We start from the raw sequence: 57,671 nt of genomic DNA, 5'->3' as shown, positions 1-57,671 counted from the left end.
GGTGACCAGTGCAGCTCCAGAAAATCCCCAGAACCGTGCCGATGCCCTTCCGAAGAGCTGGGACCCCAGTTCCGTCGAGGACGATCTGTATCAGGGCTGGGTAGACGCCGGTTACTTCCGCGCGGACCCGCACAGCGACAAGCCGGGCTACTCCATCGTCCTGCCGCCGCCGAACGTGACCGGCAGCCTGCACATGGGTCACGCGCTCGACCACACGTTGATGGACGCGCTGAGCCGCCGCAAGCGGATGCAGGGCTACGAGGTGCTGTGGCTGCCCGGCATGGACCACGCGGGCATCGCGACGCAAACCGTGGTCGAGAAGCAGCTCGCCGTCGACGGCAAGACGAAGGAAGACTTCGGCCGCGAGCTGTTCATCGACAAGGTGTGGGACTGGAAGCGCGAGTCCGGTGGCACCATCGGCGGCCAGATGCGCCGGATCGGTGACAGCGTCGACTGGAGCCGCGACCGGTTCACCATGGACGACGGGCTGTCCCGCGCCGTCCAGACGATCTTCAAGCGCATGTACGACGACGGGCTGATCTACCGGGCCGAGCGTCTCGTCAACTGGTCGCCCGTGCTGCAGACGGCGATCTCCGACATCGAGGTGAAGTTCGAGGACGTCGAGGGTGAGCTGGTCTCGCTGCGGTACGGCTCCCTGAACGACGACGAGCCGCACGTCGTGGTCGCGACCACCCGTGTCGAGACGATGCTCGGTGATACCGCCGTGGCCGTCCACCCCGACGACGAGCGCTACAAGCACCTGATCGGGACGACGCTCGAGCATCCCTTCACGGGGCGCGACATCCCGATCATCGCGGACGAGTACGTCGATCCCGAGTTCGGCACCGGCGCCGTCAAGATCACGCCCGCACACGACCCCAACGACTTCGAGATGGGCCTGCGGCACAACCTGCCGATGCCGACCATCATGGACAAGACCGGCAAGATCGCCGACACGGGAACGCAATTCGACGGTCTCGACCGCTTCGAGGCGCGCGTCAAGGTGCGCGAGGCGCTCGCCGAGCAGGGTCGCGTGGTCGCGGAGAAGCGGCCCTACCTGCACAGCGTCGGGCATTCCGAGCGCACCGGTGAGTCCATCGAGCCGCGCCTGTCGCTGCAGTGGTGGGTGAAGGTCGAGTCCCTCGCGAAGGCCGCCGGTGACGCGGTGCGCAACGGTGACACGGTCATCCACCCGGCCAGTCAGGAACCGCGGTGGTTCGCCTGGGTCGACGACATGCACGACTGGTGCATCTCGCGTCAGTTGTGGTGGGGTCACCGGATCCCGATCTGGTACGGCCCCGACGGCGAGGTCGCGTGCTTCGGACCGGACGAGACCGCACCCGAGGGATGGGTGCAGGATCCAGACGTCCTCGACACCTGGTTCTCCTCCGGGTTGTGGCCGTTCTCGACCATGGGCTGGCCCGAGAAGACTCCCGAGCTCGAGAAGTTCTATCCCACAAGTGTTCTCGTCACCGGTTACGACATCCTGTTCTTCTGGGTGGCGCGGATGATGATGTTCGGCACGTATGTGTCGGAGGACGACGCCATCGCTGGCGGCAAGTCCGGACCGCAGATGCCGTTCGAGGACGTGTTCCTGCACGGCCTCGTCCGCGACCAGTTCGGCAAGAAGATGTCGAAGTCGCGGGGCAACGGCATCGACCCGCTCGACTGGGTCGACCGCTTCGGCGCCGATGCGCTCCGCTTCACGCTGGCCCGCGGCGCCAACCCCGGCAGCGACCTGTCCGTCGGCGAGGACCATGCGCAGTCGTCGCGGAACTTCGCGACCAAGCTGTTCAACGCGACCAAGTTCGCCCTCATGAACGGGGCCGCGCCGGCACCGCTGCCCGGACTCGGCGAGCTCACCGACGCCGACCGGTGGATCCTCGACCGTCTCGAGCAGGTGCGCGGGGAGGTCGACGCCGCATTCGACCGGTACGAGTTCAGCAAGGCGTGCGAGGCGCTGTTCCACTTCGCGTGGGACGAGGTCTGCGACTGGTACCTCGAGCTGGCCAAGGTGCAGTTCGCCGAGAGCGACACGGTCGCGGCGAACACGAGGGCCGTGCTCGGCAACGTCCTCGACGCCCTGTTGCGCCTGCTCCACCCGGTGATCCCGTTCGTCACCGAGACGCTGTGGACGGCGCTCACCGAGCGTGAATCCGTCGTCGTGGCGCAGTGGCCGCAGTCGAGCGAGGCGGCCGCGGATGCGGTTGCGGCGCAGCGTGTCGACGACATGCAGCGACTGGTGACCGAGGTGCGCCGGTTCCGCAGCGATCAGGGTCTCAAGCCCTCGCAGCGGGTTCCCGCACGGATCAGCGGCATCGCCGAGGCCGATCTGGACACGCAGCTCGCCGCGGTCACGTCGCTGGCGCGCCTGACGGACCCGGAGGACGGGTTCGCGGTGTCCGCGTCGGTAGAGGTGCGCCTGAGCAAGGCGACCGTCACCGTCGACCTCGACACGTCCGGCAACGTCGACCTCGGCGCCGAGAAGGCCCGGCTGGAGAAAGATCTCGCGGCCGCGCAGAAGGAACTCGCCGGAACCACCGCGAAGCTGTCCAACGAGGCGTTCCTGGCCAAGGCCCCCGACGCCGTCAAGGACAAGATCCGTACGCGTCAGCAGATCGCGACGGAAGAAATCGAACGCATCACCAAGCGATTGAAGGAGCTGGAAGGCGCGTGACCTCGCCCGACTTCACGCCGGAGGAAGTCAGTCCTGTCGACCTCGCGGAGCTGACACTGGTCGAGGCGGAACTCGACAAGCGGTGGCCCGAGACGAAGATCGAGCCGTCCCTCACCCGGATCGCGGCCCTGATGGACGTGCTCGGTTCGCCGCAGCACGGCTATCCCGCCATCCACGTCACCGGCACCAACGGCAAGACGTCGGTGACGCGGATGATCGACGCGCTGCTCACGGCGCTGCACCGGCGCACCGGCCGCACCACCAGCCCGCACCTGCAGCTCGCCACCGAGCGCATCAGCATCGACGGGCGCCCGGTGTCGCCCCGCCGGTACGTCGACACGTACCGGGAGATCGAGCCGTACGTGCAGATGATCGACCAGCAGTCGCAGGCGGCCGGCGGCCCCGCGATGAGCAAGTTCGAAGTGCTCACCGCGATGGCGTACGCCGCGTTCGCGGAGGCGCCCGTCGACGTGGCCGTCGTCGAGGTGGGTCTCGGCGGGCGTTGGGACGCAACCAATGTCATCGACGGCGAGATCGCGGTGATCACCCCGATCAGCCTCGATCACGCCGAGTATCTCGGCGACGACCTGGCCGGGATCGCCGAGGAGAAGGCCGGCATCATCAAGAAGGGCCGCGAGGACGCGCTGGTGCCCCGCGACGCCGTCGCGATCCTGGCCGAGCAGACGCCGGAAGTGATGGAGGTGCTGCTCCGCCGGGCCGTCGAGGTGGATGCCGCGGTCGCGCGGGAGGGCTCCGAGTTCACGGTGCTCGCCCGGCAGATTGCCGTCGGCGGCCAGCAGCTCGAGCTGCAGGGCCTCGGCGGGGTCTACACCGACATCTTCCTGCCCCTGCACGGGGAGCACCAGGCGCGTAACGCGTCGCTCGCGCTCGCCGCGGTGGAGGCGTTCTTCGGTGCGGGCCCGGAACGGCAGCTCGACCAGGAGGCCATCCGGGAGGCGTTCGCCTCGGTCGTCAATCCGGGCCGGCTCGAACGTGTGCGCAGCGCCCCGACCGTCTTCCTCGACGCCGCCCACAACCCGGACGGGGCGCGTGCACTCGCCGCCGCCCTGACCGCCGAGTTCGACTTCCGCAAGCTGGTCGGCGTCGTCAGCGTGATGGGGGACAAGGACGTCGACGGCATCCTGTCGGCGCTGGAACCGGTGTTCGACGAGCTCGTCGTCACGAACAACGGTTCGGCGCGGGCCATGGACGTCGACGATCTCGCCAACCTCGCGGTCGCCAAGTTCGGCGACGAACGCGTCGTCGTGGCACCCACACTCGCGGATGCGCTGGAAACGGCCATCGGGTTGGCCGAGGAGGTCGCCGAGCCCGGTGAGGCAGTATCGGGGGCGGGCGTCGTGGTCACCGGATCCGTGGTGACCGCCGGTGCGGCCCGCACCCTCTTCGGAAAGGACCCAGCGTGAGCGAGCCGGACTCGAATGCTTCGGAACCGGAGTTCGGACCGCCGACCAAGGACCCGTGGAAGGGATTCCGCGGGGTGGTCGCGGGATCTCTGATCCTGGAAGCCATCGTGGTGCTTCTCGCCCTGCCGGTCGTCGCGACGGTCGGCGGCGGACTCACCTGGTGGTCCGGAACCTACCTCGTGGGGCTCGCGGTGCTCATGATCCTCGGGGCGGGCCTGCAGGGCCGCCCCTGGGCGATGAAGTACAACCTGTTGTTGCAGGTGGGGCTGCTACTCGGGTTCTTCGTCCACGTGTCGATCGGTTCGGTCGGAGTGGTCTTCGCCATCCTGTGGGGATACCTGCTCTACTTCCGCCGTAACGTCCGCCAGAGAATGGAGCGGGGCCTGCTGCCGGGGCAGCGGGGCTGACCATTTAGGCTGTGCGCCGTGACTGAGCGCACCCTTGTACTGATCAAGCCCGATGCCGTTGCCCGCGGATATGTAGGAGAAATCCTCGGTCGTATCGAGCGGAAAGGTCTGACGATCTCCGCGCTCGACCTGCGCACCGCTCCCGGCGACATCGCAGCCGCCCACTACGCCGAGCACGAAGGCCGCCCGTTCTACCCGGGCCTGCTGGAATTCATCACCGGCGGCCCGCTCGTCGCTGCAGTGCTCGAAGGTCCCCGGGCGATCGCGGCGTTCCGCCAGCTCGCCGGCGGCACCGACCCCGTCGAGAAGGCCGTTCCGGGCACGATTCGCGGTGACTTCGGGCTCGAAGCCCAGGAGAACCTGGTGCACGGCTCCGACTCGGTCGAGTCCGCCGAGCGCGAGATCGCCCTCTGGTTCCCGCACCTCGCCGCCAACTGATCTACCTCTCCACCCACCCCTCGACCCAACGGCCTGCCCTCCGGGCCGGCGGCGCCATCGCGTGCGGAACATGTTCCAGACCGATACGTGCGCCGCTGGCACGGACTGCGGCACACGTGTGGGATACTGAGGGTGGTCGGACCGCAATTTGTGCACCACGTGGCTTCGACCGGATGACACCACGGCTCGATGCCCTTCATCGCTGCCCCTGCGTCAACAGGAAATACCTGGGCGTTTCGGCACGCTGGATGATCAGGCGCTCGCGCCGCGGACGACGGCCATCCGCAAGGCACTACATGGGTGTGCAGTGAAAACGGACACTGCACGCGCTGTGTGGAGCGAGACCAGACAATCTCGCGCTCACATCTGGGGCGCGAGTACACATACTGCGCCCTCGCGTGGCCGCGTGACACCCCCAGACACGGGAGTGGACGCGCCCGGGGGCTGAGGAGACTACGTGGCCGATCAAGCGCCGCCCACAAATTCAGAGCCGAACGAATCGGCCACCGCCGGGAGCGCGGTTCCCGCTCTTCCGGAGAAGATGCGCGTTCACGCCCTCGCGAAGTTGCTGGGCGTGACGAGCAAGCAGGTTCTCGCCGAGGCTGCGGCCCTCGGAACCGAACTGCGCAGCGCGCAGTCCAGCCTGCAACGCGACGTCGCCGAGCGGGTGCACGCAGCTTTCACCGCTGCGCAGAACGCTCCCACCGAGCCACCCGCCGCGGCCGAACCGGCCGCGGAGACCCCGGCCGCCGAACCGGCCGCGGAGACCCCGGCCGCCGAACCCGCCGTCGAGGTCGCGGCTTCGGACGTCGAGGAAGCGGCGGCCGAGCAGGCTCCGGCCCCCGAAGTTCCCACCGAGGAAGCACCGGCCCAGGAAGCTCCCGCCCAGGAGCCCGTCGCGGAGGAAGCCGCGGTCGCCGAGCGCGACCTCGGACGTGACCTGTTCACCACTGCGTCCTACCAGGTCGAGGCTCCCGCCGCCGAGCCCGCCAGCGAGACCCCGCCCGCCGTCTCGCAGGTCCCGCTCTTCCTGCAGCCCGACCTCGCAGCGGTCGAGACCCCGCCGCGACGCCGGCGCAGCCGCCGGGACGCCGGGACCCCGGAACCCACCACCGAGCAGCCGCCCGTCGCCGAAACGCGCGAGGAGGTGCCCGAGCCCGCCAAGGCCACGGACACCGGAACCGCCGACACCGAGTCGGACGAGTCCGACGTGGACGGCGATCAGCCGCGTCGTCGTCGCCGCGGCCGCCGCGGCCGTGGTCGCGGACGGGGCGAACAGCAGAACGAGCAGGACACCGACATCGACACCGAGGGTGCCGAGGCCGAGGAATCCGCGCGGGAATCCGTTCGCGAGGAGAAGGCCGCCGAGACACCGACTCGGGAGCCCGAAGAGAAGCCGAAGAAGGATTCCGAGGAGAAGCCCGCGGAGGCCGAGCAGGCGGAAGCGGAGTCCGGTGACGAAGAGACCGGTGAGGGTGACTCCGACGGGTCGAGCCGTCGCCGTCGCCGTCGTCGCCGTCGCAAGTCCGGTGGCGAGGGGTCGGGCGAGGCCACGTCCGAGGACGATCCGCCGAACACCGTCGTCCACGAGCGTGAACCTCGCAACAAGAGCCGCTCGAAGGACGAGGTCCAGGGCATCACCGGGTCGACGCGGCTCGAGGCGAAGCGTCAGCGTCGCCGCGACGGCCGCGATGCCGGCCGCAGGCGCCCGCCGATCCTCACGGAATCGGAGTTCCTGGCCCGCCGCGAGGCCGTCGACCGCGTGATGGTGGTGCGCGACCGCATCGCCACCGGGCAACCGCACGCGACGACGCAGGTCGCCGTGCTCGAGGACGGCGTCCTCGTCGAACACTTCGTGACCACGTCGGCGTCGGCCTCGATGGTCGGCAACGTGTACCTCGGACGCGTCCAGAACGTGCTGCCCAGCATGGAAGCCGCGTTCATCGACATCGGCCGCGGCCGCAACGGCGTGCTGTACGCGGGTGAGGTCAACTGGGAGGCCGCCGGGCTCGGTGGCAACTCCCGCAAGATCGAGCAGGCGCTCAAGCCGGGCGACCAGGTGCTGGTCCAGGTCAGCAAGGACCCGGTCGGTCACAAGGGTGCACGGCTGACGACGCAGATCAGCCTCGCGGGCCGCTTCCTCGTGTACGTGCCCGGCGGCACGTCCACCGGTATCAGCCGCAAACTGCCCGACACGGAGCGCAAGCGCCTCAAGGACATCCTGCGCGACATCGTGCCCTCGGACGCCGGAGTCATCATCCGGACAGCGTCGGAGGGGGTGAGCGAGGAGGAACTCGCCCGCGACGTGAAGCGTCTGCAGGACCAGTGGGCCGGGATCGAGGCTCAGGCCGCGAAGGCGGAATCCGGTAAGTCCGGCAACCCGCAGGCCCTGTACGAGGAGCCCGACCTTCTCGTGAAGGTCATCCGCGACCTGTTCAACGAGGACTTCTCCAAGCTCGTGATCGAGGGCGAGAAGGCCTGGTCGACGGTCGAGTCGTACATCAAGTCCGTGGCCCCCGATCTCATGCCGAGGCTCGAGCAGCACACGTCGGACAACGGTGTCGACGTCTTCGAGGCGCACCGCATCGACGAGCAGCTGGCGAAGGCACTCGACCGCAAGGTCTGGTTGCCGTCCGGTGGCACGCTCGTGATCGACCGCACCGAGGCCATGACCGTGGTCGATGTCAACACCGGCAAGTTCACCGGTGCCGGCGGAAACCTCGAGGAGACCGTCACCCGGAACAACCTCGAGGCGGCCGAGGAGATCGTCCGGCAGATGCGCCTGCGCGACATCGGCGGCATGATCGTCGTCGACTTCATCGACATGGTGCTCGAATCCAACCGGGATCTCGTGCTGCGACGCCTGACGGAGGCCCTGGGCCGGGATCGCACCCGCCACCAGGTGTCCGAGGTCACGTCGCTGGGCCTGGTCCAGATGACGCGGAAGAAGCTGGGCACCGGGCTGGTCGAGGCGTTCTCGACGACGTGTGAGCACTGCCACGGCCGGGGCATCATCGTCCACGCCGAGCCGATCGAGGTGAAGACCTCCGAGGACAACGGTGCGCGCGGGTCGTCCCGCGGCGGCGACTCCGGTGGCTCCCGCAAGAAGCGGGGACGCGACAAGTCGTCCGGCGGGGAGACGTCGCAGCCTCCCGTGCACGAGGAGACCCCGACGGTGGACGCCACCGTCAAGCGGGCCCACCCGGTCGCTCTCGCGATGGCACACCACCATCACGAGGAGGAGGCCGCGCACGCACACAGCGGGCACGACGCGGAATCCGCCGAGCAGCCCGCCGCGGCGGTTCCCGAGCCCGAGCAGCCGGTCGCCGCCGAAGCGGAGACACCGGCGGCTGACCTGCCCGGCATCGAAGAAGCCGTGGCCGAAGCCCCGGCAGCGGTCGCTGCGGAAGCCGTCGTGGCACCCGAGGCGGAGGACACCGTCGCCGAGGAAGCTGTGGTCGAAGAAGCCGTGGCCGAAGAGGCTGTAGCCGAGGAGTCGTCCGTCGAAGCCGCGCCGGCCGAAGCGGCTCCGGTCGCCGAGACCCCGGAACCCGTCGTGGAGCGCGAGCCCGAGCCCCAGCCGGAGCCGGTGGCCCCGCCGCGGCGAAGGAGCCGCCGGGTGTCGAGGGCAGCGGCGGCGCCGGTGTCCGAAACCCCGAGCGCCGGGACGGTGTTCGTGATCCCGACATCGGAGACCGGCGCGGAGCACGCACCGGAGCCGGAACCGGCCATGTCGGCGTCGGCCGTGAGCGCGCCGCCGGCGTCCTCGCCCGACGGCGCGGATTCGCAGGCAGCGCCGCGCAGGCCGCGTCGTCGCCGGGCGGCGGCACGTCCCGCCGGCCCGCCGGTGGACGCCGACAACTGACGAGGGAGCGCGGGAAGGCAATCGGCGCCGGTTTGTACGGAACGGTTGCCTTCCTGTAACCTTGACCAGTCGCTACTCGGCGATGAAGGTCAGCTGTGCCCTCACTTGTGAAGGCTGCGCGATCTCGACCGAGCTAGCCGTCACACCAGACCAGTCGCGCACACTGTGGCGCGAGCAAGTTCGAAGAAGCAAGGGGTAGCCCTCCGATGGCAACGTACGCGATCGTCAAGACCGGCGGAAAGCAGTACAAGGTCGCTGTTGGTGACCTCGTCAAGGTCGAGAAGATCGAGGGTGAGCCCGGCACTGCTGTCTCGCTTGCTCCCGTTCTCGTCGTCGACGGATCCGATCTGACGACCGACGCCGACAAGCTGGCCAAGATCTCGGTCACGGGTGAGGTCGTCGAGCACACCAAGGGTCCGAAGATCCGGATCCACAAGTTCAAGAACAAGACCGGCTACCACAAGCGTCAGGGCCACAGGCAGAAGCTGACGGTCCTCAAGGTCACCGGCATCAAGTAGCTAGAGCTTCAGAGCTGATTTCACCCGAGGAGGGTCAAGAACATGGCACATAAGAAGGGTGCATCCAGCTCCCGTAACGGTCGCGATTCAAATGCTCAGCGACTCGGCGTGAAGCGTTTCGGCGGCCAGTCCGTCAGCGCCGGCGAGATCCTGGTGCGTCAGCGCGGAACCCACTTCCACCCCGGCGTCAACGTCGGTCGTGGCGGCGACGACACGCTCTTCGCGCTCTCTGCCGGTGCCGTCGAGTTCGGCACCAAGCGTGGACGCAAGACCGTGAACATCGTTCCGGCGGCGGCAGAGGCCTAGTCCTGCCGCGAGTATGCATCGTCCCGTGAGGGACGTTTCAAGCTCCCAATAGGGGCGGACCTGGGTCGTGATACCCGGTCCGCCCCTATTGTTTTTTTCACGAGTGAGATCAACACAATTGACTGAGGAAGGATCCGGCAGTCATGTCCCGATTCATTGACCGCGTCGTGCTGCACGTCAGCGCCGGAAAAGGCGGCAATGGCTGCGCCTCCGTACACCGGGAGAAGTTCAAACCGCTCGGTGGCCCGGACGGCGGCAACGGCGGGCGTGGCGGTGACGTCGTGCTCGAGGTGGACGGCAACGTCCACACCCTCCTCGACTTCCATTTCCACCCCCACGCGAAGGCCACCAACGGCAAGCAGGGGATGGGTAGCAACCGTGACGGCGCCCAGGGCGACGACCTGATTCTGAGGGTCCCCGACGGCACCGTCGTCCTCGACGAGGACGGCCGGATTCTCGCCGACCTCATCGGTGTCGGCACCCGCTTCGAAGCCGCCCAGGGTGGCCGCGGCGGACTCGGCAACGCGGCCCTGTCCTCGAAGGCGCGCAAGGCGCCGGGTTTCGCGCTCCTCGGTGAGGACGGCGTCGAGCGGGAACTGGTCCTCGAACTGAAGTCCGTGGCCGATGTCGGGCTGGTCGGGTTCCCGTCGGCGGGCAAGTCCTCGCTCGTGTCGGTGCTGTCGGCGGCGAAGCCGAAGATCGCCGACTACCCGTTCACGACCCTCGTGCCGAACCTCGGTGTGGTGTCGAGCGGCGACACCACGTTCACGGTGGCCGACGTGCCCGGGTTGATCCCCGGCGCGAGCGACGGCCGCGGGCTCGGACTGGACTTCCTGCGCCACCTCGAGCGGTGCGCCGTGCTGGCGCACGTCGTCGACTGCGCGACGCTCGACCCGGGCCGCGACCCGATCTCCGACATCGACGCACTCGAGGCGGAACTCGCCGCGTACAAGGGCGCGCTGTCCGGCGACGCCGGGCTCGGTGACCTCGCGGACCGGCCGCGCATCGTGATTCTGAACAAGGCGGACGTGCCGGAGGCGGCCGAGCTGGCCGAGATGGTCACCCCCGACCTCGAGGCCCGCGGCTGGCCGGTCTTCACGATCTCGGCCGTCAGCCGAGAGGGGTTGCGCCCGTTGACGTTCGCGCTCGCGAAGCTGGTTGCGGACTACCGTGAGGCGCACCCGAAGGCCGAGCCGAAGCGTCAGGTGATCCGCCCGGTGATCTCGAACGAGAACAGCTTCAGCGTCGTCGCCGACCCCGAGATTCCCGGTGGGTTCATCGTCCGCGGCACACGGCCGGAGCGCTGGGTGCGGCAGACGCAGTTCGACAACGACGAGGCCGTGGGTTACCTCGCCGACCGCCTCGCGCGGCTCGGTGTGGAAACCGAGCTCGTCAAGCAGGGTGCGGAGCCGGGCGCGTCCGTCACGATCGGCAACGTGAGCTTCGACTGGGAGCCCCAGACACCGGCCGGCGTCGATCTCACCCGCACCGGTCGCGGCACCGACCCGCGTCTGGATCAGGTCGAGCGCATCGGCGCGACCGAACGCAAGCACGCATCCAGGGTCCGTCGCGGTCTCGAAGGCCTCGACCCCGAAGACCAGTGAGCGCCACCCGGCGCACGATCGCGTCGGCGGGCAGCATTGTCGTGAAGATCGGATCGTCCGCGCTGACCAGCCTGGTCGGCGGGCTCGACGTCGGTCGACTCGACGCGCTGGCCGATGCGATCGAGGAACGGATGCGTGCCGGTTCCGACGTGGTCGTCGTGTCGTCCGGGGCCGTGGGTGCGGGTCTGGCCCCGCTGGGGCTGACCAAGCGGCCACGGGACCTGGCGACGAAGCAGGCCGCCGCGAGCGTGGGCCAGCTGGCGCTGGCCCACGCCTGGGGCACGTCGTTCGCCCGGTACGGCCGCACCGTCGGGCAGGTGCTGCTCACCGCGGACGACATCGCCCGCCGCGCGCAGCACCGCAACGCGCAACGCACCCTCGACCGTCTGCGCGCGTTGCACGCGGTCGCGATCGTCAACGAGAACGACACCGTCGCCACGGCGGAGCTGCGATTCGGTGACAACGACCGGCTCGCGGCGCTCGTCGCGCACCTGGTCGGCGCCGATGCCCTGGTCCTGCTGTCGGATGTCGACGGGCTGTACGACGGCGACCCCCGCAAGGGCAATGCCACGCTGATTGCCGAGGTGAACAGCCCCGAGGATCTCGACGGGGTGGTCGCGGGCTCGGGCGGCGCTCTCGGCACCGGCGGGATGGCGTCCAAGCTGTCGGCAGCGCGCCTCGCGGCCGATGCCGGCGTGCCGGTGCTGCTCGCCGCCGCCTCGGACGCCGGGGCAGCGCTGCGGGACGCCGGGGTGGGGACGGCGTTCGCGGCCCGGCCGTCGCGGTTGTCGGCGCGCAAGTTCTGGGTACGCCACGCCGCGGACGAGCAGGGGATCCTGCACATCGACGAGGGCGCTGTGCGTGCCGTCGTCACCAAGCGGCGGTCGTTGCTGCCCGCGGGGATCAGCGCGGTGTCGGGAAGGTTCTACGGCGGCGACGTCGTGTCGCTCCTCGGCCCCGACGAGCGACCCGTGGCCAGGGGAGTGGTGGCCTACGACTCGGCGGAGATCAGCGACATCCTGGGCAAGTCGACCCAGGAACTGCCCGCGGAGATGCAGCGTCCCGTCGTTCACGCGGACGATCTGGTGCCGCTCTGACGGTCACGCGGGCAGCGCGGAGGACGCGTCGAGCAGTGCGGTGAGTGCTTCCGAACAGCCGGCGTGGAGCGTGAGGGTGGCGAACTCGTCGCCGCGCGTGGTGCCCCTGTTGACGATCACGATGGGGATTCCGCGTTTGGCGGCGTGCCGGACGAACCGCAGTCCCGACATGACGGTGAGCGACGAGCCGGCCACCAGGAGCGCCTCGGCTTCGTCGACCACGTCGTAGGCGGCGGCGACCCTCGGTTTCGGGACGGATTCGCCGAAGTACACGATGTCGGGTTTGAGCAGACCGCCGCACGTCTCGCAGTCGACCGTCCGGAAATGCTCGGTGCTGGTGATCACCGCGTCGGCGTCCGGTGCGATCTCCACTCCCTGTGCGGCAGCGACGGTTTCGGCGAAACCGGGGTTCGCGCGCTCGAGCCGGTCGGCGAGCGTGGCCCGCGAGATCAGGGTGCCGCACGTCAGGCACCGGACCTGGGCGTACGTGCCGTGCAGGTCGATCACCCGGCGACTGCCTGCCTTGGTGTGCAGCAGGTCGACGTTCTGGGTGATGACGGCACTCACGGCACCCGCCCGCTCGAGCCCCGCCAGGGCGCGGTGGCCGGTGTTGGGCCGGGCGGCGTCCATGTGGCGCCAGCCGAGGTGGTTCCGCGCCCAGTAGTGGCGGCGGAAATCGGGATCACCGGTGAACTGCTGGTACGTCATGGGATTGCGCGGTGGCGAATCCGGACCCCGGTAATCGGGGATCCCGGAATCCGTCGAAATGCCGGCGCCGGTGATCACACACAGGCGCCGGCCACCGAGTACGTCGATCAGTCGGGCGAACACGCACTCCAGGGTAGCGCCGGCTCAGTACCCGACGACAGGATCGATCAGAGCGGTGAGATTCTCACCGGCGACGAAGCGGGTGACGTTCAGCGCGACGTGCTCGGCGAATGCCGGGGGGCGCACCGACGGCGGGTTGGAATCGTGGGGGGTGATGATCACGTTGGGCAGATCCCACAGCGGGTGGCCGTCGGGAAGCGGCTCGGGATCGGTGACGTCGAGTCCCGCTCCGCCAATCGTGTTGTCCCGCAGCGCTTTCACCAGTGCATTGGTGTGAACGAGCGAGCCGCGCGCGACGTTGATCACCCACGCGGTCGGCTTCATCTGCGCGAATTCCGCCGCCCCGACCAGATGGTGCGTGGCGTCGGTGGCGGGAGCCCCGATCACGAAGTGATCCGCGCGGGCCCACACCTCGCCCAGGCGGGTCGTGGGAAGCGTCTCGATCGCGCCCGGCACCGGGCTGCCGGAGCGATTGACCGCGATGACGTCGGCCCCGACGCCCGCGAGCATCGGGATCAGTGCCCGGCCGATTCCGCCGGCACCCACGATGGCCACCGTGGTGCCCCGTAGGGTGCCGATCTTCGAATAGAACTCCTGCTGCCGCCAGGTCTTCGCCTCGAGGTGCTCCGGGAGTGCCCGCACCCCGGCCAGCAGCAGCGTCAGCGCGTGCTCGGCGACGGTGGCGGCGAACGCGCCCGCCGCCGACGTCCACAGCACGGTGGTGTCGGGTCTGATCACCTTCGCGGCGAACCACTCCTCGACACCCGCGGAGTTCAACTGCACCCAGCGGATGTTCTCGGGAAGCGGGTCCGGGAACCCGATCGGACCCGTGGTCCAGACCAGGGCGTCCGCGGAGTCGAGGGGGGCCACACGGGCACCGCCCCGGCGCACCGCATCCTCGAGGAGCGGGTCCGGGGCGGGTCCGATGGCTATAGCTGGAACAGCAGCGTCGTCGGCCATGGGGTCGAACTTACGCGGGAACCTCGATCAACGGGTAGACACCGTTTTCGTCGTGGACCTCACGCCCGGTGACGGGCGGGTTGAAGACGCACAGCATGCGCATTTCGGTGTCGGGCTCGACACGGTGACGCTCGTGACCGTTGAGCAGGTACATCGAACCGGGGCCGAGTTCGTAGACCTTGTCGTTGTCGAGGTCGATCAACTTGCCGGTTCCCTCGACGAGCCAGACGGCCTCGACGTGGTTGGCGTAGTGGAACTCGTTGACCGAGCCCGCTTTGATCGTGGTCTCGTGGAACGAGAAGCCCACTTTGTCGCCGCCGAGGATGATGCGCTTGCTGCGCCAGTTTCCGTCCTCGCTGGTGATGTCGCGCTCGGTGTCGGTGATTTCTGCGGTGGTACGAACGATCATGTGAGTGTCAGTCCTCTCTCTAGCTGCAAACCTTGCCGGTGGCGTCGGCGAGAATCGCGAGTCCGTGGTCCAGTTCCTCGTCGGTGATGGTGAGCGCCGGCAGGAGCTTGACCACCTCGTCCGACGGTCCGGAGGTCTCCGCGAGCAGGCCCTCGTCGAAGGCGAGCTTGCAGACCTTGCCCGCGTTCTCCGGCTCGTCGAACACGAGACCCTGGACCAGGCCGCGACCGCGGGTCGAGATGGAGCCCTCGAACTGGTTGGCCAGATCGGTGAACGCCTGGTGGATCTTCTCGCCCTTGGTCAGCGTCGTCTTGTGAAGGGTGTCGTCGGACCAGTAGTGGTCGAGGGCCACCTTCGACGTGACGAACGCCGGGTTGTTGCCGCGGAACGTGCCGTTGTGCTCGCCCGGGCCCCACACGTCGAGCTCACGCTTGAACAGCGTCAGCGCCATCGGGAGGCCGTAGCCGCTGATCGACTTCGACAGGCAGACGATGTCCGGGGTGATGCCGGCGATCTCGAAGGAGAAGAACGGCCCGGTGCGTCCGCAGCCCATCTGGACGTCGTCGACGATCAGCAGGATTTCGCGCTCGGCGCACAGGTCCGCGAGGGCGCGCAGCCACTCGGCGCGGGCGACGTTGACGCCGCCCTCACCCTGCACGGTCTCGACGATCACGGCGGCCGGACGGTTCAGGCCACTGCCCGAGTCGTCGAGCACGCGGCGGAACCAGTGGAAGTCCTCGGTGACTCCGTCGAAGTAGTTGTCGAACGGCATCGGGGTGGCGTGCACCAGCGGGATTCCGGCGCCGGCGCGCTTCATCGAGTTACCGGTGACCGACAGGGCGCCGAGCGTCATTCCGTGGAAAGCGTTGGTGAAGTTGATGATCGACGAACGACCCGTCACCTTGCGCGCCAGTTTCAGTGCGGCCTCGACCGTGTTGGTGCCGGTCGGTCCGGGGAACTGGACCTTGTAGTCGAGACCGCGGGGTTTCAGGATCTTGTCCTCGAAGGTCTCGAGCAGGTCGCGTTTGGCTACGGTCGACATGTCGAGACCGTGCGTGATGCCGTCGCTGACGATGTAGTCGACGAGCGCCGACTTCAGTACCGGGTTGTTGTGGCCGTAGTTCAGCGAACCGGCACCGGCGAAGAAGTCGAGGTAGTCGCGACCGTTCTCGTCGCGGATCCACGATCCGGACGCCGACTCGAAGACGGCGGGCCAGCCGCGGCTGTAGCTGCGAACCTCGGATTCGAGGTTGTCGAAGATGTTCGTATCGAAGTTAGTCATGTTGCTGCATTCCTCCGGGGCATGCTCTTAGCCGATCGTGTACAGATCTTCGGCTTCGTGTCCATCGGGAAAATCGTTAGGGGAGAACAATTCTTGCTTGTTGATCGCCGTATCTCGGCGACGCGCCAATGCTGTGAACAGCGCGATCGAGGCCTCGTTGTCGGGGCTGATCGTCGTTTCGAGATGGGTAATCCCTTCGGGTGCAAGTCGGTCGAGCAGCGCGCTCAGCATGCGACCTGCAATTCCCTTGCCGCGCTGGTCTGCGTCTACGGCGACTTGCCAGACGAACAGCGTCGCTGGGGATTCGGGGCGGATGAAGCCCGATACGAATCCCACGACGCGCTCGTCGACGACTGCGACGACCGACGAGCGGCTGAAATCTCTACACCACAACAGGTATGCGTAGCTCGAATTGAGATCGAGCACTTCCGTGTTCCTGGCGATCTCCCAGAGCCGGACTCCGTCAGTGATCTCTGGACTTCTGAACAACACCGCGTCCGGCGCGGTGGTCGGGATGGCACTCTTCTGAACAGGCGTCATTGGAAATTCGAACCTAACAACCATCCCCTTCGATTTCACGTGCCTCGCGAAATTGGACAGCTCAGGTGGCGGAGCTTTGCAGGTGAGACGTGCAAAGTGATGCTCATCACATTATGTAACTTTTGGGTGAACCGCAAGCGACACACTTCGCCTATTTGAGACTCGCGAGCGCGAAAGGGAGGACCGACGCGGCACCCGCCGCGCGGAGCGTCCGGGCGGCCATCGTGAGGGTCCAGCCGGTGTCCGTGAGGGTGTCGACGAGCAACACCGGTCCGGCGCCGGCAGGAAGGTCGGGGACCTCCCAGGCGTCGACGAGCCCGGCCACCCGGTAGGCGGAGTTGGCCGCGGACACCGGCGGATGCTCCGGGCGCAGCCGCAGAACTCCCAGGTCAGTGAGGCGTCCGACAGCGGCGAGCTGCCCCGCGATCGACGCCGACAGAAGGGGATGGGTGGCGGATTCGACCGCCATGACGGCGGTGGGCCGCTCGGCCCAGTCCCAGGAGGCCAGCACCTGGATGCAGGCCTTCAGGACGGCGTCGGGGGCAGGTCCGTCCGGTTCGTCGAGCAGGGAACGCAGCCGCTGTCCCCAGCCCAGGTCGGACAGCCGGCCCAGGACGCGCCCCGGCTCGGGGCCGTCCGTGATCTTCCCGGACAGCGCCACGCCGAGCTTCGCGAGGCCCGTAGGCCACTGTTTACGGGGCGCGAGGTCCACGCCTGGCCGCTCGAGACGCGTTCTGGTCTGTTGCACCGCCTCGGCGTCCACGGTCGCGTCGTGGCGCACTCCGGTGCAGTTGTCGCACCGGCCGCACTCCGAGGTCCCCGCCGCCAGACCCGGATCGTCGAGCTGCTCGCGCAGGAACGCCATCCGGCACGTGCTGATCCGCTGGTAGTCGATCATCGCCTGCTGCTCGGACTCGCGGGCGCGTTCGAGGCGCTCGTAGCGGTCCGCGTCGTACGTCCAGGGCTCCCCGGTGCCCACCCAGCCGCCGCGCACCCGGCGGACGGCCCCGTCCACGTCGAGCACCTTCAACACCATCTCCAGCCGGGTGCGGCCCAGCTCCACCAGCGGCTCGAGCGCCTGCGTGGACTGCGGCCGGTCGGTGTCGAGGACCTCGATCACCCGGCGCACCACGTGCTCCCGTGGGAACGCCACGGACGCGAAATAACTCCAGATCTGCTTGTCCTCGGACCCGGGCAGCAGGATGACCTCGGCGCGGTCGGTGGACCGTCCGGCACGCCCGACCTGCTGGTAGTAGGAGATGGGGGACGACGGCGCACCGAGGTGCACGACGAACCCCAGGTCGGGCTTGTCGAACCCCATGCCGAGCGCGGACGTCGCCACGAGGGCCTTGACGCGGTTGCCGAGCAGGTCCTGCTCGAGGGTCTCGCGCTCGGCGGCGTCGGTTTGCCCGGTGTACGCGGCGACCGTGTGGCCCTGCTCGGACAGCAGGCTCGCCAGATCCCGCGCCGCCGACACGGTGAGCGCGTAGATGATGCCCGAGCCGGGCAGGCTGTCGAGCTTCTGGGCGAGCCACGCCGCCCGGGCGGTGGCCTCCGGAATCTGCACGACCGACAGGTGCAGCGACTCCCGTTCGAGGCCGCCGCGGAGGACGAGCGTTTCGGCGCCGCCCACCCCGAGCTGCGTGGAGACGTCGGAGACGACGCGGTCGTTCGCCGTGGCCGTGGTGGCCAGCACGGGGATGCCCTCGCCCAGTTCGGCGATCAGTGTGCGGATCCGCCGGTAGTCGGGGCGGAAGTCGTGACCCCAGTCCGACACGCAGTGCGCCTCGTCGACCACGACGAGGCCCGCGTCGGCGGCGAGGGAGGGGAGGACCTGGTCGCGGAAGTCGGGATTGTTGAGACGCTCGGGGCTTACCAGCAGCACGTCCAGTTCGTTGTCGGCAACCCGGGCGTGGATGTCGTCCCACTCGGTGACGTTCCCGGAATTGATGGTGGCGGCGCGCACACCCGCCCGCTCGGCCGAGGCCACCTGGTTCCGCATGAGTGCCAGGAGCGGCGACACGATGACCGTGGGGCCGTGCCCGTGCGCCCGCAGGAGCTTCGCGGCGATGAAGTAGACCGCCGACTTGCCCCAGCCGGTCCGCTGGACGACCAGCGCCCGTCTGCGGCCCACCACGAGCGCCTCGATCGCCGTCCACTGGTCGTCGCGGAGGGTGGCGTGCTCGCCTGCCAGCTCGCGGAGCAGCCGTTCGGCCTCGTCACGGAGTGCGGGTTCGGTGGCGGTCGTCATGCCCCCCATGGTGCACGACACGGGTGACACGGAGGATCCGGGCGACCGCAGGAGCTCGCTCAGGCGGGCAGCGCCGCCTCGATCTCGGCAAGGGTGGGCGACGAGGTGGAGGCGCCTCGGCGGGTGGTGGCGAGCGCGCCCGCCGTGCACGCGAACGGGACGGCGGTCGCGGGCCCGCGTCGCCACGAGACGGCCAGGGCGCCGGCGAACGCGTCGCCGGCCCCGGTCGTGTCGACCACCTCGACCTCGGAGGAGTCGGTGTGGAGCGTTGTGCCGTCGCTGCCCGCGTAGTCCGCGCCCGACGACCCCAGCGTGGTCACGACGTGGGAGACAGCGCCGGTGACCTCGGCGCCGAGTTGCGCCGCCTCGGTCTGATTGACGAGGAGCACGTCGACCAGCTTGACGAGTTCGGCCGGAAGTGGCTGCACTGGTGACGGATTCAACATCACGACGGTGTCGTGTGCCGCGGCGTGTGCCGCCGCGGCAACGACGGTGCCCAGGGGGATCTCGAGTTGGCAGAGCAGGACGTCGGCGTCCGCGACGGCCGCGAGTTCGGCGGGGGTCAGATCCACCACGGTGCTGTTGGCGCCCGGAACCACGACGATGCTGTTCTCGCCGGCGGCGTCGACGGTGATCGCCGCGATCCCGCTCGGCCCGTCCACCTCACGCAGGTACCGCGTGTCGACCTCGGCGTCCACGAGGGCCTCCCGCAAGTCGAGAGCGAACATGTCGGAGCCGACGGCACCGATGAACGTCACGGCTCCGCCGGCCCTCGCGGCCGCGATCGCCTGGTTGGCGCCCTTGCCGCCGGGGGTGGCGGCAAAGGCGCTGCCCAGGATCGTCTCTCCCGGCGCGGGCAACCGTTCGGTCGCGGTCAGTAGGTCCATGTTGACGCTGCCGACCACGGCGACCCTGGGAGCGGACATACTCCGAGACTAGCCCGCGTCGGCGGCCGCCGTCTCCTGTGCGGGTGTTGCGGATGCGTCGCCCTTGGTGCGGCGGAGGCGCTTCAGGATGCGGCGGGCCTCGGCGTCCGTGGCCACGGCGGGCGGTGAACCCTCCAGCGGCTTCCGGGCGGTCTCGGAGATGAGCAGGACCGCGATACCGCCGACGACGGCCGCGACCATCATGTACATCGGCGCGACGAGGTCGCTGCCCGTCGCATCCTGCAACGCCGTGAGGACGAGGGGTGTGGTGCCACCGAAGATCGACACCGCGAGGTTGTAGCCGATCGCCAGGCCGCCGTAGCGGATTCCGGTGGGGAACAGCGCGGGAAGGACCGACGGGAAGACGCCGACGAACAGCAGCAGCAGCCCGCCGAGCATCGCGAGGCCGAGGAAGACGGTGAAGTAGTGCCCGACACCGATCAGCAGGTACGCGGGCAGCGACAGCGCGAAGAATCCGACGAAACCGGCCAGCAGCAACGGTTTACGCCCGACCCGGTCGGACAGCTTCCCGACGAAGCTGATGCACACCATCATGATGAGCATCACGATGATCATGAGGACGAGGCCGTGCGACTCGTCGTAGCCGAGCGTGTTCGACAGGTACGTCGGCATGTAGCTGAGCAGGCCGTAGTGCGCGATGTTGTAGGTGGCGACCAGGATGACGCACAGCACCAGCGGGCGCCAGTTCTCCACCAGGGTCTCGCGCAGTTTGCGTCCCGTGGATTCGTCTGCGAGCGAACGCTCTTCGGCCTGCTCCATCTGCTGGAACGCGGGCGTCTCCTCGAGCCGCAGCCGCAGGTACAGGCCGATCAGGCCCAGCGGACCGGCGAGCAGGAACGGAATTCGCCACGCCCAGTCCACCAGGGCGTCGGCGCTGACCACGGTGCTGATGATGGTGACCAGACCCGCGGCCGCGACATACCCCGCGAGGGTTCCGAATTCGAGGAAGCTCGAGAAGAACCCGCGGCGCTTGTCCGGCGCGTACTCGGCGACGAACGTGCTGGCGCCGCCGTACTCGCCGCCCGTGGAGAATCCCTGCACGAGCCGGAACAGCACCAGCAGAATCGGCGCTGCGAGCCCGATGGATCCGTAACTCGGGATCAGGCCGATGGCGAAGGTGCTGCCCGCCATCAGGATGATCGTGGTGGCGAGCACCTTCTTGCGGCCGATCCGGTCACCGAGCGGACCGAAGAACAGTCCACCGAGGGGACGGACGATGAACGCCGCGGCGAAGATCGCGAACGTCGACAGCAGCTGTGCGGTGCCGCTCGCCTCGGGAAAGAAGACCTTGCCGATGGTGGTCGCGAGGTAGGCGTACACGCCGAAGTCGAACCACTCCATGGCGTTACCGAGCATGGTCGCCTTGACGGCCCGTTTGACGGAGGCCTCGTCGGTGACCGTGACATCAGGTGATTCGGCCACCTCGGCCGACGTGATCGAGTGATCTGGTGCATTCATGTCGTGCGCTCCCCAGCGCAGTTATCACCCGCGCGGGGCACGTACCTGATGCACGCATCTTTTCGTCGCCCGCACGGCGATTGCTGGTCGGGTTCGGCAGCCCACGGCCCTTCGGCGCGATGCGGCCCCCGCCGATCGGCTCTGGCTCGTGGCTCGGTCCCGCCCCACCGTCCGGGGTGCGGGACTACCAGCTGTAAGAGCGATTACCGTAGCAAAGGATACCGGGGCTTGTCGGCCCGAGCCTCAGTACGCCCGGGCGTACTGCGCCGGAATCTGCGGCGTCACCTGGGCATTCAATACCAGTGCGGCTTTTCGCGGCCAATACGGGTCGCGCAGCAGTTCGCGCCCGAGGAACACGGCGACGGCTTCTCCCGACTCCACGATCCGCTCGGCCTGCTCCGGCTCGGTGATGAGCCCGACGGCGGCGGCCGGGACCGTGGTCTCGTTCTGGATGCGACGGGCGAACGGGACCTGGTAGCCGGGCCCGATCGGGATCCGGGCGGAGGCGACGCCGCCGCTGGAGACGTCGACCAGGTCGACGCCGAGATCGGCGAGGGCCTGCACGAGGGAGACGGTCTGATCCGGCGTCCAGCTGTCCGCGTCGAGGCCGGGCTCCTCGGACAGCCAGTCGGTGGCCGAGACCCGGACGAACACGGGCAACTCGGCCGGCCACACCCCCCGTACCGCCTCGACGACCTCGAGCAGGAGGCGAATACGGCCCGCGAAGCTGCCGCCGTACTCGTCGGTGCGATGATTGCTGACCGGTGAGAGGAACTGGTGCAGCAGATAGCCGTGTGCCGCATGGATTTCCACCACCTTGAAACCAGCACGCGACGCCCGCTCGGCGGCGGCCGCGAAATCGGCGACCACCTTCCGGATGTCGTCGGTCGTCGCCGCGGCCGGCGGGGTGTGGTCGCCGAAACCGATCGCGCTCGGCGCCACCGTCTGCCAGGACAGCCGATCGTCGCCGTCGAGGCTCCCGCCCCCGCGCCACGGGACGTGCGCGGAGCCCTTGCGCCCGGCGTGACCGAGCTGGATGCCCGGGACCGCGCCGAAGTACTCGAGCTGTGCGTTGATCTCCGCGAAGGCCTCGGTTTGGGTGTCGTTCCAGATGCCGAGGTCGGCGGGACTGATGCGGCCCTCCGGGCTGACGGCCGTCGCCTCGGTGAGGATCAGGCCGGCACCGCCGATGGCGCGCGTCACGAGGTGCGTCCGGTGCCAGTCGTTGGGAACTCCCACGTCGCGGCCCGTCACGTCGGCCGAGTACTGGCACATCGGCGCCATCCACACCCGATTGGGGATGGTGACTCCGCGGAAGGTGATGGGTTCGAACAGCACGCTCACTACAGCACTCCTGCCTCTGATGGTCTCGACCAGTCGCAACCTGCGCGGGGGACCAAATCATTCCCAGTCGTTCCCGCTCCGCGGTGTACAGGCCCCGGTATATAGGCTGTCTTCATGACTGCAGTGACCTCCACCTCGTCGGCCGGTGCCGCGGTGGATACCCGTGAAGCCGTCCACGCAGCGGCCCGTCGCGCCCGCACCGCGTCGCGGGTCCTCGCGCTGCTCACCACCGCGCAGAAGGATGCGGCGCTCCATGCGGCGGCCGATGCCGTGGTCGCCGCCTCCGCCGACATCCTCGCCGCCAACGCCGCCGACATCGAGACGGCCAGGGCGTCGGGCACCGAGGACTCCCTGCTCGACCGCCTGCGGCTGACCCCGGAGCGCATCGAGGGGATCGCGTCCGGGCTGCGTCAGGTGGCCGGTCTGCCCGACCCGGTCGGTGAAGTGGTGCGCGGTTCGACCCTCCCGAACGGTCTCGAACTCCGTCAGCTGCGGGTTCCGCTCGGCGTGGTGGGCATGGTGTACGAGGCCCGCCCCAACGTCACCGTCGACGCGTTCGGGCTGGCACTCAAGTCCGGCAACGCAGCACTGCTGCGCGGCTCCTCGTCCGCGGCGAAGTCGAACGCGGCGCTGGTCGTGGCGTTGCGGGCGTCGCTGGCGGCGCAGCAGCTGCCGGAGGACGCGGTGCAGTTGCTGCCGAGCGACGACCGCTCCAGCGTGACGCACCTGATCCAGGCCCGCGGCCTCGTGGACGTCGTCATTCCCCGCGGCGGCGCAGGCCTGATCAGCGCCGTGGTGCGCGATGCGACCGTCCCGACGATCGAGACGGGCGTCGGCAACTGCCACGTCTACGTCCACTCGGCGGCCGACCTGGAGATGGCCGAACGGATCCTGCTCAACTCCAAGACGCGGCGACCGAGTGTCTGCAACACCGCGGAGACGGTGCTGATCGACGCCGCGATCGCCGAGACGGCGGTGCCGAAGCTGCTGCAGGCCCTGCAGACGCACAGCGTGACGGTCCACGGGGATCTGCCGGGTCTGGTGCCCGCGACCGAGTCGGACTGGTCGGAGGAGTACCTCACCCTGGACGTGGCGCTCAAGGTGGTCGACGATCTGAACGCCGCGGTCGAGCACATCGACCGCTACGGGACCGGCCACACCGAGGCCATCGTGACGTCCGACCTCGCGGCCGCCCGCGAGTTCACCGCCCGGGTCGACGCCGCCGCCGTCATGGTCAACGCGTCCACCGCCTTCACCGACGGTGAACAGTTCGGATTCGGCGCCGAGATCGGGATCTCCACGCAGAAGCTGCACGCGCGCGGCCCGATGGGGCTCCCCGAACTGACGTCCACCAAGTGGATCGTCTGGGGTGACGGGCACACCCGCCCGGTCTAGGCGTTTCGCCCACCCCCTTTCCCTCAGCCCCTCTGCCCGTCACCCCTTCTGAAAGGAGCGAGCGTGGATCGCGCACTGCCCACCACGACGCCGTTCTTCGCGAGCGTCGACGACGTCATCGCTCGGCTCGCCGAAACCGGCTACCTGTCCGACAAGGGCACCGCGACCGCGGTGTTCCTCGCCGACAGGCTCGGAAAACCCCTGCTCATCGAGGGTCCCGCCGGCGTCGGCAAGACTGAACTCGCCCGCGCCGTCGCCGAGACCACCGGCGCCGAACTGGTGCGGTTGCAGTGCTACGAGGGCGTCGACGAGGCGCGCGCGCTGTACGAGTGGAACCACGCGAAGCAGATTCTGCGCATCCAGGCGGGCAGCGACCACAGCTGGGACTCCACCAAGGCGGACGTCTTCTCGGAGGAGTTCCTGCTGTCTCGGCCGCTGCTGACCGCGATCCGGCGCGAGGACCCGACGGTGCTGCTGATCGACGAGACCGACAAGGCCGACGTCGAGATCGAGGGTCTGCTCCTCGAGGTGCTCAGCGATTTCGCGGTCACCGTCCCCGAACTGGGCACCATCACGGCCACGCGCAAGCCGTTCGTCGTCCTCACCTCGAACGCCACCCGTGAACTGTCCGAGGCGCTCAAGCGCCGCTGCCTGTTCCTGCATCTCGACTTCCCCGACGCCGAGCTCGAGCGGCGGATCCTGGCGAGCCGGGTGCCGGAGCTGCCCGAGGCGGTGGCCGAGCAGCTGGTCAGGACCATCCGCGTGCTGCGCGGCATGCAGCTGAAGAAGCTGCCCTCGGTTGCCGAGACCATCGACTGGGGCCGCACCCTCCTGGCGCTCGGGCTCGACACCCTCGACGACGACGCCGTGCGCGCCACGATGGGCGTCGTCCTCAAACACCAATCCGACCAGCTACGGGCCGCTGCCGAGCTGCGACTGAACTGAAGGACTTCCCCATGGCTGCTGGTGGTCCACTCGCGTCCCGGTCGAAGCCGGGCGGTCCCGCGGCGCCGCACGGGCTGCCGGGGCATCTCGTCGACTTCGTCGAGGCGTTGCGGCGGCGCGGCATCACGGTCGGTCCGTCCGAGACGGTCGACGCCGGTCAGGTGATGTCGGTCCTCGATCTGCTCGACCGCGAATCGTTGCGCGAGGGGCTTGCGTGCGCGCTGCTGCGGCGGCCCACCCACCGACCCACGTTCGACGCGTTGTTCGAACTCTGGTTCCCGGCGGCGGTCGGAAGCCGGGCGGACGGGGCGATCGACACGAGTCTGCCGCGGAACGGGAAGGGTGAGATCGACTACGAGGCGCTGCGCGAGCTGATCGTCGAACTCCTCACCGACGGATCACCGGAGGCGATCGAGCTCACCGAGCTCCTGACCGCGCAGATGGTCGAGGAACTCGGCCAGTACCAGTCGGCGAACGGCCCGTCGTTCTCCGCGTACCAGGCGCTGCGGGACGTCGCGCCGGAAACCCTGCTGAAGAAGATCCTCGACGGACTCCTGGGGAATCAGCAGGACGGCGAAGCCCGAACGACGGAAAGCTACGAATCCGAGGTGGCCAAGCGCACCGCCGCCCAGCGGATCGCCGACTTCCGGAAGATGATCGAGAAGGAGACGCGGCGACGGTCGGCCGAGAACCTCGGCAAGGAGCGGGTGGCGTCGTACGGCGTGCCCCGGTTGGCCGAGGAAGTCGACTTCCTCCGCGCGTCCGACGCCGAACTGACGGCACTGAAACGCAACGTCACCCCGCTGGCCCGGCTGCTCGCCAGCCGCCTCGCCGTGCGGCGCAGCCGCAACCGGGCCGGTTCGATCGACCTGCGGCGGACCCTGCGCAAGTCGATGTCCACCGGCGGAGTGCCCATCGACCTCGTCCAGCGCAAGCCCCGCCGGGCGCGTCCCGAACTGGTCGTGATGTGCGACGTCTCGGGTTCGGTCGCCGGTTTCAGCCACTTCACCCTGTTGCTCGTCCACGCCCTGCGCGAACAGTTCTCCCGGGTGCGGGTGTTCGCGTTCATCGACACCACCGACGAGGTCACCCGCTTCTTCGATGCGGGGGCCGACCTCGGCAGCGCCATGTCGCGGATGATCCGGGAAGCCGACCTGGTCGGCTACGACGGGCACTCCGACTACGGCAACGCGTTCGGGGTGTTCGCCGAGCGGTTCACCCAGAGCATCACCTCGCGGACATCGCTGCTAGTGCTCGGCGACGGCCGCAACAACTACCGCGACCCGAATCTGGAGGCCCTGGCCCGCCTCGTATCGGTGGCGAAACACGCGCACTGGCTCAACCCGGAGCCCCGCGGCCAGTGGGGAACGGGCGACTCGGCGGCCAAGGTGTACAACGAGGTCATCAGCATGCACGAATGCCGATCCGCTCAGCAGCTGGCGTCGGTGGTCGCCGGGTTGCTGCCGGTGTGAACACGTAAGCTCGTCACTCGTGGAACAGGGAGCAGCGGGCGCGCGTCGGCGCCGCCTCGGAGTCATGGGCGGCACCTTCGACCCCATTCATCACGGTCACCTCGTGGCGGCCAGCGAGGTGGCGGATCGATTCAGCCTCGACGAGGTCGTCTTCGTGCCCACCGGACGTCCGTGGCAGAAGCAGGGCAAGGGCGTCAGCCCCGCCGAGGACCGGTACCTGATGACGGTCATCGCCACCGCGTCGAACCCGCGTTTCTCCGTCAGCCGGGTGGACGTCGACCGGGAGAAGGTCACCTACACCGTCGACACTCTGCGTGATCTGCGCAGCTACCACCCGGACGCCGAGCTGTACTTCATTACCGGTGCGGACGCCCTGGCGAGTATCCTGTCCTGGCAGGACTGGGAGGAACTGTTCTCGCTGGCGAAGTTCGTCGGGGTGTCGCGCCCGGGATTCGATCTCAACACCGAACATCTGGCCGGTCACCTGGACGCATTGCCGGAGGACGCGGTCACGCTGATCGAGATCCCGGCTCTGGCGATCTCCTCGACGGAATGTCGGCGGCGGGCCAGTCGACACCGTCCTGTGTGGTACCTCGTGCCGGACGGTGTGGTCCAGTACATCTCCAAACGGAACCTGTACAGGCCACCGGACTCCGAGCGTCTCGACGGCGCGACGACGATGTCCGAACCGGCCCCGGACAAGACCAAGAGTTAGTCAGCACTTTTCGAACCGAACTGGGAGAACATCGCGTGAGCGCAACGACCGAAGCCATCGAGATGGCACGCATCGCGGCAGTGGCTGCCGACGAGAAGCTGGCCTCCGATGTGGTGGTGCTCGATGTTTCCGAGCAGCTGGTCATCACCGACTGCTTCGTCATCGCCTCCGCCCCCAACGAGCGACAGGTCAACGCGATCGTCGAGAACATCGAGGATCGGCTGCGTGAGGCAGGTCACAAGCCGGTGCGGCGCGAGGGCACCCGCGAAGGCCGTTGGGCACTGCTCGATTTCGTCGACGTCGTGATCCACGTCCAGCACAACGAGGAGCGCAACTTCTACGCACTCGACCGGCTGTGGAAGGACTGCCCGACCGTGCCCGTCGAGGGTCTCGGGCAGCACGGCCCGGCCGACGCGAACGGTGCGGGCACCGCCGCCCAGGCGGAGGAGTCCGAGCTGTGACGGATGCCCCCCGTGCCCCGCGACGTCTGATCCTGCTCCGCCACGGGCAGACCGAGTACAACGCCGACAACCGCATGCAAGGACAGCTCGACACCGAACTGTCGGAGCTGGGTCGGTCGCAGGCCCGCGCCGCCGCCGGCGCGCTCGTCGGTCGCAGACCGATCTCCATCGTGTCCTCCGATCTGCGGCGGGCCTACGACACCGCAGTCGAGGTCGGCGACAACGCCGGTCTGCCGGTGCAGATCGACGAGCGCCTCCGCGAGACGCACCTCGGTGACTGGCAGGGGCTCACGCACCTCGACGTCGACGCGCGTGCACCCGGCGCCCGCGCCACGTGGCGCGGCGACGCGACGTGGGCACCGCCCGGCGGGGAGAGTCGCATCGACGTCGCACGCCGCAGCAAGCCGGTGGTCGCCGAACTCGTCGAGAAGCACGAGGACTGGGCGGAGAAGCCGGTGGTCCTGGTCGCGCACGGCGGTGTGATCGCCGCGCTGACCGCCGCACTGCTGGATCTGCCCGTCGACCGCTGGCCGGTGCTGGGCGGGCTGGGCAACACCAGCTGGGTACAGCTGAGTGCGTACGGAAACCCCGATTCGCTCAACTGGCGCCTCGACGTGTGGAACGCTTCTGCGAGTGTGGCCAGTGACGTCCTCTGACGCGGGTGCCGGTCCCGGGGAACGCCCCGTACTGCTCGTGCTCGCCGACTCGCTGTCGTACTACGGTCCCAAGGGCGGTCTCCCGTCCGACCACCCCGACATCTGGCCCAATATCGTTGCACGTCAACTTGGTTGGGATGTCGAGTTGGTGGCGCGGATCGGGTGGACCAGCCGCGACGTGTGGTGGGCGCTGACCCAGGACCCACGCGTGTGGTCGGCGGTTCCCCGCGCCGGTGCCGTCGTGTTCGCGGTCGGCGGCATGGACTCCCTTCCGTCCCCGCTCCCGACGGCACTGCGGGAACAATTGCGTTACGTCCGCCCACCCGCGCTGCGCCGCGTCGTGCGGACCGGCTACCAGTGGCTTCAGCCCAGGCTGTCCCCGCTGGGGTGGCCGGTGGCGTTGCCCCCGCGGCTGAGTGTCGAATATCTGGAGAGCTCCCGGGCGGCGCTCGAGTACATGCGTCCCGAGCTGCCCGTCATCGGCACCCTGCCGTCCGTGCATCGCAGCGAGGCCTACGGCAAGGTGCACGCGGGTCGCCCCGGTGCCGTTGCCGCCATCACCGCGTGGTCGGAGGAGAAGAACGTGCCCCTCGTCGACCTCGCGGAGGCGGTGCGCGCCAACGTCTTCAGCGATCAGGGTAATCCGGACGGCATCCACTGGGGCTGGGACGGACACACCGAGGTGGCTGCGTCGATGCTGACCGCGCTCCGCGCGGCGGGAGTCGTTCCGGACTCCGCCGAGGGTGCGGTTCCGGCCGACCCGGTGTCGAGCGGAGCCGAGTAGTCCGATGCCCGTCGTCGTCGTCACCGATTCTTCGGCCTCGATCCTGCCCGAACTCGTCGAGCAGTACGGGATCCAGGTGGTCCCGCTCCACGTCCTCAGCGGTGGCCAGGATTTCCGGGAGGGAATCGACCAGCTCCCCGACGACCTTGCCGGTGTCACCACGTCGGGCGCGTCGCCGAGCGAGCTGTCCGAGGCATACGCGACAGCGCTGGAACTCAGTGAGGGCGCAGGCGTTCTCGCGGTGCACATCTCCCGCCAGCTGTCCGGCACGTGGGAGGCGGGCCGCCAGGCGGCGCAGGAATTCGGCGGGCGGGTGCGGATCGTCGACTCCCAGTCTGCCGGAATGGGATTGGGCTACCCGGTCCTCGAGGCCGCGCGGGCCGCGAAAGATGGTGCGAACCTCGAGACCGCGTACCGGCGGGCGGTCGACGTCGCGAGCCGCGGGCGTTGCCTGATCGTGGTGGACAGGCTCGATCAGTTGCGTCGCGGAGGCCGCATCGGCACCGCCGCCGCGCTGCTCGGCACCGCACTGGCGATGAAACCGGTGTTGCATCTCGTGGACGGCCGGCTGGTTCTGAAGGAGAAGACGCGCACCTCGACCAAGGCGATGGCCAGGATGGTCGACGCCGCGGTGGAGCTGGCAGGTCTGGACAGGACGGCCGTCGCTGTGCATCACATGCATGCCCGGCAGCGCGCCGAGGCGGTGGCACAGCACCTGAAGGACCGGATTCCGCAGGTCAGTGATCTCGTCGTCACCGATTTCAGCTCGGTGATCGGTGCCCACGTCGGGGTGGGCGCCATCGGCATCGTGCTGTGCCCGGAACCCACCCTGCACCACGAAGACCGCGATTCATCCACAACGTCGCACTGATCCACAGGCCGATTCGGAAAGCCTGGTCGTCGCGGCAATTCGGTGGGCGGCGCACTCTACCGTCGCGTCCATGGGCATCAGGGAAGAACGTTCGAGGGGCCGGACGCGGCTCGCGTTCCTGACGTCGGGGGAACGCGATGCGGCGCCGCCCGACACACCGTCGGAGCCGGAGTGGCTGGCCGAGCCGATCGGGACCGTCCTCGACGGCGACACGACGTGGTCCGCCGAACGCCGGGGTGGATTCTCGCTGCCGGACCGGTGGCGGGACGCACGATTCGATCCCGGGCGTTCCGGGGCGCTGGTGCTCGTCGTGGTGGGGATCGTCGTTGCGACGGCCGCTGTGCTGGGAGTGCGCAGCGATCGGCCGGAGACACAGGCCGTTCCGTCGCTACCCGCAGCCGGGGTGCATTCCCTGACTCCGGCGCCGGTGACGACGGCTCCCGCCCCGGCGGCGTCGGCACCCGCGCCGGCGGAGGAGATCGTCGTCAGCGTCGTGGGACTGGTGGCGTCGGCCGGTCTCGTCCGGCTACCGCCGGGCTCCCGGGTCGCGGATGCCCTCGCTGCTGCCGGGGGAGTGCGCGACGGCGGTGACACCCTCGGATTGAATCTGGCTCAACGACTTTCGGACGGCGACCAGGTGCTGGTGGGTGCCGCGACCACCCAGGCGCCACCGAGCGCGGTGGGCGGCGCCGCCGCGGGATCGCCGGGGACCGCAGGCGCAGCGGCCGCCACGGGCGGAGGGCTCGTGAACCTCAACACGGCGACCGAGACGGAGCTCGACGCACTTCCCGGTGTCGGGCCCGTCACGGCGGCGGCGATCGTCGCGTGGCGCACGACCAACGGCACGTTCACCGACATCTCGCAACTGGGGGAGGTGGACGGGATAGGGCCGGTGCGGCTGGAGAAACTGCGCGGCCAGGTCACCCTGTGATGCCCGACGACGAACCGCGTCTTCTCGATCTGCGGCTACTGCCGTTCGCCGGGATGTGCTGGGCGGCAACGCTGATCGGCATCCTCGGAGGCTCCCGGGCGGCATGGGTCCTCGTGGCGACCCTGTCGGGAGCGGCAGTTCTCCTCGCCGCGGGACGCGCCCTGCGGGGACCGGGCCGGTGGACGGCCGCGACGTTGGCGGTCCTGCTGTTCGGGTCCTGCTGCGCCGCCGGGGTGGCCTGGCGGGTTCAGGCCGTGGAGCGGCACCCGATGACCGAACTCGCCCGGAACGAGACGTGGGTGACGCTCGTCGTCACCCTCGTCGACGATCCCCGGGAGATCGCCGGCTTCGGACGGCACGTCCTCGTGAACGCGAACGTCGTCGAGATCCGCCGGGCCACCGAGACGATCCACTCGGGCGGTGCGGTGGTCGTCCTGGCCCCGGCGGAGGGGTGGCTCGGACTGTTGCCGGGGCAGGACGTGGTCCTGCGCGGGCAGGCGAGCCCTCCGCGGCACCGGGATCTGAGCCTGGCCACGGTCCGGGTGTCCGGACCGCCCGCGGACGTCGGTCCCGCGCCCTCGCATCAGCGGTGGGCCGGCGCCCTGCGTGCGCGGTTCGCCGCTGCCGCCGCCGTCCTGCCTGCCGACGAGGCAGGACTGCTGCCGGGGCTGGTGGTCGGCGACACCTCCGCGCTGTCCCGGGAGGTGAAGGACGACTTCACCGCGTCCGGGTTGACGCATCTCACGGCGGTGTCCGGGGCGAACGTCAGCATCCTGCTGGGAGCGGTGCTGCTCCTGGTCCGAGCGGTGGGGCTCGGTCCCCGCGCGGGTGCGGCGCTGGCCGCCGCGGCCCTGATCGCATTCGTGGTGATCGCGCGACCGTCACCCAGCGTGCTGCGCGCCGCGGCGATGGGCTCGGTCACCCTGCTGGCGCTCGTGACCGGACGGCGGAAACAGGCGATGCCCGCGCTCGCGGCCGGGGTCATCGCCCTGCTGGCGTGGTCACCGGAGTTGGCGGTGAACTTCGGCTTCGTTCTCTCGGCGACCGCCACCGCAGGATTGATCGTGATCGCGCCGGTCTGGGTCGACATGCTGGTGGGCCGCGGCTGGCCGCGGGCGGTGGCCGAGACGGTGGCGGTGTCCGTCGCCGCCTTCGCCGTCACCGCTCCGATCGTCGCCGCGATGGCCGGGACGGTGAGCCTGGTGTCCGTCTGCGCGAACATCCTGGTCGCCCCCGTGGTCGGCGTGATCACCGTGGCCGGAGCGATCACCGCGCTGATCGCGGGGGTCAGTGTTCCCGTCGCGGAAGTGGTGGTGCGCGTGACCCAGTGGCCGCTGTGGTGGCTCGTCACCGTCGCCGAGCGGGGCGCGCGGATTCCCGGAGCCTCGATTGCGGTGCCCTCCGGGCCCGCCGGTGCGGCGATCGTGCTCGGTGCCGTCGCGGCGCTCGGTGTGACGCTGCGCAGACGCGGACCGCGGCTGGTGCTGGCGGGGATCGCGATCGGTGTGCTGGTGCTGTGGGCGCCGGTCTGGCCGTCGTCGCTGGGTCGCCTTGTGTGAGCGCGCCCGAATCCGGGAAACCTTCGCAGAACTCGAGGAAAGGGACGACGACATGCAGGTGGGGTTCAAGCTGATGGCCGAGACGTTCGATCCGCGGGAGATCGTGCGGCAGGCGGTGGAGGCCGAACGCGCCGGCTTCGACTTCGTCGAGGTGAGCGATCACTATCACCCCTGGCTCTACAGCCACGGTCATTCGGGATTCGTGTGGTCGATGCTCGCGGCCGCCGCGGCACGGACCGACCGGATCGGTCTGGCGACCGGCGTCACCTGCCCGTTCGTCCGATATCACCCCGCGATCATCGCGCAGGCCGCGGCCACGACCGCCGTCCTCAGCGAGGGCCGGTTCACCCTGGGACTCGGTTCGGGGGAACGGCTGAACGAACATGTCGTCGGTGGCGGTTGGCCGTCGGTGACCATCCGGCACCAGATGCTCCGTGAGGCGATCGACATCATCCGCCTGCTGTGGTCGGGCGGCTACCACTCGTACGAGGGCAAACACCTCACTCTCGACGACGCCCGCGTGTTCGATCTCCCCGACGTGCCGCCCACGATCGCCGTCGCGGCCGGCGGCACGGAGGCCGTCGGGATCGCCGCGGAACTCGGCGACGGACTGTTCGCCACCGAAGCGGATCCGGACCTGGTGAAGGCCTACGCCGGGGCCGGTGGGTCGGGGCCCAGATACGGGGAGGTGCCCCTCGCGTGGGCTCGTGACGAGGAATCTGCGGTCGAGTCGGCGCACCGGTTGTTCCGGTTCGGGTTGACCGGATGGAAGGTTCAAGCGGAACTGCCGAATCCGATCAACTTCGAGGCAGCAGCGTCGTCGATCCGCACCGAGGACGTCCGCGACGCCATGGCCTGCGGGCCGGATGTCCGGCGGCACCTCGAGGTGGCAGGCACCTTCGTCGATGCCGGTTTTGATCATCTGGCGCTGATCAACGCGGGGCCGGACGTCGACGGCTTCTTCGAGTTCTTCGCCAACGAGTTGAGTGAGCCGCTGCGGGCGCTGACGGCTTCCTGATATCGGCTGTGCTGCTGCAACTTTCGTCTCGTGGGCGCGCCGCTCGACACGCTCGGCGCGACCGGGGCGGAACGGGTTCTGTATCGTTTCGACTTCGATTCCCGATGTGCATATGCGACACCGAAACACCGACTACCATCCGGTGGCAGATGCCTGAGGTGAACGGTCTTGGAACGCACCCGCATTGGAGGGCGAATGTCGGAATCGGAGCGGACAGATCTCGATGTGGACGACGAGCTCGACGCCGGACAGGTGTGGAGAGCGCAGCGGGTCGTTGCCGCCCAGTCACTCGACGCCGAAGACTGCCGCATGCTCCTGTCCATGCTCGGCATCGCGGGTAACCCCGATGCACCGGAGGCGGACTGACGGCGGTCAGGTCACCTTCCGGTGATGGTGAGTGACGATTTCCTGCGCCACCGTCGCCAGTTTGAGATTCATGTCCTGCGAGGTGGTGCGGAGAATCTCCATCGCCTGAGTCTCGGGAATGTTGTGGAACGCCATCAGCAGTCCCACCGCCTTCCCGATTTCACGGTTGCTGGCCAGGCCTGCCCGCAGTGTCTCGGCCTCGGCGTGCTCGTGGACGGCCGCCAGCGCCACCGCCGCGAACGATGCGAGCATGATGCCCTGATCGACGGACGTGGTGTTCAGCGCTCCCGCCGTGTCGGAGAACAGATTGAGGGCGCCGACCTTGCGTCCGAGGATGACGAGTCGGAATCCGGCGGCACCGCGCACCGGTGTGTGGGCCAGCACCCGCGCCGACAGCCGCGGCCACTGCGACGTGGTGGCGAGGTCCGTCTCGAACTGGGGAGTGTCGCTGACGATGGCATCGACGCACGGTCCCTCGTTCTCGATGCGCTCGAACTCGTCGACACGGAAGGCCACGTCGTCGCTCGCCGCGGCCGTCACATAGCGGGATCCCTCCCGGAGCATCAGGCTCGCGTGGTCACAGCCCTCGACGAGCAGCGGCGCGGCGTCGCAGATGGCTTGGTGGACGTGCCCGAAATCCTGGCCTGCGTAGAGAAGATCGGCGAGGGTCGCGAACGTCGCGGCCGACCTGCCGACCGCCTGCGAGCGCGTCGTCTCGGGCACTGTCTCTCGCATCGGTTCCTCCAGCGTGCGGGCATGCGCCCGGTTCACCGATTCAGTCTGCCAGAGAGGGCGGTCCCCGCAGGTCCCGGCCGCAGGAATTCCCGATCGGACTCCGGCGACAGTCGTCCCGGGCGAAGATGACGTCATGGTTTCGCGCACCGAGGACCCACAGGTGACCATCGGCCAGGGAAGGCTGCGGGGCGTCCGCCTGGGCGGCGTTCGGTCCTGGAAAGGCATTCCCTACGCCGCGCCGCCGGTCGGCGAGTGGCGGCTCCGCGCCCCGCGCCCGCCCGAACCCTTCACCGGCGTTCGCGACTGTTCCCGGTTCGGTCCGATCGCACCGCAGAACGAGCACGGCCCGCTGCCCATCGATCCCGGTCTGACCATCGACGAGGACTGCCTCACCGTGAACGTCTTCGCCCCCGCGACGGACACCGAGCGACCGTGGCCGGTGATGGTGTGGATCCACGGCGGGGCGTATTACCTCGGTTCGTCCGGACAGCGCATGTTCGATCCGACCCGTCTGGTCGAACGCGGCGACGTCGTCGTGGTCACGTTCAACTACCGGCTCGGTGCGCTGGGCTTCCTCGACTTCTCCTCGTTTTCGACCGGGGAGCATCCGTTCGACACGAACCTGGGCCTGCGCGATCAGATTGCGGCACTGACCTGGGTTCGCGACAACATCGCGACATTCGGCGGCGACCCGGGCGACGTGACCCTGTTCGGGGAATCCGCCGGTGGCGGCGCGGTCACCACGCTGATGACGTCCCCACCGGCGGAGGGACTGTTCCATCGCGCGATCGCCGAGAGTTCCCCCGCGACATCCGTGTACGGCGGTGACCGCGCGGCGAGCATCGCCGAGTCGTTCCTCGAGCTGCTCGACATCGCGCCCGCCGACGCGGGCCGTCTCCGCGACCTGCCCGTCGACGTGCTGACGAAGGCCTGCGTCGAACTCGTCCAGCAGGTGCCCGCGCGGGTCCCCGGCACCCTGGCGGTTGCCCCGACCGTCGACGGCGACGTGGTCCCGCACTACCCGGTGGCGGCATTCCGCAAAGGCCTCGCACACCGAATTCCGCTGCTGATCGGGACGAACAAGGACGAGGCGTCGATGTTCCGGCTCATGAAGTCGCCCCTGATGCCGATCACCCCGGACGCCGTGCATCAGATGTTCGTGGCGATCGCCGCCGACCATCCCGACCTCCCGGCGGACGAGGAACAGGAGGTGGCGGCCGCGTACCCCGACTACCCGAAGAAGCGCTCGGCCATGGAGATCTCGCGGGATGCCGCGTTCCGGATGCCGACGCTGTGGATCGCGGAGGCGCACAGCCGCGTCGCCCCGACCTGGCTGTACCGCTTCGACTACGCGACACCGTTCCTGCGCGCCGCGCGGATCGGCGCCACCCACGGCACCGAGGTGCCGTACGTCTTCGGGAACTTCGGCGTCGTCCCGCACGACCCCACATTCAAGCTCGGGGGGCACCGAACCGCCGGGCACGTGTCGGAGCGGATCCAGCGACGGTGGCTGTCGTTCGCCACCGAGGGCACCCCGGACGGAACGGGCGCTGAGGTCGGCTGGCCGCGGTACGACGAGGCGGATCGCACGACCCTGCTGATCGGCAAGTCCGACGCGGTCGTCGCCGATCCGGACCGGGAACTCCGCCGGGCCTGGGGTGAGGAAGTCATCGGTTTCACCTGAGCGGCGGTGCCCCGGTTTCGTATCCGCGGAACGCGGGGATACCTCCTGAATGAGACCTGCAGCAACGGAATCGGGTCGCGACCTCAGTGTGGGGGTCGAGGAGGAGTTCTTCCTCGTCGACGAGTCCGGTCACCTCTCCGCCGCGGGACCCGACGTGGTCACGGAGGCCGGCCACGACATTCACGGGCTTCAGCGTGAACTTGCCCGATGCCAGATCGAGACGGCGACGGGCGTGTGCCACACCGGGGAGGAACTGCACGAGGAGCTGCGCAGCCTGCGACGCCGGCTGGCGAAGGCCGCCGCGGGCCGCGATCTGCTGCTGCTACCCAGCGGGACGTCCCTGATCGTCGAGGGATTGCCCCCGGCGATCACCCCGAGCCCGCGGTACGAGCAGATGGCCCGCCACTTCGGGTCGATCGTGGACACGGTGACCACGTGCGGCTGCCACGTGCACGTGGGGGTCCCGAGCCGCGACGTCGGTGTGCGGGTGAGCAACCTGGTTCGCAGTTGGCTGCCCGTACTCCTCGCGCTCGCCGCGAACTCGCCGTTCCACAGTGGGCACGACACCGCCTATCACAGTTGGCGGCACATCATGTGGTCGCGGTGGCCGTCGGCGGGACCGCCGCCGCACTTCGACTCCGCGGACGAGTACGAGGCGATGGTCGGCGCCATGATCGGAACCGGTGCCGCCATGGACCGGGGAATGATCTACTGGCACGTCCGGCTCTCCGACAAGCAGCCGACCATCGAGGTCCGGGTCGCGGACGTCGCCATGACCGCGGCGCACGCGGCGCTCTACGCGGTGGTCGTGAAGGGTCTCGTCGGGTGGGCGCTCCAGTCGCTGGACGACGGTCTCACCGTGCCGTGGCTGCGCGCCGAGCTGCTGCGGGCGCAATTGTGGCGCGCGGCCCGTGACGGACTCGACGGGGAATGCACGAGCCCGGCCACGGATCGGGCCCTGCCGGTCCGCCGGCAACTGGAATTGCTGAACGACTGCGTGGCCCCGGGGCTCGGCGCGAGTGATCGGGCGTTCCTCGAGTCGGGGCTCGACACCGTGTTGCGCGAGGGCACGGGCGCCGAGCGGCAACGGGCCGAGTTCACGCGCGTCGGCACGCTGGCGGCGGTGGTCGACCTCCTGACGCGCGAAGTGGTCAGCTGACCGGAGGTGGCGGAGTCAACTCGGCGACGCCGGCGGTGGTGGAGCCGATGTAGCCGGGATGCAGCAGTCCGGCGGATCCGACACCCGTGAGCAGGGCACCTGCGCTGGTGTCCGGTCCGGTACGCAGCGGACCGGGGTCGTCGATCAACGCTTCCACGGTCGCGGTGTCGACGAGGCTGAGGTCGATGCGCTGCCCGGCGGGCTGGTAGACGGCGAGGACGACCGGGTCGGGGTAATGCGCGGCGGTGCGGCGCATGACGTGGAACGCGGGGTCGGTGCCCAGGGCGAGCACGGTGACATTCGCGAACGATGCGAGTCGGTCGGCGACCGCACGGCCTGCCCCGCTGCGCCACGTACGCCCGTACAGGGTGAGCGCGTCGGACAGGTGGCGCTGCTCGGTGGCACCTCGCGGGCTGCCGCCCGTCGGGTCGAGCAGGGCCCGCCACCGTTGTTCATAGAACTCGCACGCGGTGTCGAAGTCGTCGTCGGACCCGGCCGCCGCGACGTCGCCGCGCGAGGGCGCTGCGGGTTCGAGGACGGATCGACCACCGGCGAACAGCGTCTCGGCGTGGCCGGAGGCAGAACAGCGGGCGACCAGTTGCACCGACCATCGGAGGAGCAGCCCGTCGCGGCAGGTGTACCGGAAACTCAGCTCATACCGTTGCCCTGCCGTGCGATCGTCGTCGAGGTCGATCATGTGCGCGTAGTCCGCGCGGATGACGCCGTCCACCTCGGTTTCCGCGGTCATATGATCGAGTGTCCACCGCCGACGCGGCCGCTGCGTGGCGATCGCCCGTGTTCGGCCTGCTCGGTCCCGGTTCCGGGGTGTCGGCGACCGTGTCCGCCACACGTGGCACGATCTTCGCGTGAGCACACCAACTCAGCTCGAACAGCTCCATCTCGTCCTCGGTGACGAGGAGTTCCTCGTCGAACGTGCGGTGGCGCAGGTCATCAGCCACGTTCGCGCGAACGCGGACGTGGCCGCGGGCGCGGATCTTCCCGTCAACCGGTTGAGGGCGGGGGACGCCGGGGCGGCCGAACTCGCCGAACTGCTCAGCCCCTCCCTGTTCGCCGAAGACCGCGTGGTGGTGCTCGAGGCCGCGGCCGAGGCAGGCAAGGACGCCGTGGCACTGATCCTCGACGCAGCCGGGGACCCGCCTCCGGGCGTCGTCCTCGTCGTCCTGCACTCGGGCGGCGGACGGGCGAAAGCGATGACCGGGGCGCTGGAGAAACTCGGAGCGGTGGTGCACCCGTGCGCCAAACTGAAGTCCGGCGACCTCATCGGGTTCATCCGCGGCGAGTTCCGCACCCTCGGCGTCCGGGTGTCGCCGGAAGTGGTGCAGACCGTGTTCGAGGGGGTCGGCTCGAATCTGCGCGAACTGGCGGCCGCGTGCTCGCAGCTCACCGCAGACACCGGCGGAAAGATCGACGTCGCCGCCGTTCAGCGGTACTACTCGGGCAAGGCCGAGGTGAGCGGTTTCGACGTCGCGGACAAGGCCGTCGCAGGCGACACCGCAGGCGCGATCGAGGCGCTGCGCTGGGCGATGCTGCGCGGCGTACCCCACGTGCTGCTGGCGGACGCGCTGGCCGACGCGGTGCACTCGATCGCCCGGGTGGCCCCGGCTGGACGGGGAGACCCGTTCCGGATGGCGTCGGAACTCGGCATGCCACCCTGGAAGATCAAGAAGGCGCAGGCCCTCGCGAAGGGATGGACACCCACGTCGGTGGGGGAGGCGCTGCGTATCGTGGCGTCCCTGAACGCCGACGTCAAGGGCGCGTCGGCCGACGCGGACTACGCCGTCGAGAGTGCCGTCGGACGCGTCTCCCGGCTACGCCAGGTCTGACACGCAGACACGACAACAGCCGCTCGATCCGAGGATCGAGCGGCTGTTGGAGAGCCTGCGACGGAAGAACCGTCAGATCTTGTTGATCGCCTGCGCGAGAGCAGACTTCTTGTTGGCAGCCTGGTTGGCGTGAATGACGCCCTTGCTGGCTGCCTTGTCGAGCTTGCGGCTGGTGGCGACGAGGAGCTCGTTGGCCTTGTCCTTGTCACCGGCCGCCGCAGCCTCGCGGAACGAGCGGATCGCCGTGCGCAGCGAGGACTTCACCGACTGGTTACGGAGTCGGGCCGCCTCGTTGGTACGGATCCGCTTCACCTGGGACTTGATGTTGGCCACGCGTAAAATCCTGTCGTCTTAAGCTGGTTACGGTCGAGAAAGCTCTGGGCGCACACATATGCACCGACAGGCGAGATTACCAGTGATCGCTGTCCGATCTCAAACCGGCGCCGGACGCGCCGGGAAATCCTGCGGCTGTGCTGCTGAACGGGTGTGCATGTAGCAGCATGTCTGGGATGACGCCCCCAGCATCGAAGTCGTCAACAGTAACGAAATCGTCGGCAACCTCGAAAGCCCCCGTCCGGAAATCGGGGGGAAGCACGCAGGCGGGTGCGAAGGCATCGGGAACCCAGCCGCGGACACGGGTGACCGCTCGGCCGCGCAAGCCCGCCCACGTGTTCGACGGGTACACCGACGTCGGGCGCTACGGGCTGGCGTTCGACGAGATGTTCGACCGCGACGGCACCGTCCGCCCGCCGTACAAGGGCGTCTTCAAGGCGCTCGAGCCCGCGGACCGAGCCGACCTCGCCGCCCGATCCGACGCCCTGGGCAGGGCGTTCATCGACCAGGGCGTGACGTTCTCGCTGTCCGGTCAGGAACGGCCCTTCCCGCTCGATCTGGTCCCCCGGGTCATCGCCGCTGCCGAGTGGACGCGTCTCGAGAAGGGCATCAAGCAGCGCGTGCAGGCGCTCGAGATGTTCCTCGACGACGTGTACGGGGAACAGCGCATCCTGCGTGACCACGTGCTGCCGAAGCGGTTGGTCACCTCGTGCGAGCACTTCCACCGGGAGGCATCGGGGATCGTCCCGCCGAACGGGGTGCGGATCCACGTCGCCGGCATCGACCTCGTCCGCGACGAGAACGGGGTGTTCCGCGTACTCGAGGACAACCTGCGTTCGCCGTCGGGGGTGTCCTACGTCATGGAGAACCGCCGCACGATGGCGCGGGTGTTCCCCGACCTGTTCATGTCGCACCGCGTGCGGTCCGTCGGCGACTACGCCTCCCATCTGTTGCGGGCGCTGCGCGCGTCCGCCGCCCTCAACGAGGCCGACCCGACCGTCGTGGTGCTGACACCCGGTGTCGCGAACTCCGCGTACTTCGAGCATTCGCTGCTCGCGCGCCAGATGGGTGTCGAACTGGTCGAGGGGCGTGACCTGTTCTGCCGCGACAACATGGTCTACATGCGCACGACCGAGGGCGAACGCCAGGTCGACGTCATCTACCGCCGCATCGACGACGACTACCTCGACCCGATGCACTTCCGGCCGGACTCCGTGCTCGGGGTGGCCGGCGTCCTGAACGCGGCCCGGGCGGGCAACGTCGTCATCTCGAGTGCCGTCGGGAACGGGGTCGGCGACGACAAACTCGTCTACACGTACGTCCCGCAGATCATCGACTACTACCTCGGCGAGAAGCCGTTGCTTGCGAACGTCGACACGTTCCGGTGCTGGCTCGACGAGGAGTGCGAGGAGGTCCTGGACCGGGTCGACGAACTGGTGATCAAACCGGTGGAGGGGTCCGGCGGCTACGGCATCGTCTTCGGCCCCGACGCGTCACCCAAGGAACTGAACACGATCGCCCGGAAGATCAAGGCCGACCCGCGCGGGTGGATCGCGCAGCCCGTCGTCCAGCTGTCCACGGTGCCGACCAAGGTCGGAGACGAATTGGTGCCGCGGCACGTCGATCTGCGGCCCTTCGCGGTCAACGACGGTGACGACGTGTGGGTGCTGCCGGGCGGGCTGACCCGTGTGGCCCTGCCCGAGGGGTCCCTCGTCGTGAACTCCAGCCAGGGAGGCGGAAGCAAGGACACGTGGGTGCTCGCGAGCCGGAGTTCCGACGAGGAGCGGGAACTCGCCGGTGAGGAGCTCGTGACCGAGCCGGCGCAGTCCGCCGAGGCCGAGCAGGGACCCGAACTCAGTACGACTCAACTGCAGCAACAACAGCAACAGCAGCAGCAACAGGGCCAGGGAGGTGATCGCTGATGCTGGCGAGAAACGCGGAATCGCTGTACTGGATCGGCCGGTACGTCGAGCGGGCCGACGACATGGCCCGCATCCTCGACGTCGCCGTGCATCAGCTGCTCGACGACGCCTCGGTGGACCCCGACCGCACGTCCCGGTTGCTGCTGCGGGTGCTCGGCATCGAAGCTCCCGACACCCAGCTCGACGTCCGGTCGGTGACCGAACTGGTGGCGTTCAGCCGCAACCAGGTGGGCTCGATCATCGACTCCCTCGCCAGCGCCCGCGAGAACGCGCGGGGAGCCCGGGAGGTCACGTCCAGCGAGATGTGGGAGTGCCTCAACACCACGTACAACGGCCTCGCCGAACGGGAACGGGCGTCCAAGCGTCTCGGGCCGCACGAGTTCTTCCGGTACGTGGAGGAACGCGCGGCGATGTTCGCGGGTCTGGCCGACTCGACGATGAGCCGCGACGACGGATACCGCTTCCTGCTGCTCGGCCGCTCCATCGAGCGCGTCGACATGCTCGCGCGGATGCTGTTGTCCCGTGCGGGCGACCGCCCGTCCTCGCCGGCGTGGGTGACGGTGCTGCGTTCCGCGGGAGCTCACGACACCTACCTGCGCACGTACCGCGGCGCGCTGGACGCCAACCGGGTGGTCGAGTTCATCCTGCTGGACCGGCTGTTTCCGCGGTCGGTGTTCCACGCCATCCGGCAGGCGGAGTTGTGTCTCGCCGAGCTCGACCACCAGCCCGACAGCCGCGTCGGACCGAGAGCCGAGGCGCAGCGCCTCCTCGGCCGGGCCCGGAGCGAACTCGAGTTCCTGCCGCCCGGCGTGCTCCTCGAGGATCTCCAGGATCGGCTCGCGGGGTTGCAGGAAACCTGCCGCGAGCTCGGAGAAGCCATCGCACTGCAGTATTTTCACGCCGCGCCGTGGGTGGCGTGGACCGATGCACGGGCCGTCGGCGGCGACGCCGTCGTGGAGGGAGAGCTGTGAGCTGGCGTATGAGAGTCGTGCACACCACCGGGTATGCCTACGACGCACCGGTCACGTCCTCGTACAACGAGGCGCGACTCACCCCGCGCGGTGACAGCAGGCAGACGGTGATCCTGAACCGGGTGGAGACGACGCCGGCGACGCGGTCGTACCGCTACACCGACTACTGGGGCACTGCCGTCACCGCGTTCGATCTCCATGCGCCGCACAGGGAACTCGAGGTAACCGGGCTGTCCGTGGTCGAGACCGAACCGTTCTGGGAGCCGGAGGAGAAGGTGGACTGGGACGAGCTGGCCAGCCCTCCGCTCACCGACCGGTTCAACGAACAGCTGAGCAACACCACGTTCGTGCCGCGCAGCCGAAAGCTCGACACCATCGCCCGGGACCTCCGCAAGGGCCGCACCCCCGACGAAGCCGTTGTCGCGGCGGCGGACTGGGTGCATCGGGAGATGGATTACGTTCCGGGCACGACGGGCGTCCACACGTCCGCGGTCGACGCCTGGGCCGAACGGCAGGGTGTGTGCCAGGACTACGCGCACCTGACGCTGGTTCTTCTGCGCAGCATGGGAATTCCGAGTCGCTACGTGTCCGGCTATCTGCACCCGAAACCCGATGCGGCGGTGGACGACACGGTGGCGGGGGAGAGTCACGCGTGGGTCGAGGCGTGGACCGGTGCGTGGTGGGGATACGACCCGACCAACGCCGTCGCGGTGAACGAACAGCACGTGTCGGTGGGTATCGGACGGGACTACGCGGACGTTCCGCCGCTCAAGGGCATCTTCTCCGGGGGCCGCGCGACAGATCTCGAAGTCGTCGTGGAGATCACACGCCTGGCGTAAAGTGCCAGCCAGATCTATCTGTGGAAAGCAGGACTAACGATCCATTTCGACGAAGGTGGGTTCAATGTCTCCAACCGCACAGGAATACGTAGAAGTCGAACCGATCTCGGATCTCAAGAAATACGTAGCTGAGGCGGTCGGAACATTCGTACTGGTCTTCGCGGCGGTGGGTACGGCGGTCTTCGCCGGAGCCAAGGTCGGGAACCTCGGTGTGGCACTGGCATTCGGACTGACGCTCCTCTTCCTCGTCTACGCCATCGGCCCCATTTCGGGCTGCCACGTCAACCCGGCCGTCACGGTCGGACACCTCGCTCTCGGCCGGTTGTCCGTCGTGAAGGCGGGGTTGTACGTCGTCGCCCAGGTCATCGGCGGTCTCGTCGCCGGTGTGGTGGTGTACGCGATCGCGCAGAGCCTGCCCTCGTACAACCGGGCCGACGACGGTCTCGGCGCCAACGGCTGGGGCGCCCACAGCCCGTCCGCCATCAAGGGACCGCTCGGCGGGGTCATCGAGAACGGTTACGGCATCGGTGCGGCGATGATCGTCGAAGTCCTGCTCACCGCGCTGCTCGTGTTCGTGGTCCTCGCCTCCACCGACCAGATCTCCGACGTCCCCCTCGCCGGTGTCTCCATCGGGTTCACGCTCGCCGTGATCCACCTCGTGTCGATCCCGATCGACAACACGTCCGTCAACCCCGCCCGCAGCCTCGCCGTCGCGCCCTACCAGAACGGCGCGCTCGCCCAGGTGTGGCTGTTCATCGTGTTCCCGTTGATCGGTGGCGCGGTGGGAGCGCTCGTCTACCGGTCACTGTTCGGCCGGTACGACCGACTGCAGAGCTGACAACCGGCCGACCCGTCCCGGACCGGCGCGACCTGCGAGCCGCACTTCTCGCGTGCGTCGTTCTCGCGCTCACCGGGGCGGTCCCTGCGACCGCGACCGCCGAGGACGCACCGCGGCCGGGACCGACCTACGTGGCCCTCGGCGACTCCCGGGCAGCCGGGCCGCTCATCGACTTCACCGAGCACCGCGACCTGTGCCTGCGATCACCGGACCTGAACTACCCGGCGAAGCTGGCGCGGCTGATCGGCGCGACCACCGTCACCGACGTCACCTGCTCCGCCGCGAAACCCGCCCACGTGATCAGCACCCCGCAGTTCGTGGGGACGGGATTCGCTCCACCGCAGATCGAGGCGCTCCGCCCGGACACCGACGTCGTGACGCTCAGCATCGGCGGGGGCGGTTCCCATCACCTGCCCGTGTCGGTGCGCTGCGCCGCTGTCGTTCCCGGCGCGGATGCCGGTTGCCGCGACAACCCACGGGCGGAGCAACTGGCGGTCGAGGGGATCGCGACGATGGCACCCCAGGTCGACGCCGTGGTGGCCGCGATCGTCGCGAAGGCACCGAACGCCGAGGTCTTCCTGATCGGGCACGGCGGTTCCGTCGGACGGCGTGGCTGCTGGCCGAACATGCCCGTGTCCGACGCGGACGCGGTTTGGCTCGAGCGATACTTCGCCCGCTTCAACCAGATCTACGTCGATGCCGCGGCCAGATACGGCGTGCGTTACATCGACATCGCGAAGGCCGCCGTGGATGGTGGGCACGACGCCTGCGCGCCGGCGGGGCAGCGGTGGTTCGAGGGCATCCTGCCGCAGTCACCCGCGGAACCGGCGCATCCCAACGCGCTCGCGATGACTGCGATCGCCGAGATGATCGCCGACGATCTGCGCCGGTGACGGCGTCACTGCCAGCTGAAGTCCGCCCGCAGTCGACGCGCCAGGATCTCGAACGTGTCCTGTGCCATCACGGCGCCCTCGCGGCGGATCCCCGCCTCCGGCACGTCCAGCACCCGGTCCAGGCGGATCCAGCTCGGACGACCCTCCGCATCCCACGCCCCCGAGCCGACCGCGATCCAGTCCCGGTCGCCGTCGTGCTTGCTCTGCGAGGACAGCATCAACCCGAGCAGGGTGTCGCCGTCACGTCCGACGACGAGCACGGGCCGGTCCTTGCCCTGGCTCGGATCCTCCTCGTATGCCACCCACGTCCAGACGATTTCGCCCGGATCCGCGCGACCGTCCAGGTCGGGGGAGTACTCCACCTTCCGTGCCCGATGGGCCGTCGGGGCGGAATTCGCGGTGACCGGACGACCCGGGGCCGGCTTCGGCGCGGCGGCCGTCGACCCGGTCAGGACACCGGCCGCGCGGTCCAGCGCGCCGGACTTCTGCAGCGCCTGGATCAGCTGCGGGCCCTTGTCCCGTGCAAGTCGGCCCAACGTCTTCCCGATGCTGCTCCACGTGCTCGCCATGGCCGCCGAGCCTAGTGCGTGTATGCCGCGGCAGCCGCAACGCGGTGGCTTGGATATCCTGACAGGTGACAGTGGCCCGGAACCGGGCCGGTGCCGGTCCAGGTAAGGGGTCCCCCATCAGCAGCTTCGCCGACAAGACGTTCACGGATCCTGCCCGGATCCGGAATTTCTGCATCATCGCGCACATCGATCACGGCAAGTCGACCCTGGCCGACCGCATGCTTCAGCTCACCGGTGTGGTCGAGGAGCGGCAGATGCGCGCCCAGTACCTCGACCGTATGGACATCGAGCGCGAGCGCGGCATCACGATCAAGGCGCAGAACGTCCGGCTGCCGTGGAAGGTGGGCGACGAGGAGTTCGTCATCCACCTCATCGACACCCCCGGGCACGTCGACTTCACGTACGAGGTCTCCCGCGCACTCGAGGCCTGCGAGGGTGCGGTCCTGCTGGTGGATGCCGCGCAGGGCATCGAGGCCCAGACGCTCGCCAACCTGTACCTGGCGATGGAGAAGGACCTCACCATCATCCCGGTGCTCAACAAGATCGACCTGCCCGCCGCCGACCCGGACCGGTACGCCGAGGAGATCGCACACATCACCGGGTGCGAGCCGGGTGACGTGCTGCGCGTGTCCGGCAAGACCGGCATCGGGGTGAAGGAACTGCTCGACGAGGTCGTGCGGCAGATCCCCGCCCCCGTCGGCGACCCCGACGGTCCGGCGCGCGCCATGATCTTCGACTCGGTGTACGACGCCTACCGCGGAGTGGTCACCTACGTGCGCGTCGTGGACGGCCGGATCTCGCCGCGCGAGAAGATCACCATGATGTCCACGGGCACTACCCACGACCTGATCGAGGTCGGCATCATCTCGCCCGAACCGAAGGCCAGTATCGGCCTCGGCGTCGGCGAGGTGGGGTACCTCATCACCGGTGTGAAGGACGTCCGGCAGTCGCGAGTCGGCGACACGGTCACCGCGGCGCGCGGCGGTGCGACCGAACCCCTCGTGGGCTACCGCGACCCCAAGCCGATGGTCTACTCCGGCCTCTACCCGCTCGACGGTTCGGACTACCCGGTGCTGCGCGACGCCCTGGACAAGTTGCGTCTCAACGACGCCGCCCTGGCCTACGAGCCGGAGACGTCGGTGGCGCTCGGATTCGGATTCCGCTGCGGATTCCTCGGACTGCTGCACATGGAGATCACCCGCGACCGCCTCGAGCGCGAATTCGGGCTCGAACTGATCTCGACGTCGCCGAACGTGGTGTACCGGGTGGTGATGGAGGACGGCTCCGAGCACGTCGTCACCAACCCGTCGTACTGGCCGGAGGGCAAGATCCGCGAGGTATACGAGCCGATGGTGAAGTGCACCGTCATCGCGCCGAGCGAGTTCATCGGCGCGATCATGGAGCTCTGCCAGAACCGGCGCGGCGAACTCGGCGGCATGGACTACCTGTCCGAGACCCGGGTCGAGCTTCGCTACGAGATGCCCATGGGCGAGATCATGTTCGACTTCTTCGACGCCTTGAAGTCGCGGACAAAGGGGTACGCCAGCCTCGACTACGAGGAGGCCGGCGAGCAGCAGGCCGATCTGGTGAAAGTGGACATCCTGCTGCAAGGCGAGGCCGTCGACGCGTTCTCCTCGATCGTGCACCGATCCGCGGCCGGCGCGTACGGCGGACGGATGACGTCGAAGCTGCGTGAGCTGATTCCCCGCCAGCAGTTCGAGGTGCCGATCCAGGCGGCGATCGGCTCGAAGATCATCTCGCGTGAGAACATCCGCGCGATCCGCAAGGACGTGCTCGCCAAGTGCTACGGCGGCGACATCAGCCGTAAGCGCAAGCTGCTCGAGAAGCAGAAGGAAGGCAAGAAGCGGATGAAGACCATCGGCCGGGTCGAGGTTCCGCAGGAGGCCTTCGTGGCCGCGTTGTCGTCCGAATCGGTCGGGGACAAGCCGAAGAAGTAGCACCGACCGCTCGGTTGTTCTCCTCCGTCGACGTCTGATCGAAAGTAGGTGCGGCACGTGGCCCTCGAAACCTGGCTCACCCGGACACTGGGAATCGAGGTGCCGATCCTCGGCGCCCCGATGGGCGGACGGGCCGGCGGGGCCCTCGTCGGCGAGGTGTCGAAGGCGGGTGGGCTCGGCCTGCTCGGCGCGGCGCGCTACGCCACCCCGGAGTGGGTGGCGAAGGAGGCGGCGGTCGCGCGGAGCATCGGCGGCGACGCCTTCGGCATCGGGTTGATGACCTGGGCGCTCGACGACGACGACGCCCTGCTCGACGCCGCGCTGGCGGAGAACCCGCGGATCGTGTCGCTGTCGTTCGGCGATCCCGCGCCCTATGTGGAGCGGGTGCACGCTGCCGGGGCGCTCGTGGTGTCGCAGGTGAACACGATCGACGATCTGCGGGTCGTGGAGGCGGCGGGCGTCGACTTCGTCATCGCCCAGGGCGGCGAGGCGGGCGGCCACACCGGCCGGATCGGGACGCTGCTGCTGCTGCAGGAGATCCTGGACTCCACCGCGCTGCCCGTGCTCGCCGCGGGCGGCATCGCGACCGGCCGTGGTCTCGCCGCCGTTCTCGCTGCCGGCGCGGAGGGCGCGATGATCGGGACCGCGCTGCTGGCCAGCCCCGAGACCATCGGACCGGAGTACGCCCGCGGCAGGCTGATCGCGGCGGGCAGCGCGGACACCGTGTACACGTCGGTGTTCGACCAGGCGCGCAGCCAGCCGTGGCCGGCCCGGTGGGGTGGCCGGGCCCTGAGGAACGCGTTCACGTCCCGCTGGCACGGCGAGAACGCCCCGGACACCGAACTCGCCGCCGCCTACGACCCCGCGGATCCCGACCTCGGTGTCGTGTACGCCGGGGAGGCGGCTGGTCTCGTCACGTCGGAGCGGCCGGCGGGTGTCGTGGTACGGCAGATCGCGGCCGACGCGGAGCGGTTGCTGCACCGTTTCGCGGAGTAGTCCGGAGTCGCGGGTCTCGGCCGGATCACCCCGTGTAGTGGGCAGGGTGGAAGCCGCTCGCCGCGGCCTTCTCGGCGCGGATGACGTGGACGACCGCGTTGATCAACGCCAGATGGGTGAACGCCTGCGGGAAGTTACCCAGGTGCCGACCCGACTCGGGATCGATCTCCTCCGCGTACAACTCGAGGGGGCTGGCGAACCCGAGGAGCCGCTCGCACAGGCGCTTCGCGCGGTCGAGTTCGCCGATCTCCACGAGCGCCGACACGAGCCAGAACGAACAGATGGTGAACGTGCCCTCCTTGCCCGTGAGCCCGTCGTCCGTGGTCTCCACCCGGTAGCGCAGCACCAGCCCGCCCTCGGTCAGCTCGTCCGCGATGGCGAGCACGGTGGCGCGTATGCGCGGGTCGTCCGAGGGCAGGAACCGCAGGAGCGGAGCGAGGAGGAGTGAGGCGTCGAGTTCGTCGCTGCCGTAACGCTGGGTGAGGACTCCGCGTGCGTCGACGCCGTGCTCGAGAATGTCGGCCTTGATCTCGTCGGCGAGGTCGGCCCACCGGTCCGCATAACTCGTCTCGCCCTGCTGCTCGGCGAGTTTCGCGCCCCGGTCGAGCGCCACCCAGCACATGATCTTCGACGACGTGAAGTGCTGCGGCTCGCCGCGCACCTCCCAGATGCCGCGGTCGGGGAGCTGCCAGTGCTCGATCGCCTCCTCGACCTGACGTTTGAGCATCGGCCACAGCGTCTCCGGCACCCGCTCACGCGATCGCACGTGCAGGTACACGGAATCGAGGATCGTTCCCCAGATGTCGTGCTGGTCCTGGTCGTACGCACCGTTTCCGATCCGCACCGGGCGCGCGCCGTCATAGCCGGACAGGTGCGGCAGTTCCTCCTCGACGAGTTTCCGCTCGCCGCCGACGCCGTACATCACCTGCAGCGGCCGGTACTTGCCGTCGTCGGCACTGGACACGTCGTAGAGGAACGCGAAGAAGTCGTCGGCCTCCCGGTCGAGTCCGAGGCTGTACAGCCCCCACAGTGCGAATGTCGAATCGCGCACCCATGCGTAGCGGTAGTCCCAATTTCGTTCGCCCCCGGGGGTTTCCGGAAGCGACGTGGTCGACGCGGCGAGCAGCGCGCCGGTGGGGGCGTACGCCAACCCCTTCAGCGCCAGGGCGCTGCGCTGCAGGTAGCCACGCCACTTGTGGTCGGGGAAGCGGCCGGTCGTGATCCATTCCCGCCAGAACTTCGCCGTCTGCCACATCTTCTCGGCAGCCTCGTCATAGGTCTGCGGCGCAGGCATGTGCGACCAGGACAGTGCGACGAACACGTTGTCGTCCTCGACCATCCGGGTCCGGGCCCGGGCCTCGCGCCCTTCCAGCCCGAGCTTCATGTTGCTGGTCAGCCGGAGTGTGGGGTGGTCGCCCGCACCACTCGACTTGCAGGTGGCGGTGGCTTCCTCGTAGACCTTGCCCGTGTACTCCCACACCGCGTCGCCGCGGTGGTAGTCGAACGCGGGCTCGCAGCTCATCTCGAGATCCACGGTGCCGTTCACGCATTTGACGGTCCGCAGCAGGACATGTTCGGCATCCCAGTCCGTGGGGGTGCGGCGATGGGAGCGGGACCGCTGCTCCACGTTGTGCCACGGGCCGAGCACGAGTGCGTCGCGGACGATGAGCCACCCCGTTTCGGTCTGCCACGTCGTTTCGACGATCAGTCCGCCCGGCAGGTAGCGGCGGGCGGCGGGCACGTTCTGCCCGTACGGCGCGATCCGGAAGTGGCCGGCGCTGCGGTCGAGGACGGCGCCGAAGACGCTGGGGGAGTCGGGCCGGGGGATGCACATCCACTCGACCGCCCCGTTCCGGGCGATCAGGCACGTGGTCTCGCAGTCCGACAGGAACGCGTAATCGTCGATCGGCGGAAACGCGCGACGGTGACGATGCGCGGCAGAGCGGGGCTGGTCGTCCGAGTGCGCATCGAGAGACACCATCTGCTCATCATCGGCCGTCGTCGTCGCGGCGTCCACCTGTGCGCCGACCACGTGCCGGCGAACGATAGGGTGGCACGGTGGACCGGATGGCGAGTTGGTGGGACGGCTTCGAGCTGTGGATCGCCGGGCTCCCGTTCGTTCCGCAGGTCGCCCTCGTGCTGCTGGTGATGGTGCCGGTGTGCCGGGGACTGGCGTGGCTGCTCGATCGCGGCCTGGCCGCAGTCTTCGTCCTGCTCAGGCGGGACGTCTCGAAGGTGGAGGAACCCTGATGCCGCGCTCACGCGTCACACTCGCGCTGCTCGCGCTGCTCGTCCTCGTCGTCGTCGCATGGCTGGTCACCCGGTAAATCCCGTTCGATGTGGGCGGTTGGTTCAGCCTCTGCTACAGTCCACGGCGTGTCTGAAGCCGCTGTACACCAGGTCCGCCATGAATTGGCGTTGATCGCTGTCGGCATGCTCGCAGTCGCCGACATCGACTGTTGTTGATTTTTCCTCGCACACAGCACTGCGCGCGAGTGACACCGTGCACGCTCGACCGGTCTCGCGCTGCTTATTTTCGTTCGCATTCCTGATTCCGCTCGGGCGATCCCTGCGTTCCTCCTCTCGCACCCCCTCCCACGTTTTTCGCACCACCCCTCTGTGACAGATCCCCAGGAAGGTTTCTCCCATGAAACGCCGTTCTCGTAGTCTTCTCACGGCCCTCGTGACGCTCGGAGCTGTGGCGCTGACCGCGTGCAGCGGCGGCGCCAGCGACACCGTCGGTGGCGACTCGGCCGGTGCCGACGGCAGTGCGGGCACCATCAACCTGTACGCGTACGCCGTGCCGAAGCCGGGCTTCGACAAGCTGATCCCCGCGTTCAACGCCACCGACGAGGGCAAGGGTGTGGCCTTCCAGCCGTCCTACGGTGCCTCCGGTGACCAGTCCCGCAAGGTCAAGGACGGCGCCGAGGCCGACTTCGTCAACTTCTCCGTCGAACCCGACATCACGCGCCTCGTCGACGCCGGCCTGGTGGACAAGAGCTGGAACCAGGACGCCTACAACGGGATTCCGTTCGGTTCGGTCGTCACCATCGTCGTGCGTGAGGGCAACCCGAAGAACATCCGCGACTGGGACGACCTGTTGCGGCCCGACGTCGAGGTCGTGACCCCCAACCCGTTCAGCTCCGGATCCGCGAAGTGGAACCTGCTGGCACCGTACGCGGCGAAGAGCAACGGCGGCCAGGACCCGGACGCCGGTCTGGCCTACATCACGTCGCTGGTGAACGACCACGTGAAGATTCAGCCGAAGTCGGGCCGCGAGGCGTCGGAGGCGTTCCTGCAGGGCACCGGTGACGTGCTGCTCAGCTACGAGAACGAGGCGCTGTTCATCGAGGGCAACGGTGACCCCGTCGAGCACGTGACCCCGCCGACCACGTTCAAGATCGAGAACCCGGTCGCGGTGCTGTCGAACAGCAAGAACCTGGAGAAGGCCAACGCGTTCAAGGACTTCCTCTACACCACCGAGGGCCAGAAGCTGTGGGGCGAGGCCGGATTCCGCCCGGTCGATCCCGCGGTGGCAACCGAGTTCGCCGACAAGTTCCCCGAACCGGCCAAGCTGTGGACCATCGCCGATCTCGGCGGCTGGTCCAAGGTCGACTCCGAGGTGTTCGCCAAGGACACCGGGTCCATCGCAGTGATCTACGACAACGCAACCAAGTAAGACCGACGTGAGCGACACGACGACGGCGACGGGCGGACGCGGCACCACGGTGCCGTCTCCGCCCGTTCCGCCTACGCGCAAGAAGGTCGCCCGGGTCACCGGTGCGGTGGGACCGCTCGGCATCGGTATCGCGACGCTCTGGCTGAGCATCATCGTGGTCCTGCCACTCGCCGCGCTCACCGTGGCCTCGTTCGGCGACGGAATCGGCGGCTTCGTGGACGCGATCACCTCGCCCGTGGCGGTGGCGTCCCTGCGCGTCACCGTCGTGGTGTCGGTGGTGGTGGCCGTGATCAACGTGATCATGGGCACGCTCATCGCATGGGTGCTGGTGCGCGACGAATTTCCCGGCAAGCGGGCCGTCAACGCGCTGATCGACCTGCCGTTCGCGCTGCCGACCATCGTGGCCAGCATCGTGCTGCTGTCGCTGTACGGCCCGGAGAGCCCGATCGGCGTCCACCTCAACGCGACGCAGCCCGGTCTGATCGTGGCACTGGCATTCGTGACATTGCCGTTCGTGGTCCGCTCGGTGCAGCCGGTGCTGATCGAGGTGGACAGGGAAGTCGAGGAGGCCGCGGCCTCACTCGGCGCGGACAACTGGACGATCTTCCGGAGCGTCGTGCTGCCCACCCTGACTCCGGCGATCATCAGCGGCGCGGGGCTCGCATTCGCCCGCGCGATCGGCGAGTACGGGTCCGTCGTCCTGATCGGCGGAAACATTCCCCGAGAGACCCAGGTCGCTTCCCAGTACATTCAACAGCAGATCGAAATCGATCGGCCGGCCGCCGCGGCGGCCGTGTCGGTGGCTCTCCTGGCCATCGCGTTCGTGACGTTGTTCGCCCTCCGGGTCTTCGCCAGCCGGGGGCAGCGTCGTGAGGAGCAGGCGGAATGAAGCTCTCGGGGTCCACCCGGATCACCCTGCGCGCAGTCGCGCTGCTCTATCTGTTCGGCCTGCTGGTGGTGCCGATCGTCATCATCCTGTTCCGCACGTTCGAGAACGGGATCGGCGCCTTCATCGAGTCGATCAGCACCCCCGCCGCGATCTCCGCACTCAACCTGTCCCTGCTGATCGTGGCCATCGTCGTCCCGGTCAACGTGGTGTTCGGGATCGTGACGGCCCTCGCGTTGGTCCGGGGCCGCTTCCCCGGCCGCGGCCTGGTGCAGGCGGTGGTCGACCTGCCGTTCGCCGTCTCACCCATCGTCGTCGGTGTGTCACTGATCCTGCTGTGGGGTGCCAACGGCTGGTTCGGCGGGCTCGAATCGCTGGGGTTCAAGGTGATCTTCGGGCTTCCCGGCATGGTCATCGCCACCCTCTTCGTGACGTTGCCGTTCGTCGTGCGGGAGGTGGAGCCCGTCCTGCACGAGATCGGCGAGGAGCAGGAACAGGCCGCCGCGACGCTCGGTGCGAGCCGCTGGCAGACGTTCTGGCTGATCACACTGCCCGCCATCCGCTGGGGCCTCACCTACGGTGTGGTCCTGACCGTCGCCCGCTCGCTGGGCGAGTTCGGTGCGGTGATCATGGTGTCCTCGGGCTTCCCCGGTGTGTCGCAGACCCTGACCCTGCTCGTGCACTCGCGCTACATCGACGACCACAACACGTTCGGTGCCTACTCCGCAGCCACCCTGCTGATGGGGATTGCGCTGATCACCCTGCTTCTGATGACCCTGCTCGACCGCAAGAGGAGCACCACATGATTACCGTGACCGGCGCCCGGAAGAACTACGGGTCCTTTGCTGCTCTCGACGACGTCACGATCGACATCCCCTCGGGTTCGCTGACCGCGCTCCTCGGGCCCAGTGGCTCGGGCAAGTCGACGCTGCTCCGATCCATCGCCGGGCTGGAGTCCCTCGACTCCGGCACCGTCGTGATCGGCGGGAACGACGTCACCGACATCTCCCCGCAGAAGCGGGACATCGGCTTCGTGTTCCAGCACTACGCGGCGTTCAAGCACATGACGGTGCGCGACAACGTCGCGTTCGGCCTGAAGATCCGCAAGCGGCCCAAGCCGGAGATCGACAAGAAGGTCAACGAGCTTCTCGAGATCGTCGGCCTCGACGGCTTCCAGCACCGTTATCCGGCGCAACTGTCCGGCGGTCAGCGTCAGCGGATGGCGCTCGCGCGGGCCCTGGCCGTGGACCCGAAGGTGCTTCTCCTCGACGAGCCGTTCGGCGCGCTCGACGCGAAGGTCCGCACGGACCTGCGCACCTGGCTGCGCCGGTTGCACGACGAGGTGCACGTGACCACCGTGCTGGTCACCCACGACCAGGAGGAGGCGCTCGACGTCGCCGACCGGATCGCGGTCCTCAACAAGGGCCGGATCGAGCAGATCGGCGAACCGGAGGACCTCTACGACCGCCCCCACAACGATTTCGTGATGTCGTTCCTCGGGTCGGTGGCCAAGCTCAACGGTCAGCTGGTCCGGCCGCACGACATCCGCCTCGGCCGCGATCCCGACCTCGCCCTCGCCCAGGAGGCAGGCACGGCCGAATCGCTCGGCGTCACCCGGGCCACCGTGGAGCGAGTGGTGCACCTGGGATTCGAGGTGCGGGTGGATCTGCGTAACGAGGCGACCGGCGAACCCTTCTCCGCGCAGGTGACTCGCGGCGACAGCGCGGCACTCGGCCTGCAGGAAGGCGAGACCGTGTACGCGCGGGCCACGCGGGCTCCCGAACTCCCGGAGGCCGAAGTTCCGGTCTCCCTGTAACTCCCCGCCGATGTAGGAGGCGACTGTGGCGACCCCGGTGAATCCCGTCCGTGACAACGTTCTCATCGTGCACTGGCACGATCTGGGCCGTCACCTCGGGTGTTACGGCGCGTCCGGGGTACGTAGTCCGAACCTCGACCGGCTCGCCGCGGAGGGTGTGCTGCTGACGGACTCGCATGCGGCGGCGCCGCTGTGCTCGCCGTCGCGTGGCGCCCTGTTCTCGGGCCGGTACCCGCACAGCAACGGGCTGATCGGCCTCGCACACCACGGCTGGCAGTACCACGACGACGTCCGCACGCTGCCGTCCCTGCTGGCGGAGGCGGGCTGGTACACGTCCCTGTTCGGGATGCAGCACGAGACCGCGTATCCCAAGCGGCTCGGCTTCCACGAGTACGACGTGACGAATTCGTACTGCGAATACGTCACCGATCGGGCGTCGCGGTGGCTGTCGCGGTTCCCTCCGCAACCGTTCCTGCTGACCGCCGGCTTCTTCGAGACGCACCGCCCGTACCCGGTCGACAGGTATGTCCCCGCCGATCCCGAGGGTTTCGACGTTCCGTCGTACCTGCCCGACCGGCCGGAGGTCCGTGAGGATCTGGCCGGATTCCACGGGTCGATCGAGGTGGCCGACGCGGCCGTCGGCAGGTTGCTGCAGACGCTGGACGCCGAGGGGCTCGACGAGAGCACGTGGGTCGTGTTCCTCACCGACCACGGCGAGGCGTTCCCCGGTGCGAAGTCGACACTGTATGCGCCGGGCACCGGAATTGCGACGCTCATCCGCCCACCGCGGAGGCTGCGGGCGTCGCCTCGCGTCTACGACGACCTGTTCAGCGGGGTGGATCTCGTTCCCACCCTTCTCGAACTGCTCGGCGTCCCGATCCCCGCGGCCGTGGAGGGTGTCTCCCACGCCGGGCAGTTGCTGGGCCGGTCGGAGTCGACGGCACGCGACGTCCTGTTCACGGAGAAGACGTTCCACGACAGCTTCGATCCCATTCGCGCGGTGCGCACCAAGCAGTTCAGCTACATCGAGAATTACGCGCCTCGGCCCAAGCTCGATCTTCCTCTCGATATCGAGAACAGCCTGTCCGGTGCGGCGCTGGGCACCGAGCATCTCCGGCCGCGTCCGAGCCGGGAACTCTACGACCTGGTCGCCGACCCCGGCGAACGCGACAACCTGGCCGATACCGAGGACTTCGCCGGGACGCAGGCCGAATTGGCGCTGGAACTCGCGACGTGGCGACGGGCCACGGGCGACTCGATCCCGAGCGAGGAAGAGGGAACGGCGTACGCCCGGAAGGCCATGGAGGAATACCTCGCCACTCTCGAGCGGGTGCCGGACGTGCGTTCGGCCTACAGTTCGGACCGCGGAATTCTCGACGAGCCGCGGAGCGGTGTAGCCACGTAGGGGCGGATGATGCGGTTCCGTGCTCGCGACCTGCGCGGCAGTGGTGCACTGGAAGTGTGAGCGTCGACTGCCCGCGGTGCACTCCGCCGAAGCTGCTGCGCGAGATGGTGCGCCGCCTCGGCTGCTCGGCGACACTCTCCGGGTCCGGCGAGGCAGCGGTGACGGGTATCAGCCAGGACTCTCGTCTCGTCCGGGCCGGCGACGTGTACGCGGCGCTGCCGGGGCGGCACCGGCACGGGATCGAGTTCGCGGTCGAGGCCGCGGCGCGCGGTGCTGTCGCGATGCTCAGCGACCGCGGGTCGGACATCCTGCCGACGATCGTGGTGGACGATCCGCGTCGTGCTCTCGGTCCGTTGGCAGCGTGGGTGTACGGCAATCCGTCCGAGGCACTCGACGTCTACGGTGTGACGGGGACGAACGGGAAGACCAGCACCGCGTACCTGCTGGACGCGGGACTGCGTGCGGCAGGTGTCGGCACCGGCATGATGACGGGGATCGCCGTCCGGGGACCGAACGGGTCACGCACCGCGACCCGGACCACGCCCGAGGCATGCGAGCTCCAGCAGACCCTCGCCGCGTTCGCCGAGCACCGGATCGGGGCCGTCGCGATGGAGGTGTCGAGCCACGGCCTCGCCCTGCACCGAATCGACGGAACGTCGTTCCGGGTGGGGGTGTTCACCAACCTCGCCCGCGACCATCTGGACTTCCACCCCGACATGGACGCGTACTTCGCGGCGAAGGCGCGATTGTTCGAACCGGGGCGCTGCGCCGCGGCAGCCGTCGGCGTCGACGACGAGTTCGGACGCCGCCTCGCCGCCACCGTCACCGTGCCCCGCGTGACGTTCTCGTCGAGGACGACCGCGGCCGACTTCTCCGCGTCCGCCGTGCACGCGGACGAGGGCGGTACGTCGTTCACCCTCCACGGCGCCGGGGCGCCGAAACCGGTGCGGCTCCGGCTGCTCGGAGTGCACCAGGTGGACAACGCACTCGCGGCGATCGCCGCCCTCGCGGTTCGCGGGGTGGACCTCGACTCCGCGGTCGCCGGGATCGAGAACCTCGACACCGTGCCCGGACGCCTGGAGGCGGTGGACGCGGGCCAGGCATTCCTCGCGTTCGTCGACTACATGCACAACACGGCCGGTCAGCGACGTCTGTTTCCGTACCTCCGCTCGCTGACGCGAGGCCGGGTCATCGCCGTCGTCGGGGCGACCGGTGAGCGCGACCTCGGCAAGCGGGTGCCGCTCGGCGCGACCGCGGCCCGTTTCGCCGACACGGTCATCGTCACCGACGAGAGTCCGTACTCCGACGACGCGCAGCGCCTGCGTGAGGACGTGGCGCGAGGTGCACGCAGTGGTGGCGACGCCGAAGTGCTCGTCGTCCCCGACCGCGCCGAGGCGATCGTCGCCGCCGTCACCCTCGCCTCGCCGGGCGACGTCGTGGTGGTCGCAGGCCGTGGGCACGACCGGGTTCAGGCATACGGGCCGCGCCGACGTGTGTTCGACGACCGGATCGCACTCCACGAGGCACTCCAGCGGCTCGCCGCCGGCTAGACCAGTGGCATCTCGTGCCGGGCGAGTTCGGCGAGAATCCGCGCGACGAGATCGTCGAGATCGGCG

The 57,671-nt window shown here is 68.8% G+C and carries 54 protein-coding genes (1 of these 54 cut by a window edge); 39 read left to right on the top strand and 15 right to left on the bottom strand.

Annotated elements, in window-relative coordinates; translation table 11 throughout:
• Window position 1: 1 nt before the first annotated feature.
• The 9 genes from ACLIVD_RS25470 to proB all read left to right on the top strand — a co-directional run bounded on the left by ACLIVD_RS25470 (window position 2) and on the right by proB (window position 12,336).
• Window positions 2-2,677, top strand: coding sequence for a valine--tRNA ligase (locus ACLIVD_RS25470; protein WP_491930837.1), 2,676 nt, complete (start codon window positions 2-4; stop codon window positions 2,675-2,677).
• On the top strand, window positions 2,674-4,101 hold the full coding sequence (folC, locus tag ACLIVD_RS25465; RefSeq protein WP_005261300.1) for a bifunctional tetrahydrofolate synthase/dihydrofolate synthase: 1,428 nt from the start codon (window positions 2,674-2,676) through the stop codon (window positions 4,099-4,101). The genes ACLIVD_RS25470 and folC overlap by 4 nt, the downstream gene beginning before the upstream one ends.
• Window positions 4,098-4,508, top strand: a complete 411-nt coding sequence (locus ACLIVD_RS25460) for a DUF4233 domain-containing protein (RefSeq protein WP_009474023.1) — start codon at window positions 4,098-4,100, stop codon at window positions 4,506-4,508. The genes folC and ACLIVD_RS25460 overlap by 4 nt, the downstream gene beginning before the upstream one ends.
• 18 nt (window positions 4,509-4,526) lie before the next feature.
• Window positions 4,527-4,946, top strand: coding sequence for a nucleoside-diphosphate kinase (gene ndk / locus ACLIVD_RS25455; protein ID WP_005248085.1), 420 nt, complete (start codon window positions 4,527-4,529; stop codon window positions 4,944-4,946).
• 457 nt (window positions 4,947-5,403) lie between these two features.
• The gene (locus tag ACLIVD_RS25450; RefSeq protein WP_491930836.1) at window positions 5,404-8,811 is read left to right on the top strand and encodes a translation initiation factor IF-2 N-terminal domain-containing protein; all 3,408 of its coding nucleotides are present in this window, start codon (window positions 5,404-5,406) and stop codon (window positions 8,809-8,811) included.
• 206 nt (window positions 8,812-9,017) lie between these two features.
• Window positions 9,018-9,329 (top strand): 50S ribosomal protein L21, encoded by a 312-nt coding sequence (gene rplU / locus ACLIVD_RS25445; RefSeq protein WP_005248081.1) that lies wholly within the window; start codon window positions 9,018-9,020, stop codon window positions 9,327-9,329.
• A 42-nt stretch (window positions 9,330-9,371) separates the two neighbouring features.
• Window positions 9,372-9,635, top strand: a complete 264-nt coding sequence (rpmA, locus tag ACLIVD_RS25440) for a 50S ribosomal protein L27 (protein ID WP_005248077.1) — start codon at window positions 9,372-9,374, stop codon at window positions 9,633-9,635.
• 143 nt (window positions 9,636-9,778) lie between these two features.
• On the top strand, window positions 9,779-11,239 hold the full coding sequence (gene obgE / locus ACLIVD_RS25435) for a GTPase ObgE (protein ID WP_280782391.1): 1,461 nt from the start codon (window positions 9,779-9,781) through the stop codon (window positions 11,237-11,239).
• Complete coding sequence (gene proB / locus ACLIVD_RS25430) at window positions 11,236-12,336, top strand: glutamate 5-kinase (protein WP_317567613.1); 1,101 nt, start codon at window positions 11,236-11,238, stop codon at window positions 12,334-12,336. Before obgE ends, proB begins: the two co-directional genes overlap by 4 nt.
• Before the next feature lie 3 nt (window positions 12,337-12,339).
• On the opposite strand, the gene ACLIVD_RS25425 is transcribed toward proB, so the two are convergent.
• From ACLIVD_RS25425 to ACLIVD_RS25385, 9 genes are all read right to left on the bottom strand, one after another.
• On the bottom strand, window positions 12,340-13,167 hold the full coding sequence (locus ACLIVD_RS25425) for an NAD-dependent protein deacetylase (protein ID WP_491930835.1): 828 nt from the start codon (window positions 13,165-13,167) through the stop codon (window positions 12,340-12,342).
• Between the two features lie 21 nt (window positions 13,168-13,188).
• The gene (locus tag ACLIVD_RS25420; RefSeq protein WP_105415006.1) at window positions 13,189-14,124 is read right to left on the bottom strand and encodes a D-isomer specific 2-hydroxyacid dehydrogenase family protein; all 936 of its coding nucleotides are present in this window, start codon (window positions 14,122-14,124) and stop codon (window positions 13,189-13,191) included.
• A 10-nt stretch (window positions 14,125-14,134) separates the two neighbouring features.
• Window positions 14,135-14,533 carry an ectoine synthase gene (locus tag ACLIVD_RS25415; RefSeq protein ID WP_005248060.1) on the bottom strand — a complete coding sequence of 133 codons (399 nt, stop codon included), beginning with the start codon at window positions 14,531-14,533 and terminating at the stop codon, window positions 14,135-14,137.
• 19 nt (window positions 14,534-14,552) lie between these two features.
• On the bottom strand, window positions 14,553-15,815 hold the full coding sequence (ectB, locus tag ACLIVD_RS25410; protein WP_491930834.1) for a diaminobutyrate--2-oxoglutarate transaminase: 1,263 nt from the start codon (window positions 15,813-15,815) through the stop codon (window positions 14,553-14,555).
• A 27-nt stretch (window positions 15,816-15,842) separates the two neighbouring features.
• Entirely contained in the window at window positions 15,843-16,355 is a 513-nt protein-coding gene (ectA, locus tag ACLIVD_RS25405) for a diaminobutyrate acetyltransferase (protein WP_009474013.1), read from the bottom strand.
• A gap of 151 nt (window positions 16,356-16,506) precedes the next feature.
• On the bottom strand, window positions 16,507-18,606 hold the full coding sequence (locus ACLIVD_RS25400) for a RecQ family ATP-dependent DNA helicase (RefSeq protein ID WP_283333613.1): 2,100 nt from the start codon (window positions 18,604-18,606) through the stop codon (window positions 16,507-16,509).
• A gap of 59 nt (window positions 18,607-18,665) precedes the next feature.
• Window positions 18,666-19,532, bottom strand: a complete 867-nt coding sequence (locus tag ACLIVD_RS25395) for a ribokinase (RefSeq protein WP_317567616.1) — start codon at window positions 19,530-19,532, stop codon at window positions 18,666-18,668.
• Between the two features lie 9 nt (window positions 19,533-19,541).
• Window positions 19,542-21,011 (bottom strand): MFS transporter, encoded by a 1,470-nt coding sequence (locus ACLIVD_RS25390; protein WP_280782397.1) that lies wholly within the window; start codon window positions 21,009-21,011, stop codon window positions 19,542-19,544.
• A gap of 243 nt (window positions 21,012-21,254) precedes the next feature.
• On the bottom strand, window positions 21,255-22,355 hold the full coding sequence (locus tag ACLIVD_RS25385; RefSeq protein WP_283333616.1) for an NADH:flavin oxidoreductase/NADH oxidase: 1,101 nt from the start codon (window positions 22,353-22,355) through the stop codon (window positions 21,255-21,257).
• A gap of 114 nt (window positions 22,356-22,469) precedes the next feature.
• On the opposite strand from ACLIVD_RS25385, the gene ACLIVD_RS25380 reads away from it, so the two are divergent.
• The 12 genes from ACLIVD_RS25380 (at window position 22,470) to ACLIVD_RS25325 (ending at window position 33,528) form a co-directional block, all read left to right on the top strand.
• Window positions 22,470-23,750, top strand: coding sequence for a glutamate-5-semialdehyde dehydrogenase (locus tag ACLIVD_RS25380; RefSeq protein WP_283333617.1), 1,281 nt, complete (start codon window positions 22,470-22,472; stop codon window positions 23,748-23,750).
• Window positions 23,751-23,813: 63 nt separating this feature from the next.
• Window positions 23,814-24,695, top strand: coding sequence for an AAA family ATPase (locus ACLIVD_RS25375; protein WP_005261286.1), 882 nt, complete (start codon window positions 23,814-23,816; stop codon window positions 24,693-24,695).
• Between the two features lie 11 nt (window positions 24,696-24,706).
• The gene (locus ACLIVD_RS25370) at window positions 24,707-26,167 is read left to right on the top strand and encodes a vWA domain-containing protein (protein ID WP_283333618.1); all 1,461 of its coding nucleotides are present in this window, start codon (window positions 24,707-24,709) and stop codon (window positions 26,165-26,167) included.
• A gap of 64 nt (window positions 26,168-26,231) precedes the next feature.
• Complete coding sequence (gene nadD / locus ACLIVD_RS25365) at window positions 26,232-26,882, top strand: nicotinate-nucleotide adenylyltransferase (RefSeq protein WP_005261284.1); 651 nt, start codon at window positions 26,232-26,234, stop codon at window positions 26,880-26,882.
• A 35-nt stretch (window positions 26,883-26,917) separates the two neighbouring features.
• Window positions 26,918-27,343, top strand: a complete 426-nt coding sequence (rsfS, locus tag ACLIVD_RS25360; protein ID WP_105415022.1) for a ribosome silencing factor — start codon at window positions 26,918-26,920, stop codon at window positions 27,341-27,343.
• Window positions 27,340-27,999, top strand: coding sequence for a histidine phosphatase family protein (locus ACLIVD_RS25355; RefSeq protein WP_280782402.1), 660 nt, complete (start codon window positions 27,340-27,342; stop codon window positions 27,997-27,999). The genes rsfS and ACLIVD_RS25355 overlap by 4 nt, the downstream gene beginning before the upstream one ends.
• Window positions 27,986-28,783, top strand: a complete 798-nt coding sequence (gene octT, locus ACLIVD_RS25350; protein ID WP_283333619.1) for a diglucosylglycerate octanoyltransferase — start codon at window positions 27,986-27,988, stop codon at window positions 28,781-28,783. The genes ACLIVD_RS25355 and octT overlap by 14 nt, the downstream gene beginning before the upstream one ends.
• A 4-nt stretch (window positions 28,784-28,787) precedes the next feature.
• Window positions 28,788-29,654: a DegV family protein gene (locus ACLIVD_RS25345; RefSeq protein ID WP_283333620.1), complete on the top strand. Its 867-nt coding sequence runs from the start codon at window positions 28,788-28,790 to the stop codon at window positions 29,652-29,654.
• A 70-nt stretch (window positions 29,655-29,724) separates the two neighbouring features.
• Window positions 29,725-30,585 (top strand): ComEA family DNA-binding protein, encoded by an 861-nt coding sequence (locus ACLIVD_RS25340; protein WP_283333621.1) that lies wholly within the window; start codon window positions 29,725-29,727, stop codon window positions 30,583-30,585.
• Window positions 30,585-32,144 carry a ComEC/Rec2 family competence protein gene (locus ACLIVD_RS25335; RefSeq protein WP_283333622.1) on the top strand — a complete coding sequence of 520 codons (1,560 nt, stop codon included), beginning with the start codon at window positions 30,585-30,587 and terminating at the stop codon, window positions 32,142-32,144. The genes ACLIVD_RS25340 and ACLIVD_RS25335 overlap by 1 nt, the downstream gene beginning before the upstream one ends.
• Window positions 32,145-32,196: 52 nt before the next feature.
• Complete coding sequence (locus tag ACLIVD_RS25330) at window positions 32,197-33,162, top strand: LLM class F420-dependent oxidoreductase (RefSeq protein WP_283333623.1); 966 nt, start codon at window positions 32,197-32,199, stop codon at window positions 33,160-33,162.
• 195 nt (window positions 33,163-33,357) lie between these two features.
• On the top strand, window positions 33,358-33,528 hold the full coding sequence (locus ACLIVD_RS25325) for a hypothetical protein (protein WP_198602055.1): 171 nt from the start codon (window positions 33,358-33,360) through the stop codon (window positions 33,526-33,528).
• Between the two features lie 6 nt (window positions 33,529-33,534).
• Here the strand turns inward: ACLIVD_RS25325 and ACLIVD_RS25320 are convergent, their stop codons facing one another.
• Complete coding sequence (locus tag ACLIVD_RS25320; protein WP_283333624.1) at window positions 33,535-34,263, bottom strand: GAF and ANTAR domain-containing protein; 729 nt, start codon at window positions 34,261-34,263, stop codon at window positions 33,535-33,537.
• Window positions 34,264-34,396: 133 nt separating this feature from the next.
• Between ACLIVD_RS25320 and ACLIVD_RS25315 the strand changes: the two genes are divergently transcribed.
• Together ACLIVD_RS25315 and ACLIVD_RS25310 are read left to right on the top strand one after the other, a co-directional pair.
• Complete coding sequence (locus tag ACLIVD_RS25315) at window positions 34,397-35,947, top strand: carboxylesterase/lipase family protein (RefSeq protein ID WP_283333625.1); 1,551 nt, start codon at window positions 34,397-34,399, stop codon at window positions 35,945-35,947.
• Window positions 35,948-35,996: 49 nt separating this feature from the next.
• Window positions 35,997-37,106, top strand: coding sequence for a carboxylate-amine ligase (locus ACLIVD_RS25310; protein WP_283333626.1), 1,110 nt, complete (start codon window positions 35,997-35,999; stop codon window positions 37,104-37,106).
• Here ACLIVD_RS25310 and ACLIVD_RS25305 read toward each other — a convergent pair.
• Window positions 37,099-37,854: a hypothetical protein gene (locus ACLIVD_RS25305; RefSeq protein WP_280782411.1), complete on the bottom strand. Its 756-nt coding sequence runs from the start codon at window positions 37,852-37,854 to the stop codon at window positions 37,099-37,101. The genes ACLIVD_RS25310 and ACLIVD_RS25305 overlap by 8 nt on opposite strands.
• Before the next feature lie 118 nt (window positions 37,855-37,972).
• Between ACLIVD_RS25305 and holA the strand changes: the two genes are divergently transcribed.
• Window positions 37,973-38,950 (top strand): DNA polymerase III subunit delta, encoded by a 978-nt coding sequence (holA, locus tag ACLIVD_RS25300; RefSeq protein ID WP_280782412.1) that lies wholly within the window; start codon window positions 37,973-37,975, stop codon window positions 38,948-38,950.
• A 72-nt stretch (window positions 38,951-39,022) separates the two neighbouring features.
• On the opposite strand, the gene rpsT is transcribed toward holA, so the two are convergent.
• Window positions 39,023-39,283, bottom strand: a complete 261-nt coding sequence (gene rpsT / locus ACLIVD_RS25295; protein ID WP_005248015.1) for a 30S ribosomal protein S20 — start codon at window positions 39,281-39,283, stop codon at window positions 39,023-39,025.
• 305 nt (window positions 39,284-39,588) lie between these two features.
• On the opposite strand from rpsT, the gene ACLIVD_RS25290 reads away from it, so the two are divergent.
• From ACLIVD_RS25290 to ACLIVD_RS25270, 5 genes are all read left to right on the top strand, one after another.
• Entirely contained in the window at window positions 39,589-41,205 is a 1,617-nt protein-coding gene (locus ACLIVD_RS25290; protein WP_283333627.1) for a circularly permuted type 2 ATP-grasp protein, read from the top strand.
• Entirely contained in the window at window positions 41,205-42,176 is a 972-nt protein-coding gene (locus ACLIVD_RS25285) for an alpha-E domain-containing protein (protein WP_283333628.1), read from the top strand. Before ACLIVD_RS25290 ends, ACLIVD_RS25285 begins: the two co-directional genes overlap by 1 nt.
• An 8-nt stretch (window positions 42,177-42,184) precedes the next feature.
• A complete protein-coding gene (locus ACLIVD_RS25280; protein ID WP_280782415.1) occupies window positions 42,185-43,015 on the top strand; it encodes a transglutaminase family protein in 831 nt (276 codons plus the stop codon).
• 64 nt (window positions 43,016-43,079) lie between these two features.
• Window positions 43,080-43,853: an aquaporin gene (locus ACLIVD_RS25275; RefSeq protein ID WP_011594352.1), complete on the top strand. Its 774-nt coding sequence runs from the start codon at window positions 43,080-43,082 to the stop codon at window positions 43,851-43,853.
• Window positions 43,854-43,984: 131 nt separating this feature from the next.
• The gene (locus ACLIVD_RS25270) at window positions 43,985-44,746 is read left to right on the top strand and encodes an SGNH/GDSL hydrolase family protein (protein WP_317567627.1); all 762 of its coding nucleotides are present in this window, start codon (window positions 43,985-43,987) and stop codon (window positions 44,744-44,746) included.
• Between the two features lie 5 nt (window positions 44,747-44,751).
• Here the strand turns inward: ACLIVD_RS25270 and ACLIVD_RS25265 are convergent, their stop codons facing one another.
• Window positions 44,752-45,315 (bottom strand): type II toxin-antitoxin system PemK/MazF family toxin, encoded by a 564-nt coding sequence (locus ACLIVD_RS25265; RefSeq protein ID WP_491930833.1) that lies wholly within the window; start codon window positions 45,313-45,315, stop codon window positions 44,752-44,754.
• A 65-nt stretch (window positions 45,316-45,380) separates the two neighbouring features.
• Here ACLIVD_RS25265 and lepA point away from each other — a divergent pair, with 65 nt between their 5' ends.
• Both lepA and ACLIVD_RS25255 read left to right on the top strand, forming a co-directional pair.
• Complete coding sequence (lepA, locus tag ACLIVD_RS25260) at window positions 45,381-47,273, top strand: translation elongation factor 4 (protein WP_280782419.1); 1,893 nt, start codon at window positions 45,381-45,383, stop codon at window positions 47,271-47,273.
• 57 nt (window positions 47,274-47,330) lie between these two features.
• Complete coding sequence (locus ACLIVD_RS25255; RefSeq protein WP_491930832.1) at window positions 47,331-48,269, top strand: NAD(P)H-dependent flavin oxidoreductase; 939 nt, start codon at window positions 47,331-47,333, stop codon at window positions 48,267-48,269.
• Window positions 48,270-48,294: 25 nt separating this feature from the next.
• Here ACLIVD_RS25255 and ACLIVD_RS25250 read toward each other — a convergent pair whose 3' ends face one another.
• Entirely contained in the window at window positions 48,295-50,250 is a 1,956-nt protein-coding gene (locus ACLIVD_RS25250) for a glycoside hydrolase family 15 protein (protein WP_283333633.1), read from the bottom strand.
• Between the two features lie 86 nt (window positions 50,251-50,336).
• Here ACLIVD_RS25250 and ACLIVD_RS25245 point away from each other — a divergent pair, with 86 nt between their 5' ends.
• The 8 genes from ACLIVD_RS25245 (at window position 50,337) to ACLIVD_RS25210 (ending at window position 57,605) form a co-directional block, all read left to right on the top strand.
• Window positions 50,337-50,519 carry a hypothetical protein gene (locus ACLIVD_RS25245; RefSeq protein ID WP_005247996.1) on the top strand — a complete coding sequence of 61 codons (183 nt, stop codon included), beginning with the start codon at window positions 50,337-50,339 and terminating at the stop codon, window positions 50,517-50,519.
• A gap of 87 nt (window positions 50,520-50,606) precedes the next feature.
• Window positions 50,607-50,735 carry an Ms4533A family Cys-rich leader peptide gene (locus tag ACLIVD_RS25240; RefSeq protein ID WP_368681004.1) on the top strand — a complete coding sequence of 43 codons (129 nt, stop codon included), beginning with the start codon at window positions 50,607-50,609 and terminating at the stop codon, window positions 50,733-50,735.
• Window positions 50,736-50,916: 181 nt separating this feature from the next.
• Window positions 50,917-51,948 carry a sulfate ABC transporter substrate-binding protein gene (locus ACLIVD_RS25235; protein ID WP_283333634.1) on the top strand — a complete coding sequence of 344 codons (1,032 nt, stop codon included), beginning with the start codon at window positions 50,917-50,919 and terminating at the stop codon, window positions 51,946-51,948.
• A gap of 49 nt (window positions 51,949-51,997) precedes the next feature.
• On the top strand, window positions 51,998-52,837 hold the full coding sequence (gene cysT / locus ACLIVD_RS25230) for a sulfate ABC transporter permease subunit CysT (protein ID WP_280782465.1): 840 nt from the start codon (window positions 51,998-52,000) through the stop codon (window positions 52,835-52,837).
• Window positions 52,834-53,640, top strand: coding sequence for a sulfate ABC transporter permease subunit CysW (gene cysW, locus ACLIVD_RS25225; RefSeq protein ID WP_009473976.1), 807 nt, complete (start codon window positions 52,834-52,836; stop codon window positions 53,638-53,640). Before cysT ends, cysW begins: the two co-directional genes overlap by 4 nt.
• Window positions 53,637-54,650 carry a sulfate/molybdate ABC transporter ATP-binding protein gene (locus ACLIVD_RS25220; RefSeq protein WP_009473975.1) on the top strand — a complete coding sequence of 338 codons (1,014 nt, stop codon included), beginning with the start codon at window positions 53,637-53,639 and terminating at the stop codon, window positions 54,648-54,650. The genes cysW and ACLIVD_RS25220 overlap by 4 nt, the downstream gene beginning before the upstream one ends.
• Before the next feature lie 25 nt (window positions 54,651-54,675).
• Entirely contained in the window at window positions 54,676-56,055 is a 1,380-nt protein-coding gene (locus tag ACLIVD_RS25215; protein WP_283333635.1) for a sulfatase family protein, read from the top strand.
• A 56-nt stretch (window positions 56,056-56,111) separates the two neighbouring features.
• Window positions 56,112-57,605: a UDP-N-acetylmuramoyl-L-alanyl-D-glutamate--2,6-diaminopimelate ligase gene (locus ACLIVD_RS25210; RefSeq protein ID WP_283333636.1), complete on the top strand. Its 1,494-nt coding sequence runs from the start codon at window positions 56,112-56,114 to the stop codon at window positions 57,603-57,605.
• Here ACLIVD_RS25210 and cysC read toward each other — a convergent pair.
• Window positions 57,602-57,671, bottom strand: the 3' end of a protein-coding gene (cysC, locus tag ACLIVD_RS25205; protein WP_283333638.1) for an adenylyl-sulfate kinase. Its footprint extends 1,814 nt past the window's final position; 70 of the gene's 1,884 nt are visible here — the last part of the coding sequence; its start codon lies off the right edge, out of view; its stop codon occupies window positions 57,602-57,604. The genes ACLIVD_RS25210 and cysC overlap by 4 nt on opposite strands.

The sequence above is a fragment of the Rhodococcus sp. G6(2025) genome, assembly GCF_058628105.1.
This window is presented reverse-complemented; position numbering and strand designations above follow the sequence as displayed.

Coding starts and splice junctions, on each gene's coding strand:
- rplU (WP_005248081.1), top strand. CDS start 9,018: ATGGCAACGTACGCGATCGTCAAGACCGGCGGAAAGCAGTACAAGGTC.
- rpmA (WP_005248077.1), top strand. CDS start 9,372: ATGGCACATAAGAAGGGTGCATCCAGCTCCCGTAACGGTCGCGATTCA.
- obgE (WP_280782391.1), top strand. CDS start 9,779: ATGTCCCGATTCATTGACCGCGTCGTGCTGCACGTCAGCGCCGGAAAA.
- ACLIVD_RS25420 (WP_105415006.1), bottom strand. CDS start 14,124: ATGGCCGACGACGCTGCTGTTCCAGCTATAGCCATCGGACCCGCCCCG.
- ACLIVD_RS25415 (WP_005248060.1), bottom strand. CDS start 14,533: ATGATCGTTCGTACCACCGCAGAAATCACCGACACCGAGCGCGACATC.
- ectB (WP_491930834.1), bottom strand. CDS start 15,815: ATGACTAACTTCGATACGAACATCTTCGACAACCTCGAATCCGAGGTT.
- ectA (WP_009474013.1), bottom strand. CDS start 16,355: ATGACGCCTGTTCAGAAGAGTGCCATCCCGACCACCGCGCCGGACGCG.
- ACLIVD_RS25400 (WP_283333613.1), bottom strand. CDS start 18,606: ATGACGACCGCCACCGAACCCGCACTCCGTGACGAGGCCGAACGGCTG.
- ACLIVD_RS25395 (WP_317567616.1), bottom strand. CDS start 19,532: ATGTCCGCTCCCAGGGTCGCCGTGGTCGGCAGCGTCAACATGGACCTA.
- ACLIVD_RS25390 (WP_280782397.1), bottom strand. CDS start 21,011: ATGAATGCACCAGATCACTCGATCACGTCGGCCGAGGTGGCCGAATCA.
- ACLIVD_RS25380 (WP_283333617.1), top strand. CDS start 22,470: ATGACTGCAGTGACCTCCACCTCGTCGGCCGGTGCCGCGGTGGATACC.
- ACLIVD_RS25370 (WP_283333618.1), top strand. CDS start 24,707: ATGGCTGCTGGTGGTCCACTCGCGTCCCGGTCGAAGCCGGGCGGTCCC.
- nadD (WP_005261284.1), top strand. CDS start 26,232: ATGGGCGGCACCTTCGACCCCATTCATCACGGTCACCTCGTGGCGGCC.
- ACLIVD_RS25345 (WP_283333620.1), top strand. CDS start 28,788: ATGCCCGTCGTCGTCGTCACCGATTCTTCGGCCTCGATCCTGCCCGAA.
- ACLIVD_RS25340 (WP_283333621.1), top strand. CDS start 29,725: ATGGGCATCAGGGAAGAACGTTCGAGGGGCCGGACGCGGCTCGCGTTC.
- ACLIVD_RS25335 (WP_283333622.1), top strand. CDS start 30,585: ATGCCCGACGACGAACCGCGTCTTCTCGATCTGCGGCTACTGCCGTTC.
- ACLIVD_RS25330 (WP_283333623.1), top strand. CDS start 32,197: ATGCAGGTGGGGTTCAAGCTGATGGCCGAGACGTTCGATCCGCGGGAG.
- ACLIVD_RS25325 (WP_198602055.1), top strand. CDS start 33,358: ATGTCGGAATCGGAGCGGACAGATCTCGATGTGGACGACGAGCTCGAC.
- ACLIVD_RS25320 (WP_283333624.1), bottom strand. CDS start 34,263: ATGCGAGAGACAGTGCCCGAGACGACGCGCTCGCAGGCGGTCGGCAGG.
- ACLIVD_RS25315 (WP_283333625.1), top strand. CDS start 34,397: ATGGTTTCGCGCACCGAGGACCCACAGGTGACCATCGGCCAGGGAAGG.
- ACLIVD_RS25310 (WP_283333626.1), top strand. CDS start 35,997: ATGAGACCTGCAGCAACGGAATCGGGTCGCGACCTCAGTGTGGGGGTC.
- ACLIVD_RS25305 (WP_280782411.1), bottom strand. CDS start 37,854: ATGACCGCGGAAACCGAGGTGGACGGCGTCATCCGCGCGGACTACGCG.
- ACLIVD_RS25285 (WP_283333628.1), top strand. CDS start 41,205: ATGCTGGCGAGAAACGCGGAATCGCTGTACTGGATCGGCCGGTACGTC.
- ACLIVD_RS25280 (WP_280782415.1), top strand. CDS start 42,185: ATGAGAGTCGTGCACACCACCGGGTATGCCTACGACGCACCGGTCACG.
- ACLIVD_RS25275 (WP_011594352.1), top strand. CDS start 43,080: ATGTCTCCAACCGCACAGGAATACGTAGAAGTCGAACCGATCTCGGAT.
- ACLIVD_RS25265 (WP_491930833.1), bottom strand. CDS start 45,315: ATGGCGAGCACGTGGAGCAGCATCGGGAAGACGTTGGGCCGACTTGCA.
- ACLIVD_RS25250 (WP_283333633.1), bottom strand. CDS start 50,250: ATGGTGTCTCTCGATGCGCACTCGGACGACCAGCCCCGCTCTGCCGCG.
- ACLIVD_RS25245 (WP_005247996.1), top strand. CDS start 50,337: ATGGCGAGTTGGTGGGACGGCTTCGAGCTGTGGATCGCCGGGCTCCCG.
- ACLIVD_RS25240 (WP_368681004.1), top strand. CDS start 50,607: ATGTGGGCGGTTGGTTCAGCCTCTGCTACAGTCCACGGCGTGTCTGAA.
- ACLIVD_RS25235 (WP_283333634.1), top strand. CDS start 50,917: ATGAAACGCCGTTCTCGTAGTCTTCTCACGGCCCTCGTGACGCTCGGA.
- cysW (WP_009473976.1), top strand. CDS start 52,834: ATGAAGCTCTCGGGGTCCACCCGGATCACCCTGCGCGCAGTCGCGCTG.
- ACLIVD_RS25220 (WP_009473975.1), top strand. CDS start 53,637: ATGATTACCGTGACCGGCGCCCGGAAGAACTACGGGTCCTTTGCTGCT.